This window comes from Phyllobacterium endophyticum, assembly GCF_003010935.1.
Lineage (GTDB): Bacteria > Pseudomonadota > Alphaproteobacteria > Rhizobiales > Rhizobiaceae > Phyllobacterium > Phyllobacterium endophyticum.
In genome coordinates this window covers 1-57,671 of record NZ_PGGN01000004.1, presented here as the reverse complement: position 1 = coordinate 57,671, position 57,671 = coordinate 1, and the positions used below count along the sequence as shown (strand labels likewise).

Sequence of the window (57,671 nt, the reverse complement as noted above, 5' to 3'; positions counted from 1 at the left end):
CAGGGGGGTCCCGACAAGGGGCTGAGATACTGCTGGCTTTTGCAGCGCAGTGACCCGTTGAACCTGATCCAGTTCATACTGGCGTAGGGACGGTGCAAAAGTCTTCGCGTGGAGTGTTCAGGCACTCGGTCTATCATCCGACTCGCGAACTCCTTTCATCCTTCCGGCACAGAACTGGGTTTCCACGCACTTGCTGCGCCACGCATCCACTGATTGGACGCATCATGGCCAGCAACACTTTTAATGGCTCATGATCCTTATCCAAAAAGGAAGCGCTTTTTGGGGTCATGAGCGGGCAAAGGAACCTGATGATGACCGTATCCAATCCGACAACTTCCAAGGCACCAGCCGTTTCGACGGGGCCTTTGCCTGCCTCGACAAAGATATACAAGGCCGGGCAGATACATCCCAATATCCGTGTGCCGATGCGCGAGATCGCCGTCCATCCAACGGCCGGTGAGCCCAACGTGGCAGTCTATGATTCCTCGGGTCCCTACAGCGATCCGACAGCAGGGATCGATATCGCCAAGGGAATTGCGCGCATTCGCGAAAGCTGGCTTGTGGGGCAAGGCGACCTCCATGCCTATGATGGCCGTTGCGTGATCCCTGCGGACAATGGCTTTGCCACGGGCGAACGGCTCACCCCGGAATTTCCTGTCCGCAACCGGCCGCTGAAGGCGGCCGGCGGCAAAGCGGTAACCCAGCTTGCCTATGCGCGGGCCGGGATCATCACGCCCGAAATGGAATATGTCGCGATTCGCGAAAATCTCGGTCGCGAGGCCGCAAGGAGCGGCGTCCTGCGCGATGGCGAATCGTTCGGGGCATCGATCCCCGATCATGTGACTCCGGAGTTCGTACGCGACGAAATTGCCCGGGGGCGGGCGATCATTCCTGCCAATGTCAATCATCCCGAGCTCGAACCGATGATCATCGGCCGCAATTTCCTGGTCAAGATCAACGCCAATATCGGAAATTCTGCAGTGACGTCCTCCATGGAAGAGGAGGTGGAAAAGATGGTCTGGGCGATACGCTGGGGCGCCGACACGGTGATGGACCTTTCCACCGGGCGCAACATCCACAACATTCGCGAATGGATCATCCGCAACTCGCCAGTGCCGATCGGCACTGTTCCGCTCTATCAGGCGCTGGAAAAAGTCGACGGCATTGCCGAGAACCTGACGTGGGAAACATACCGCGACACGTTGATCGAGCAGGCCGAACAGGGTGTGGATTATTTCACCATTCATGCGGGCGTGCGGCTCCACTATATTCCGCTGACCGTGAACCGCGTGACCGGAATTGTGTCGCGGGGCGGATCGATCATGGCGAAGTGGTGCCTGCATCACCATCGCGAAAGCTTCCTCTACGAACATTTCGGGGAGATCTGCGATATTTGCCGCGCCTATGATGTGAGTTTTTCCCTGGGCGATGGTCTACGCCCGGGGTCGATCGCCGATGCCAACGATGCAGCGCAGTTTGCCGAGCTCGAGACGCTTGGAGAACTTACGCAGATTGCGTGGGCCAAGGATTGCCAGGTGATGATCGAGGGTCCGGGCCACGTGCCGATGCACAAGATCAAGGAAAACATGGATAAGCAACTCGCCGTTTGCGGCGAGGCGCCGTTTTATACGCTTGGACCGCTCACAACCGATATTGCTCCCGGCTACGATCACATCACGTCGGGGATCGGTGCCGCGATGATCGGCTGGTTCGGCACGGCGATGCTTTGCTACGTCACGCCGAAAGAGCACCTCGGCCTGCCAAACCGCGACGATGTGAAAATTGGCGTGATTACCTACAAGATCGCCGCCCATGCCGCCGACCTCGCCAAAGGACATCCCGCGGCGCAACTTCGCGATGATGCCCTATCGCGGGCGCGTTTCGAATTTCGCTGGGAGGACCAGTTCAACCTGTCGCTCGATCCGGAGACTGCACGTCTCTATCATGATGAGACCTTGCCGAAAGAGGCACACAAGGTGGCGCATTTCTGCTCGATGTGCGGCCCGAAATTCTGCTCCATGCGCATCTCCCACGATATCCGGGCCGAGGCGCAAAAAGAAGGCATGGCCGCCATGGCGGAGAAGTTTCGCGAGGGCGGCAGTCTATACATGCCGCTGAACGAAAGTGCCTGACGGTTTGAGCGTACTCGTGCAGGGCGCCGGTGTTGCAGGGCTTGCGGTCGCGCACGAACTCGCATCACGCGGCGCCCGCGTTACGGTACTCAACCCGGCGAAGGGCAACCAGGCTGCATCCTGGTTTGCAGGAGGCATGCTGGCACCTTATTGCGAGCGGGAAAGCGCTGAGCAGGCTGTCGTCGCGCTTGGCCAGCGAGCCGCCGGATGGTGGGAGGCAGTGCTGCCAGGCTCTGTTATTCGCAATGGCACGCTGGTCCTCGCGCCAGCACGTGACGTCAAGGAGCTCGAAAGGTTCGGATCGCGGACGTCGGGATTCGAGTGGACTGATGGAGACTCAATCGCCGTGCTGGAACCGGACCTGGCGGGACGTTTTCGCAAAGGCCTCTTTTTCAGGGAGGAAGCGCATCTCGATCCCCGTCGCGCGCTGATCGATCTCGCAACTTCACTTGCAAGTGCCGGTGTCGCATTCGAGAATGACCCGGCCGCAACGGCCGGATTCGACTGGACTGTCCAGTGCACTGGTTATTCCCCTGACAATGCGGATATGCGGGGGGTGCGCGGCGAGATGCTGATCTTGCGAACGCGGGACATCTCTTTGTCCCGTCCCGTTCGGCTCGTACATCCGCGCATTCCTGTCTATGTCGTACCGCGAACCGACCATACATTCATGGTGGGCGCGACGATGATAGAGAGCGATTGGCAAGGGCCGATTACTGCCCGCTCCATGATGGAATTGCTGAATGCCGCCTATAGCCTGCATCCGGCATTCGGCGAGGCCGAGATACTGGAGACGGGAGTAGGCATTCGCCCGGCGTATAACGACAATCTGCCGCGCGTCATCCGCATGGGAAACATCATCAGCATCAACGGGCTCTATAGGCATGGCTTTCTGCTGGCGCCCGCGATGGCAGCGCAGGCGGCGGACCTGATCTTGAAGGAAAGGAGTGCAAGACATTGAAATTGATCGTCAACGGAGAGCCGCATGATGTGTCGGCGCGATTACTCGATGGACTACTTGCCGAACTCGAGTTTGACGGCGAATGGCTGGCCACGGCGGTGAATGGTGAACTCGTGCGTCCGAGGGAACGTCCGACTTGCCACCTGAGCGAGGGCGACCGGGTCGAGATTCTTACACCGAGGCAAGGAGGCTGAGCATGCTGAAGCTCTATGACACCGAGTTGATGTCGCGCCTGTTGCTCGGCACGGCGCAATATCCTTCGCCCGCCACCCTGATGGATGCAATAAAGGCATCCGGCACGAAGATCGTCACTGTTTCGCTGCGGCGGGAAATGGCAGGGGGCAAATCCGGCGACGGGTTCTGGTCCTTGATCCGATCACTCGGGACGCACGTGCTGCCGAACACGGCGGGATGTCATAGTGTGAAAGAAGCCGTGCTCACGGCGCAAATGGCTCGGGATGTTTTTGGGACCGACTGGATCAAGCTCGAGATTATCGGCAATCATGATACATTGCAGCCGGATGTATTCGCGCTGGTGGAGGCCGCCCGGGTACTATCGGAGGATGGCTTCAACGTCTTTCCCTATACAACGGACGATCTGATCGTTGCCGAACGCCTGCTCGACGCCGGGTGCAAGGTCCTGATGCCCTGGTGCGCCCCGATCGGCTCTGCTCTCGGACCGCTCAACTTGCACGCACTACGTTCCTTACGCGCCCATTTTCCGGACGTGACGATGATCGTTGACGCAGGTCTCGGCCGTCCATCGCATGCTGTAACGGTCATGGAGCTTGGGTTCGATGCCATTCTGCTGAACACGGCCGTGGCGAAGGCTGGCGATCCCGTGGCAATGGCGAGAGCTTTTGCGACGGCCGTTGATGCGGGGTACACGGCTTTTCACGCAGGGATGCTCGAGCCACGCGACGTCGCAGTGCCTTCGACCCCGGTTATCGGCCGGGCGGTGTTCACCTGACGGCTCTGTTTCAGCCGATCAGTTCGGCGAGTTTTGTGGTCTGACCGTAGACGAGGCAATCGGCGATGGTCGTCTTGTCCAGCACGGCGCGGGTGACATCGGCAACCTCGTTGAAGACGTGCCGAATTTCGCATGTCGCTTCATCCTGGCAATCCTCGCAGCGACGATAGGCGATCTTGCTGAGGCATGGCAGGGGGGCGATGGGACCATCAATGAGGCGCAGCACCTCGCCAAACGTGATCGTTTCGGCGGGCTTGAGCAGTAGATAGCCACCCATTTTACCGCGACGGCTCATGACGAGACCCTGGCGCTTCAGGTCCAGCAATATCTGCTCGAGGAACTTCTTCGGAATGTTCTGTTCTTCTGCGATGTCCGAGATGAAGAGGGCTTTCCCGGCATCTGCCCTGGCAAGAACGACCAGTGCCCGCAGAGCATATTTAGCCTTTTGCGATATCATTTTTCTTTGCCTGACTACCAGTGTGGTGCAGTCATAGTCCCTCGCGGCGCATTTTCTAGTGTGAAAATGCTAAAATTTTGTTTTTTTGCTGATGGAGAAGTGTCTTCAAAACAATGTGTAAGGCGCTGAAAAATAATGCTTCATTAACCTATTGCACCGCGGCGCAGCGGTTCTGATACACGATTAGTTTGGTAGTGATTATTGACAAATGATTTCAAGCGGTCATCATCAGGTATCAGCTGGCTCATAAGGCACTGCAACCGAGCTGTTAGATGGAGGTGGCAATGTACAGTGAAGTATCAGGCATTTTCAGCCGGGCAGAACGGTTGTGGCGCGAGGTTTTTGCCGCAGAGACTCTTGATGGTGATGCCGCGGATTGCGGGCAGCGCGACGGCGAACGAGCCTCAACCGGAAAGACGCGCAGGCGGACAGAGGATGATTTTCTCTGGTGCTGGCAGCATCGCGGGTTCTGGTGACGAGATGACGGTCCCTGACCAAAAGGTGCGTGACCTGGTCGTTGGCAAACTCGCGTGCTGAATACCGCTCAGTCCGCAGCATTCGATTCCGTTTACGCCGGGCAAGTTGGAAAAAATATCCTTCCGTAATGGCCGGTTTACCGTCACTCTCGCAAAAAACGTCTAGCACCTTGATGCAGGCGTGGCAGCGGGAGAATCCAATGAAAAGACTTTTTGTATACGCAGCCCTGGCTCTGGGTGTGAGTTTGACACCGGTCAAGGCCGCCGACGAACCAACCGAAATCCTGAACGTTTCCTACGATATTTCCCGCGAGCTATACGAGCAGATCGACACGGCATTCGCAGCCGACTACAAAAAGCAATCCGGCAAGGATATCACCGTCAATCAATCGCATGCCGGATCTTCTAAACAGGCGCGGTCGATCCTTGAAGGTCTTCAGGCCGATGTCGTCACCTTCAATCAGGTGACAGACGTTCAGGTATTGCACGACAAGGGTAACCTCATCCCTGCGGACTGGCAGACGCGCCTTCCGAACAATTCTTCTCCCTATTATTCATTGCCAGCTTTCCTCGTCCGGGCGGGAAATCCAAAGAACATCAAGAGCTGGGACGATCTCGTTCGTGATGATGTCAAGGTGATCTTCCCCAATCCGAAGACTTCGGGCAATGCGCGCTACACCTATCTGGCCGCCTATGCCTTTGCATTGGAAAAGTTCAACAAGGACGATGCAAAAGCCCAGGAATTCGTGAAGAAGCTGCTTGCAAATGTTCCGGTGTTCGATACCGGCGGGCGCGGGTCCACGACGACTTTCGCCGAGCGCGGCATAGGGGACGTGCTCATCACATTCGAGGCCGAGGTTCTCGGCACGCGCAAGCAGCTCGGCGAAGACAAATACGAGGCGGTCGTACCGCCAGTCAGCCTTCTGGCGGAATTTCCGGTGACAGTGGTCGACAAGGTCGTGGACCAGCGCGGCTCGCGCACAATCGCCGAGAGCTATCTGAAGTTCCTTTACTCAGGGGAAGGGCAGGACATTCTTGCGCGCAACTACAACCGCGTGAACGATGAAAGTGTGAAGGCAAAATATGCTGCACAATTTCCAGAAACCCGTCTCTTGACTGTTGACGACGTTTTCGGTGGCTGGACCAAAGTGACGAAGGACCAGTTTTCAGAAGGTGGAATCCTGGACAAGGTATTTACGAAACGCTGATTTTTTTGACAATAGTGGCGCGGTGTGTGAACGCGCCACTTTCTCTCAACCAACGCTTGCGTTCGTTCCGACATAAGCTAGAACTTCCTCATGTTTTTTAGTTCCAGTCAGCGTGGTATATTGCCCGGATTTGGTCTCACGCTCGGTGTGACCCTGCTTTACTTCGTCATTATTGTCGCCCTGCCGCTTCTGGCCATGCTCTATAAGTCGTACAATCTAGGCTGGATTGATTTCTGGACGATCGTTTCATCGGAACGAGCTCTGGCGACTTACCGCATTACGATCGGCGCCGCGGCGCTCGCGACTGTGTTCAACGCCATTTTCGGAGTTTTACTGGCTTGGGTCCTCGTTCGATACGAGTTTCCGGGTCGCCGTCTTCTCGATGCGGCGGTCGATTTGCCGTTTGCCCTTCCAACGGCGGTTGCCGGACTTGCACTGGTGACGGTCTTTTCGTCCAATGGCTGGTTTGGCCAATATCTGGAACCGCTGGGTATCAAGGTCGCCTATGCGCCACTCGGCATCGCTCTCGCGATGATGTTTACCAGTATCCCCTTCGTTATCCGAACCGTGCAGCCTGTGCTGGAAGATGTTGCCACCGACGTCGAGGAGGCGGCGCGTTCACTGGGCGCGACTAATTGGCAGATATTTGCAAGGATTATCTGGCCCGCCATCCTTCCGGCATTCATTGCGGGATGCAGCCTTTCCTTTGCGCGCAGCCTTGGTGAGTTTGGCGCAATCGTCTTCATCTCCGGTAATCTGCCGTTCGAGACCGAAGTCATGTCGCTTCTCGTTTTTATCCGCCTGGATGAATACGATTATCCGGCGGCCGCGGCGCTGGCCACGGTGATGCTCGTAACCGCTTTCGCGATGCTGTTCATCACCAACTCAATTCAAGCCTGGCAGTTACGCTATGCAGACCGCAACTAATCTCGCTGTTCCCGCGACAGCTGGCCGATCAACGAGACGGCACGGCATCGCGCCCTTGCGCCGGTCGCAGTGGTTGCTGGTCATGACTGCCATCATCCTGTCGGTTCTGATCATAGGCGTTCCGATGGCGGTGATCTTCACCTACGCTTTCCGGGAAGGTGTCGCCGTCTATTTCTCGCAGATCGCCCAACCCGCCACACTGCATGCAGTGTGGCTGACCGTGCTTACGGCACTGGTCGTGGTGCCGATCAACATGGTCTTCGGCATCTGCGTGGCATGGCTGGTGACGCGCTTTCGCTTTCCCGGGAGGCAGCTTCTGGTCACGTTCATCGAGATTCCATTCTCAGTTTCTCCCATCGTCGCGGGTGTGACGTATCTTTTTCTCTACGGCAGCCAGGGTCTTCTCGGGCCGCTGCTGGAGAGCTACGACATCAAGATCATGTTCACTGTGCCGGCGATCTTTCTGGTAAGTCTGTTTGTGACCAGCCCGTTCGTGGCGCGTGAGCTCATTCCGTTGATGCAAGCCCAGGGTAGCGAAGACGAGGAGGCAGCGATCACGCTCGGCGCAACGGGCTTGCAGACGTTCTTTTACGTCACCTTGCCGAATATCCGCTGGGCACTGCTTTATGGCGCGGTTCTGTGCAACGCGCGCGTCATGGGAGAGTTCGGCGCCGTGTCTGTTGTCTCCGGCGCCATCCGGGGTCAGACCAACACATTGCCTCTGCAGATTGAACTCCTGTTCAACGACTACAACGTGACCGGAGCATTTGCTGCTTCATCGACATTGGCATTGATCGCCGTGGTGACGCTCATTTTGAAGTATCTGCTTGAACGCAAGCAGATGAGCTAGGCCGCTCGCCGGGTGCGAAGATCAATCCGGGGCCGACGCAGGGAACCGGCGAGGATATGGGCCTCCGGCCAAGAGCCAAAACCGCTTTCGACATTGATATGTCCGGCGTTTTTCACGTCGACGAAACCAGATCCCCAAACTTCCGACAGTGCCCGTGCCTTGTTAAAGGACATATAGGGATCGTCGCGGCTGGCAACAACGATAGAGGGGAAGCCGAGCTTTTGGCGTGGCAATGGGGCAAAGCTGCGAAACTTTGGATCCTGGACAGCCATGCGTTCAGCGTCGGCGGGCGCGACCAAAAGCGCCCCGGCGACATGCGCCGCTGACGGACGGCTTGCGAGGTGGGTGACGAGAACGCATCCAAGACTATGCGCCACGAGAACGGCGCCGGGTGTTTCGGCAAGCGCCGCCTCGAGAACGTGAAGCCATTGGGTCAGGACCGGATTTTCCCAATCGTCCTGCTGAACCAGACGGGCTGTCTCATCCTCGAGCAGCCACTGACGTTGCCAATGGCCCTTATCCGATCCGCGATAGCCCGGAATGATCAATGTCGTCATGCGCCACCACTCCTTGTAGTAGATGCGTTGTTGAGGCGAAGTGACTGTATGAATAGGGCGGCGAAGCCAGTTCTTGAAGAAATGGCGCACTAAAGTCCAACGGATATGGAAATATTCCTTGCGTGAGATCCCGCCAAGTTGAAATTGGCTTCAGGTCTCGCCATCCTTCTTGTACCAGCGCAACAGCAGTTGCGAGCGCTCGAAGTACAAAACCACAAGGAGCGAGAGGGCAAATGGAATCAGCAGGTAGAAAAGCCGGAAGATGATCAGCGCCGCGAGCACGTCGGCCTGGTTCATGTCGGGCAATCCCGTCAGAAAAACCAGCTCAAGCACACCAAGGCCACCTGGCGCATGCGAGATCAGGGCTGCAGAAAATGAAACGAGAAATATCCCGAGAATGACCAGGTAGCCCGGATTTCCTGCGGCCGGAAGGGTGAAATAGATGATTGCGGCTGCACCGATGAGTTCCAGCGGACCAACGATCAATTGCTGCGCCACGACCGGAAGCCGTGGATATTCCAGCGTGAAGCGGCGGATGCGGAGCGGCTTGAAGTGCAGCCAGCTGCCGAACACGTAAAGCAACACAATCGCCAGAGCACCAAGACCCAGCACGTAACTCAGGGAAATCGGCAGTTCCGCGTTGAATCGCTGCAGGAGCTGCGGCTCGATGAGGAGAACGACTGCACTCAGTGCCATTACACCCAAAATGAAGGTGAACGAGCAAAAAGCAATCAGCAGGGCAATTTCCGGGCCGCTCATCCCTTGCGAGGAGTAGGCGCGGTATCGAACAACTGCGCCTGAAAGGACCGACGCGCCTATATTATGCGAAAGCGCATAGGTGGTAAACGAGCAAAGCGCGATGAACAACCACGATATCTTGCGGCGAAGATGCAGCAAGGCGATGCGATCATAACCGGCCAGGGCCGCATAGGCTACGAGGGATGCAAGGGCGGCCAGAAACCAGCGATGCGGCGGAATGGCATAAAGGCTATGGAGCACGTCATCCAGCGAAATACTCCGCAACTCCTTGTAAAGGAGCCAAACGGAAATTCCGACGGCCGCCAGCCCGACGACCGGCCATACATAGTCCTTCAACTTCATGCTATTTCCTGCTCACCCATTCCTGTTACTGAACCGTTTATTATTGTTTTTCGGTCAATGGCTGCTCCAGCTCAGGTTTATCCAGATCGAGAATATGTGCCACGATACCGCGAGCGATTTCCCGTTCGCCCATGATGACCGCGTCCGCACCCAAATCCTGAAGATGCTGTACCTCCGCATCCGAATGGGCCCTGGCCAGGATGCTGATGAGCGGGTTTGCCGCGCGCGCCTTGACTACGATCTGTCCCGCTTCGAACGCATTCGGAATGGCGATAATGAGTTGACGCGCCTGTGCCAGATTGGCTGCGGCAAGAATATCGCCACTCGCTGCGTTGCCGACGATCGTCTCGATGTTGTCATCGAGCAGTTTTGCCACGGTCTTATCAGCGTCCTCGATGACAAGGAATGGCTTGCCCACTTCCTTCAGCGCATCACCCACCAGGCTGCCGACGCGGCCATAGCCTACAAGTACGGCGTGATCGGTCAATGTCGTTGGGCGAATCTCTTCCACGTCAGGTTCAAGCTCTGCGGCGGTTTTTTCGGCCGCAGGTTCCTCAGGGGGGCGTTTTTCGAGTCTTGGCCGCAGATAGGTGACGCCGGCAAATACCAGGGGGTTTAGAAGGATCGAAAGAATGGCGCCCCCGAGAATGAGGTCGCGGCCTTCTTCGGGCAACATTCCCAATCCGACTCCGAGTTCGGCGAGGATGAAAGAAAACTCGCCGATCTGCGCCAGGCTCGCTGAAATGATGAGGGCAGTCCCCGTGGGATAACCGAAGGCACGCACGATCGCAAAGGCAGCGAGAGACTTGCCGATAACGATGATGGCAAGGGTCGCAAGCAATGGCAGCGGATCGTTGACGATCGTCATGGGATCGAACAGCATGCCGACCGAGACAAAGAAGAGCACGGCGAAAGCGTCGCGCAACGGCAGGGATTCTTCGGCGGCGCGGTGGCTGAGTTCTGATTCGCTCATGATCATGCCCGCGAAAAACGCTCCGAGCGCGAGCGAAACCCCGAACAGCTTCGACGCACCGAAAGCGGCACCGAGAGCGATTGCCAGTACGGCAAGCCGGAAGAGCTCGCGTGAACCCGTGTGCGCGATTGCATGCAGGGTCCACGGTATGACGCGGCGCCCGACAATCAGCATGAGTGCGACAAAGGCAGCAACCTTGCCGAAGGTGAGGGCAATGACGCCGCCAATGCCGAGGTCGAAATAGGCCACGAGCGGATCGCTGGCCGCATGTATCGCGCCGCCATTGGCGCTGCTTCCATTGAGGGCTCCGGCAATGGCGGGCAGCAGGACGAGCGCCAGAACCATTGCAAGGTCTTCTACTATCAGCCAGCCGACGGCGATGCGCCCGCGTTCGGTCTCAATCAGACGGCGCTCCTGCATGGCACGAAGCAGGACCACGGTGCTGGCAACGGACAGGGCAAGGCCGAAGACGAAGCCGGCCTGCATGTTCCAGCCCAGAATCCAGGCGAGTGCAGCACCCAACAGGGTTGCGGCGACAATCTGGACGATCGCTCCGGGGATGGCGATGGCGCGAACAGAAAGGAGATCCTTGAGGGAGAAATGCAATCCCACGCCAAACATGAGCAGAATGACGCCTATTTCGGCGAGTTCCGAGGCAAGTTCCTGATCCGCGACAAATCCTGGAGTATGCGAGCCGGCGAGCACCCCGGCGACAAGATAGCCGACGAGGGGAGGAATACGCAGACGATTGGCAATCGCACCGAAGATGAAGGCCAGCACCAGGCCTATGACGATTGTCGCAATCAGCGGCGTTTCATGAGGCATATGTCGGCGTCTCCTCCTTGAGGTACGTTGCTATTCTTGCCACGGCGGCCTGTGATGGCGTTGTTCTGTGATCGAGTGCTCACGTGTCGAATTCACGCTGCTCCGGTTCTAGAAACTACCATTTCGGCTCGCCCTGAACTGAATCTCAACGCACCCTGAACTCTGTTTGCGGTGATTGATGTCCTGCGAACAATCTGTGTTGCAGCAGTATTGCGTACCGGGGAAGGCTTGCAAACCGATTTCGTCCATAGTGCGGCGCGGGAGATGCGATTTTCTCCCGCGCCGCAAATAGTTAGCGTTGAACGCTAAGTTTCTGGCCTATCAGCTCTGGATGAGCGGCTTCTCGCTGGAGCCGATGCGGTGTGCATGGTTCTTTTCCCACCACGTCCCGAGCAGCAGGAGAATCGGCGCTGCGATAAAGAGGGATGAACTGGTTGCGATGACCACGCCGAAGAGCATTGGCAGTGCGAAGTTTTCCACCGCCTTGCCTCCCCATATCGCCATGGGAAGCATGGCAAGGAACACCGTGAGCGATGTGTATATACAACGTGCCAGGGTCTGGTTGATAGACAGGTCGATGATCTGGCGCAACGGCATTTTCTTATGAATGCGCAGGTTCTCTCGCATGCGGTCATAGACCACGACCTTGTCGTTGACCGAGTAACCGATGATCGTCAAAAGGGCGGCAATTGCCGTGAGGTTGAAATCAAGCCCCATCAGGGCAAAGAAGCCTACGGTCTTCGTCGTGTCGAGGATCAGGGTCGCGATAGCGCCAAGAGCGAAGTGCCACTCGAACCGCCACCAGATATAGAGCAGCATGGCGATGCTGGCGAGCACGACGGCGAGAATACCGGAGCGCGCAAGCTCACTGCTGACCTTCGGGCCGACCACCTCGGAGCTTTCTATCTTGACGCCAGGATCAAGCTGCTGGATGGACGCCTTGACCTTGGTCACTGCCGCGGTCTGCGCTTCCTCGCCACCTTCCTGCCGCTGGACGCGGATAAGCACCTTGTCGTCGCCGCCTGCTTGCTGAAGTGCAACTTCGCCAAGCCCAAGGCCTTCGAGGGTGGCGCGCATCGTAGCAAGATCCGCAGGCTTGGAGGTTGTTACCTCAACCTGAATACCGCCCTTGAAGTCGATGCCGTAGTTGAGCCCTGGATGTATGAACAGGACAACCGAGGCTATCGACAGGAAGATGGAGACGCCAATGCCGAAAAAACGGGCGTTCATGAAGGAGATATTAGTATTTTCGGGCACGAGTTTGAACAGATGCTCGATACGAATGGTCTTCATCTTACGGCGGCGGACAATTGCCGTCATGATGATGCGAACCACGGTGACGGCGGTGAACATCGAGACGAGCGCGCCGATGATCATCGTGATGGCGAAGCCGCGTACCGGGCCTGTGCCAAACAGGAAGAGCAGGAAGGTCGCGATAAGGTGCGTGGCATTGGCATCGACAATGGTGGAATAGGCCAGTTTGAAGCCCCGGTCGACCGCCGCCATTGCCCCGATGCCTTTGCGGGCTTCTTCACGAATGCGCTCGTTGATGAGGATGTTCGCGTCGACCGCAAAACCGATGCCGAGGATAATAGCGGCAATGCCGGGCAGGGTAAGAGTCGCTCCGATCAGGCTCAAAATCCCGAAAGTCAGGATGACGTTCAGGGCAAGCGCGAAGTTGGCGATAAGACCCCAGCCGCTGTAAAGTACGAAAATGAAGCCGACAACCAGCGCAAATCCGATAAGCCCGGTCAGCAGACCCATTTTGATGACGTCGCCGCCAAGATCAGGACCGACGGTCCGTTCTTCGATGACGGTGAGCGGGGCGGGCAGAGCGCCGGCACGCAGGAGAGCTGCGGTGGTGACTGTGTCCTCGACCGTGAAATTACCTGTAATCTGGCCGGAGCCGCCGGTGATTGGCACCTGGATGACCGGTGCCGTCAGCACTTTCCCGTCGAGCACGATGGCGAAGGGCCGGCCGACATTCTGGCTGGTGATATCGGCAAACTGACGAGCGCCGACATTGTCGAAGCGGAATGAAATGATCGGCTGATTGGTCTGTTGATCGAACGCAGCGCGGGCATCGGTCAAACGTTCACCACTGAGCGCAACGCGGTCTTCGACCGGATAGGTGATCGCCGGATCCTTTGCATCAGGCAATATCGACACGCCGGGAGGAGGCGTATCGCCAGCGTTGCGATCCGCAACCATATGGAATGTCATCTTGGCGGTGCTGCCGAGCAGGGCGCGCAACTGGCTTGGATCCTGCAGACCCGGAAGCTGGACCACGATACGATCGGATCCGACGCGCTGGATGGATGGTTCGGCGACACCGACCTGGTCGACGCGGCGGCGGACAATTTCGAGACTTTGCGTCAGCGCGTTGTCAAGTTTGTCCTTCATGCCGGCTGCTGTCAGCGTCAGGCGAACCTGATTGTCATTCGTGGTGATATCGATATCGCTGACCGGCGCTGCGAACCCGACCTGCGCAACCTGCGTCGTCAGATCGCGCAACGCGGCAACGGCTGCATCGCTCTGGCTTGCATCGGCGAGCGTGACAACGACGCTGTCTCCGGCGACCCGGACAGACTGCGGCTGGATCTTAGCCGTGCGAAGATGACCTCGCGTGTCATCAAGGATTGACCGCATGCGGTCTTTCTTGAGCGCTGCCGCATCAACTTCAAGAACCAGATAGGATCCGCCGCGAAGGTCAAGACCAAGAGCGACCTGTTTCTTGGGGAACCAGCTCGGCAGGGCCTCCAGCTGTGCCTTGGTGAACGCATTGGGAAGGGCGAGGACAATACCCACCAGAATAATAGCAATGTAGGTCCACAGGACCCATCTCGACGTACGCATATCTTATGTTCCGTTATGAAGTGCGGGCGCGCTGCCGAGAACTGATCCAAGAGTTGCCTGGCGGCCGCCGGTGTTTGTTTTCGTCGCTTCCTGTCTGGAAACGGTGATTTCAGGCCACGGCAACGGGTGGAGCGCGGGCGCTGAAAAAAGAGCTATAGCCGAAAGTGAGGCTCGATCCTGTTGCAACGGCTTTGGTGTGCACCCTGGCTAACAGCATCGAGACAGGCTCGGCGGGAGCCAAGGCGTCCAACGGGTTGCCAGCCATGCGGAGGCCGCTCTTGATCTTCAGGTGCAACGCTTCCAGCGAGGTGACCCGCATCGGCCTTTGAACAGGGGCGGATTGATCGCCGGTCTCATGCGCCACGCGCGTTTCGTTGCCCGTGGGCGAGCCGGCATCTTTTGCAGTTATATTGGTCTCGGGGCCAGTCAGGTAGACAGTCCCCAAGGCAGTAATAATAGTCGATACCAGCCAGAAAATAGAGATCAGGAGCGGAGCTGCGCTGCGCTTTCCTGATTTCCTATTATCCCAAGGGCTCATACGAGTATCCAATGTCAATTTTTTTGCGGCACAAAGCACCTGGCAGCGACTCTATTTATGAAGTCTGGGAACGTGAGTCACTCAAAATCGTCGTGCAACGATACCAATGGGCCGGAAATATGTCGTTTTGCAGGAAACGGGTGGAACGAAACTTGAAAGTTGGCACTCTGGTTTGAACTTTAGTTTGAATGGAGAGGTCATCATGGCTGATGCGATCAACAGTGTATCGACCATTCGATGGGATACAATCGAAGCAGAGCTCGACAATTTCGGATGCGCCATGTTGAAAGGCGCGTTGTCACGAACGCAATGCGAAAGCATAGCGGCGGGCTATCCGGACGACAGTCAGTTTCGCAAGCGCATCGTCATGTCACGGCATGGGTTCGGCCGGGGCGAGTACAAATATTTCAGCTATCCGCTGCCTGACGACATCAACGGATTGCGTCAATCGCTCTATCCGCCGTTGGCGACGATTGCCAACCGCTGGAACGAAATGATGGGTATCGATGTCCGCTATCCTGCCCGGCATGAAGCCTTCATCGAACGCTGTCACGCTGCGGGCCAGGACCGGCCGACGCCGCTGCTGCTGGAGTATGGCGAGGGCGACTACAATTGCCTGCACCAGGACATTTACGGCGAGCACGTTTTTCCGCTGCAGGTGGCGTTCCTGTTGTCCAGGCCGCAGGAGGATTTTACCGGGGGTGAATTCGTGCTGACGGAGCAGCGGCCGCGTATGCAATCGCGAGTGGAGATCGTGCCGCTAGGGCAGGGCGACGCGGTGATCTTTCCAGTCAGTCAGCGCCCGGTGAAGGGCACGCGCGGCCATTACCGTGTCAACATGCGCCACGGTGTCAGCCGCCTGCGCAGTGGCAAGCGCCATACACTCGGCATTATCTTCCACGATTCGAAGTAAAGCCGCGGATATGGCCAGGCGATCTATGGAAATGGTTTGTCTCTGCGGGGATGATCGATCGGCTCTACGCTCGATTATACCGCCGGATTCTCCACGCACTCCGGTATAGCTGGTTGCATCGGTTCCTCAACATCAGCATTGTGTGTAAGCTGAATTTCGCATGGGGCACTGATGGATTATCTGATTTTCTGGGAATGGCTAAGCTTTGCCGCGCGCTGGCTGCATGTGATCACGGCAATAGCCTGGATCGGCTCGTCCTTCTATTTCATCGCGCTCGATCTGGGACTGCGCAGACATGCCGCTCTTCCGCTCGGCGTCAATGGCGAGGAGTGGCAGGTTCATGGGGGCGGTTTCTATCACATACAGAAATATATGATCGCGCCGGCCCATATGCCGGAACATCTCATCTGGTTCAAATGGGAGTCCTACTTCACCTGGCTGTCCGGTTTCGCGCTGCTCTGCGTGATTTATTACGGCAGTGCCGATCTGTTCCTGATCGATCGCAACGTGCTCGATATGTCGACGCCCCTGGCCATCGCGATCTCGCTTGCCTCTATTTCGATCGGCTGGCTGATCTACGATCTTCTCTGCAGGTCTCCGCTGGAGTCCAATGATACCCTGCTGATGCTGATTCTCTATGGGGTGATCGTGTTCATGGCGTGGGGTTATACGCATTTGTTCACCGGGCGTGCCGCGCTGTTGCATCTCGGGGCATTTACCGCAACCATCATGACCGGGAATGTGTTCCTACTCATCATCCCCAACCAGAAAAAAGTCGTGGCCGATCTGATCGCAGGTAGAACACCCGATCCGAAACTCGGCAAGCAGGCCAAGCAGCGTTCAACGCACAACAATTATCTGACCCTTCCCGTTATTTTCCTGATGTTGTCCAACCACTATCCGCTTGCTACTTCGACCGAGTTCAACTGGCTCATAGCCGCAATAATATTCATCATCGGAGTGCTTATCCGGCATTATTTCAACTCGAGGCATGCCGGGAGGGGCAACCCGCACTGGACATGGCTCGCCAGTACCATTCTGTTCATCATCATCATCTGGCTTTCGACAGTTCCCAAGGTCCTGACGGGCGAGGAGAAGATTTCCCGCGCAGCCGAACCTTTTCTGACCGCCGAAAATTTCCCGCAGGTTCGCGATACGATACTCGGCCGGTGTTCGATGTGTCACGCCGCGGAGCCAGCCTGGGAAGGTATAGTTCTGCCCCCAAAGGGCGTCCGCCTCGATACGGATGAATTGATCGCGGTGAACGCCAGCCAGATTTACCTTCAGGCAGGGGCCAGTCATGCCATGCCGCCGGGCAACCTGACGCATATTACCGATGATGAACGCGCGCAAATCGTCGCGTGGTATCGCGGCGCGACAGCGGGGAGTGCCATACCATGACGGAGATATTGTTACGTGGCCGAATCCTGACCTTTCGCGACGAGCCGCTGAACGGCGAAGCCAGCGCTGAAACATTCACCTATATCGAGGATGGCGGGCTGCTCATCCGTGACGGCAAGATCGTGGCGATGGATGATTACGCACGATTGCGGGCAGGCGAGGGCGCAAGCGCCGAGGTCACTGATCATCATCCGCATCTGATCATGCCCGGTTTCATCGACTGCCACATCCATTTTCCGCAAATGCAGGTGGTCGGCTCCTATGCCGGTGCCTTGCTGGAATGGCTGGACAGGTACACCTTTGTCGAGGAGCAGAAATTTTCCAATCAAGGTCACCCGGAACGTATCGCTTCGGCATTCTTCGACGAGTTGATAAGGCACGGGACGACGACTGCGTCCGTCTACTGCTCGGTTCACAGACCATCGGTGCACGCGTTCTTTTCAGAGGCGCACCGGCGCAACATGCGCATGGTTGCCGGCAAGGTCATGATGGACCGCAACGCCCCGCCTGGTCTGCTCGATACGCCACAGTCCGGCTATGACGATAGTAAAGCACTGATCGGAGAATGGCACGGCAAGGGGCGCCAGCTCTACGCGATCACGCCGCGCTTCGCGCCGACTTCGACACCGGAACAACTGGAAATGAGCGGCGCACTGGCGCGAGAATTCTCCGACATGCATGTGCAGACGCACCTATGCGAGAACCCTGCCGAAATCGCTTTCGTGGCGGAACTGTTTCCCTGGAGCCGCGATTACACGCAAGTCTACGAACATTATGAACTTCTGGGACCCAAGACGCTGCTGGGCCACTGTATCCATTTGAGCGATGCGGAAGTCGGCACCATCGCCAATAGCGGGTCGATCGCTGTTTTTTGCCCAACTTCCAACCTGTTCATCGGCAGTGGCCTGTTCGATCTCGCACGGCTCCGGGCATCGAATGTTCGCAATGCGATCGCAACGGATATTGGCGGCGGTACCTCATATTCCATGCTGCGAACGCTGGATGAAGGCTACAAAATCCTCAATATCCAGGGGCAGCGCTACCATCCGTTGCGCTCGTTCTACCAGGCGACGCTGGGAAATGCCCGGGCCTTGTCGCTGGAGGGCGTCGTGGGGTCGTTCGCTGCCGGTGCCGAGGCCGATTGCATCGTGCTCGACGCGCGGGCAACGCCTGCGATGCGCATTCGCATGGAAACGGTGGAGACGCTGGTGGAAGAACTCATGCTGATGCAGACCATGGGGGATGATCGGGCGATCGCAGAAGTCTATGTTGCGGGACGCCCTGCGAAAAGCACGCTGGTAAAGTGACTATTCCACGCGGTAGCCGACTTCTTCCGCCGCGTGCCCCAATGTCAGCCAGAAAGAACGGGCGAAGGTGCGAAACACATAAAGATCGAACGTTTCATCGTCGATCCTCTGAATGTTGGTATGAATATCGTGGTGGAGGGTGGCGCGCCCGTAGGCAACAGGAAAGGCGTGCTCGGAGAAGTCGATAGCAAAGAGCTTCGATATTACCCATTCGGAGCGCGGTCCGCCGATACGGATGACTGTGCGACCATGGGTGAGGTCGACCATCGTCCCGAGTTCGGCAGATATGGCGGAGCGCAACCGGGTTTCGAGATCGGGCGTTGCGCTCACCACGAAGTAGCGGCCGGGCGCAAAACCAAAGACGGATTTTTCGCCAGCAACCCGTCCGAGACCTGGCTTGTTTTGCAGCACAAGGCCAGTGGCGCTGCCGATGGCGGTCAGCACGGCAGGTATCGAATCTGCCCACGCTGTAATCTGGATGATCGACAGATTTTTGCGCTCACGTAATGTCACGCCAATACCGGCCGCATGGTTCCCGTGGTCGCCCGCTACGAAAGCCTTACCGAGCGGAGATCGAGGTTCAGCCATGCATCCGGCTCCCTTCTGCATCGAACATATGATGGCTGACGATTTCTACGGCGCAATGTTTGTCGCGGAGCAGGTCAGTCGCGAAGGCGCGATTGCCGATCATCGATGTCCCGTGCTTTACCAGCGCCAGCGCGATATATTTGCCAAGTGCCGGTGAGTAACACGCTGCGGTTACATGACCAAAGCTATCAGCGGGCTCGCGCGGCCGGGGATCCGTCACGATGTGGCTACCGCCGTTGATCGACTGGTTGTCGAGCGAGATCAATCCGACAAGGGACAGGCGGTTCTCATTCTTCAGGCCTTCCCGGTGGACCATTGCCGAGCCGATAAAGGGCTTCTTTTTCGACAGCATCCAATCGAGATGCAGATCGTGAGCCGTGGTTCTGCCGTCAATCTCCGCGCCGGTGACGTGACCCTTTTCGATACGCAGCGTCCCGAGCGCCTCAAGCCCATATGGGAGGATAGCGAATGGCTTGCCGGCAGCCAGCAGCGCCTCCCAGATATGAACGCCGTATCCGGCTCCGCAATAGACCTCGTAGGCAAGCTCGCCGGAAAAGGACAAGCGGCAGATCATCACCGGCACATCCGCGATCTTGCCACGGACGATACCCATGAAAGGAAGAGTATCGTTGTCGACCTTGGTGCCGGTCACGCATCCTTCCAGCACTGCTCGAGCCTTTGGACCAGATACCGCGGAACCTGCCCAGACATCCGTGACCGAGGTCAGATGCACGCGCAACTCCGGCCAGACGCAATCGAGATAATATTCCAGATGCTGCATGACAGGGCCGGCATTGGCGGTGGTCGTCGTCATGAGGAACTGCGTTTCCCCCAGGCGCCACGTTGTGCCATCGTCGAACGCGATACCGTCTTCTCTCAACATGAGACCATATCGGGCCTTGCCTACGGGCAGGGTCGAAAACATGTTGGTGTAAACGCGGTCGAGAAATTCGGCAGCATCGGGGCCCTGTATATCGATCTTGCCAAGCGTCGACACATCCACGATGCCGACACTGTCGCGAACTGCCTTGGCCTCACGCGTATATGCCTGTTCGATCGTTTCGCCGTGGCTGGAATAAATCATCGGGCGATGCCACAGGCCAGCTTCATAGGTTTTCGCGCCGTTGGCCAGATGCCAATCATGCATGGGCGTCAGCCGGTGCGGACGCAGGTCGCCGTGGCGTTCGGCAGCGAGTGCGCCGAGGGATACCGGCGTGAAAGGCGGACGAAACCTTGTGGTACCGGCTTGCGGGATCGATATGCCGCGTACATCCGCCATGATCGCAAGGCCGGGCACATTGGATGTTTTCCCCTGATCGGTTGCCATGCCGAGCGTGGTGTAACGCTTCAGATGCTCGACCGAGTGAAAGCCCTCCCTATAGGCGAGGCGGATGTCGTCAGCTGTGACGTCGTGCTGAAAATCAACGAAAGCCTTCTGGGATTTGATTGCCGGCTCGATTTCAAATACCGGGGCAGGAGATGAATCCAGCATCGGCGCCTCGACCGCCGGAAGCACAAGCCTGCTCTTGGCCGAGCCCTTGGTTGCAGCGTCCGACATCACGCTGATCGTGTCCATGTAGCCTGCGGCCGAACCCGTCATGACCCAATTCTGATTGGGCTCCGGCGGCAGGAATGCCTGGAGATCTTCGTCCCACTCCGGCTTGCCGCCCGCCTGGCTGGCAAGATGGATCGCGGGTGACCAGCCGCCGGAGACGCCAAGCGAATCAGTCCTGATCTCGCGGGGTGCGCCTGAAACCCGGCCGGTCTCCGCGTTGAAATGCTGGACGGTGATGGAACTCAATGTCTTGCCGGCATGGGTGGCTGTAACAGCGTGTCCGAGCAAAAGCTCGGCACCTGCAACGCTTGCGATATCCCTGCACGTGCCGGATATATCGGGGCGAACATCGACAATGGCGACCACATTGACCCCGCCAATGGAGAGAGCTCGCGCGGCGTCATAAGCGCTGTCATTATTGGTGAAGAGGGTGACAGCACTCCCTGTCGCGACACCATATTCGATTGCGTAGCGCCGCATGGCATCGGCGAGCATGACGCCAGGGCGATCATTGCCAGGGAAAACCATGGGGCGCTCGAATGCGCCCGTCGCCAGAATCACCCTGCCGGTTCGAATGACCCAGTGACGCTGGCGTGCGAGGCCCTTTGTCCGGTTCGGCTTGTAATCGGAAACATGTTCGACTGCCGTCAGGACATTGCCGTCATAATATCCCCATACGGACGTACGGGTCAGAAACCGCACATTGGGCAGACTGGCCAGAGCCTCGGCTTTCTCGCGGGCCCACACCGCCGGGTTGCGGCCATCGATCATCTCACCAGAAGCGAGAAGCGAGCCCCCGGCCAGCGGGCGCTCTTCGGCAATGATGACGCGAGCTCCGGTTGCTGCCGCCGCTTCGGCGGCAATCAGGCCGCCGGGGCCGCTACCGACGACAAGGATATCGCAAAACGCGTTCATTCGCTCGTAGCGTTCGGGGTCGGGCGAGGTGCCCGCTTTGCCGAGCCCGGCTGCCCGGCGAATAAATTTTTCGCAGAACATCCAGAAGCGTGTGCCTCGCAGAGGACCGATTGCCGGTCCCATGAAGGTCTTGTAGTAAAATCCCGCCGAGAATAGTGGGCCAGCCAACTGGTTGACCGCCAGGAAGTCGTGTTCGAGCGAAGGAAACCTATTCTGGCTACGGGTCACCAAACCGTCGAAAATTTCAAGTTCCGTCGCCCGGACGTTCGGCTCGCGCACGTCGCCGGATAGAACTGTGACAAGGGCGTTCGGCTCGTCGCTGCCTGCGGCAAAGACACCCCGGGGCCGGTGATATTTGAACGAACGCCCGAAAAGCGTGATGCCATTGGCCAGAAGCGCGGAGGCGAGCGTGTCGCCAGGGTGGCCGCTATAAGCCTTGCCATCGAACAGGAACCTTATCGACCTGGAACGGTCGATGCGTCCGCCCTTTGACAGCCGCGAACTCGTCATGAGCTTTCGCCTGCCACGATACTGCGTGCGAAGGCGACCGATGAAATGGCGTGTGTCGTCATATCCCGTGTGATGACGAGATGCTGACGGCAGCCGCCACCATGCAACCAGAACTCGCGATGGGAACCGCCCGGGTTGGTGCGATCATAGATGTATGAATTCCAGGCATCCTGATCGCTCGACGCGGGATCAGGACGCCTGCGGGTGGCGTCGCCCTGATAAGTGAATTCGATGACATCGCGGGGACCGCAATAAGGGCATCTGATTATCATGGTCTCATTGTCTCGATCGCGAAACCCTGGCCGTATCGGGATGAAAGTGCGTGTTTGCGACCAATCAACAGATAGTGCTGCGACTGGTCAAGGTTGGCGGTGGCATAAACGTCTGATGCGCACATGAAAAAATACTTTATGAGCCTGATTATCTTCTTACTTATAGTAAGCTACTGTCGAATTATTGTCCGAGCCCTGACGATAACGTCAGGCAGTATCGCTCTGCCGACTCGTTTTTGACCTAGCCTGCTAAAGCCGTAGCCGGGTTGCGAGCCCGTCACTCGAGCCGCCGAGGAAAGATCTTCGCGTCCTCGTGTTTGCGTGAACGGAAAATCGGTCGCCGTTCAGTTGCCGTTCAACTTGATGCCGCTATAACTATTCACAGAGAGCCAATAAGGGCTTTTTGTAACAGAGGCGGTGGTGACACCGTGAAGACATGAACAAGTTCGCTTGGGCCGCTCTATTGACCATAATTTCTGCTCAACCGTCATTTGCTGCCAGTGTCAAGAATGATGAATCCAGCGCCCAGACCATTGTAGTTACAGAGGGCTCGAGCAAGACAGAGTTGCAGGTTGGCCCCGGTGAGACTGTCGAATTCTGCAATGGAGGTTGCTTCGTCACATTTCCCAATGGCGATCGCGAAGCCCTGACTGGCGGCGAAACCGTAGAAATCAAGGGTGGCAAGGTTTCAATCAAATAACCTTGATAAACAAACGTAGTTATTAAACCGGCTAGTATCTGTTTGGCCGGTTTTTTAATATTTTGTTCACTGTCGATAATATTTTTCACATTATCGCCATGCGGTAGAGAGCGTGCTTCACGCTTCATTTCTATTTACCCGATATGCCGTCCACTGGTAGACAATATTTCTTGGCCGTTCAGCCGGTATGAGACTTCAGGGATGTGTTGTGGTGGATGCTCGTTCTGACGATAAAGCTGTCGATCTGGTAGTAGATCTCGATGGTACCCTGATAGCTACTGATCTTCTCTGGGAAAGTACGTTCCAGCTGCTCAAGAAGAATCTATTGTACATCTTTCTTCTGCCTGTTTGGGCCTTGAAAGGTAGGGGTTGCCTCAAGCACCAGATATCGCTTCGTGTCGCGGTAGATCCGGCAACACTTCCCTACCGCGCAGAGTTCGTCGCCTATTTGCGGGAAGAGCATGCGAAAGGGCGCCGTTTGGTGCTCGCCACTGGGGCTGCACACAGGTTTGCCCAGAGTATTGCCGACTATCTCGGATTTTTCGACGCGGTCTATGCGACCGACGAGAGCCGTAACCTCACATCCCAGAAGACAAAATTTCTGCTCGAAACCTTCGCGGGCACCAAGTTCGCCTATGCGGGCAACAGCAAGGCAGATGTTCCAGTTTTTGACGCGGCCAGCGAAGTTGTTGTGGTTGCCCCCGACAGGGCGGCGGCAAAGTGGCAGCGCGTCAACTCGGCGCGGTTGTTCGAGGCTCCGAAGACGGACTTGAAGACCTTCGTCAAGATGTTGCGCGTGCATCAGTGGATGAAGAATACGCTGATCTTCGTTCCCGCCATACTCGACCATGATATCATGCGATGGCAAATCGTGATCGAGGCAGTCATCGCCTTCTTTGCTTTTTCGTTCGCGGCTTCGGCGATTTATATCGTCAATGATCTGTTCGACCTGCCGCTGGATCGGCAGCATGCCCGAAAGAGGAACCGCGCCTTTGCCAGCGGCGCATTGCCGATTTCCTTCGGTTTGAAGATGGCTGTTCTCCTGCTGGCACTCGCTGGTCTGCTGGCTGCACAGCTTAATTGGATATTCGGTGCGGTACTCCTTGTGTATCTAATCTCGACGACAGCCTATTCGCTTTCGCTCAAGCGCATGCTGCTCATCGATGTCCTGACGCTGGCAGGTCTTTATACGCTCCGGATTCTCGCCGGCTCGGCGGCCAACGAGATCGAGGGTTCCTTCTGGCTTCTCGCCTTCTCGTCGTTCTTCTTCCTCTCCCTGGCTCTCGTCAAACGGTACGTCGAATTGCAGAACACGGCACTCGTTGAAAAGAATCGCATTGCCGGCAGGGGATACAGGCAGGCGGATCGCGAAGTAGTTGCGCAGTGCGGTGTGTCGTCCGCTTTCGCTGCGGCGCTGGTCCTGGCGCTGTATGTAAACAGCGACGCGGTCGTCAGTCTTTATTCATATCCGTGGATGATCTGGCCCCTGTGCCCGATTGTTCTCTATCTGAATATCCGCATATGGATCCTGGCCCACCGCGGCGAAATGCATGACGATCCCGTCGTGTTCATCATCTCCGATTGGCGCAGCCAGATCGTGATCGCTATTGGCGCGGTATTGCTTCTCTATGGCGGGATGCGTTCATGAGTCCTGGCTATGACAGTTTTGGGCTTGTCGACAGGCGGCAGCGCGCCGCGATATCGCTCGGGGCGGCGCGAGAGATCTTCAAAGACGGGCATCCCAGGCAGGGTGGCTTTCTGCCGTTCGGCAACGGCAAATCCTATGGCGATACCTGTCACAATGACCGCGGCACCCTGGTGGACATGCGAGGGCACGACAAGCTTATCTCGTTCGATCCGCAAACCGGGGTACTCGCCGCGGAGGCCGGGCTTCTGTTGTCAGATCTGATAGCAATCGCCGCACCGCATGGATTTTTTCCCGCGGTCACACCCGGCACGCGTTTCGTCACCCTTGGCGGAGCCATCGCCAATGATGTGCATGGCAAGAATCACCATCGGCGCGGGACGTTTGGCTGCCATGTCGAGCAATTCGACCTGCTGAAATCGGATGGAGAGGTTGTAACCTGTTCTGCATCGATGAATTCGAAGCTGTTTGCTGCGACAGTTGGCGGGCTTGGGCTAACCGGGATCATTCTTTTCGCCCGTATCCGATTGATGAAGGTGAACTCGCTTGACGTGGAAGAGCGCGTTACGCCGTTTTCCGGTCTTGCCGAGTATTTTCAGATGGCGCAACGCGCCGATGAGGACAATGAATACGCTGTCGGCTGGGTCGATCAGCTGAGTTCAGGCAGAAATGCAGGGCGTGGCATTCTGATCACGGGAAATCATGCGGATAACGGCAATTTCACAGCGGCGACGAAGAAATCGCGACTGGGCGTACCATTCGAGCTTCCCGTATCAGCGCTGAACTATCCGAGCCTCAAGCTGTTCAACGCTGCTTACTTTCTTCTGAAGAGCCGTAGACAGGCCCCGCATCTCAGCAGCTACCAAACCTTCTTCTACCCCCTCGATCAGGTGTCGAACTGGAATCGTCTCTATGGAAGGGCGGGCCTATATCAGCATCAGAGCCTTATTCCGGAAGAACTCGCACCAAGTGTGGTGCCGCAGATGCTGCATGCAACGCGTCAGGCGGGGCAGCATTCGTTTCTAACAGTGCTGAAACGCTTCGGCAGCATGGCTTCACCTGGCATCCTGTCTTTTCCGCAGGCAGGCTACACGCTGACGGTGGATTTCCCCAATAGGGGAACTCGTACTCTCGCGCTCCTGGAACGCCTGGACCGGATGACGATCGATGCCGGTGGGCGGGTCAATCCATACAAGGACCAGCGGATGAGCCCTGCAATCTTCAAGTCCGGATTTTCCAGATGGAAAGAGCTGGAGTACGAACGCGACCCGGCATTCAGTTCGAATTTCTGGGCACGAACGGCATTGGCTGGCGAGACTGCCTGATGTGTCGAATTTTAACGATGCGCTTGGGGTCTTCTCAACGCAGCTTTGCTATGCAGTCGATGAAGTGGGGACCGTTCTGACATGACAAAATACATTCCGTTTATCCTGTTCACGGTCATGACCAACGCAGCGGCCCAAGTGATGCTGAAATACGGCATGATAACGCTGGGGCCGATCAGCTTCAGTGCGGATACGATGATCCAGCGGATATTCCAGATCATTTTCAATCCTTGGGTCTTCGCTGGACTGACGATGTTTGTCATATCCATGGCCTCGCACCTCTATGTGCTATCAAAGGTCGATCTATCCTTCGCCTATCCATTCCTCAGCCTCGCCTACGTGGCGGTAGCACTGTTCGCCTGGGCAGTGTTCAAGGAGGAACTCGGAACATTCAAGATCGCGGGCATTGCCTTCATCATGATCGGCACCATTCTGATTGCGCAGAGCGGGCGTCATGAAACACCGGGCGAGCAAACGCCGCCCGCCTCCACAACATCGTCGTGAGTGAGTTGAACAGATGAGACACATTATTTTTGGTGGGGACGGCTTCGTAGGGCGGCACCTTGCGCCGAAGCTGGTTGCGGGCGGTGAGCAAGTCATCGTTGCTGACATCTTGAAGAGCAATTTCGCCCACTACGGCGACGTGGAGTTCGCCAGGTGCGATGTCACCGATCCCAGCTCGGTTGCAGCGGTTGGTGTCAAGGCTGATGACATGGTTTACAACCTGTCAGCCAAGATGCTTTCGCCCTTGCAGATCCGATCCAAGCGCCACGACTTCTTCTTCCCGGTAAATTATTACGGCACCGAGAATATAATCAAGGCGATGGACAAGGCGGGTGCCAGGAAGCTGGTCCACTACACGACCGATATGATCTATGGCCATACCTATGTCTGGCCGCAGACTGAGGACCATCCTGCCGCGCCGCTCGGCGAATATGGAATGTCAAAACTCAAGACCGAGGAACTGGCAGCAGAATGGCGCATGCGCGGAATGAACATTTCGCTGTTTCGGCCGCGCCTGATCATCGGGCCGGGCCGCCTTGGCATTCTTGAAAAGCTGTTCAAGCTGATCGATTACAACCTGCCTGTCCCGATGATCGGGTCCGGAAAGAACCCTTACCAGTTCATTTCCGTCTTCGATTGCGCCGAGGCGGCACGTGCAGCATGGAAGGCTGGCGTCCCGAATGAGGCATATAATCTTGGCTCCCTCAATCCGCCCCCAGTCCGCAAGCTGCTCGGTGACCTCGTGAAATTCGCAGGGTCGAAATCGTTCCTGCTGCCCACGCCGGCCTGGGCGGTAAAAAGGACATTGGATTTCTTCGATTGGATGAACCGACCGATCATGGATCCGGAGCAATATCTGATTGCGGATGAAATGTGCGTACTCGATGTGTCCAAAGCCGAGCGCCAGTTGGGCTGGGTGCCGCAGTATCGCGACGAGGATATGTTGATTGCGGCATATAAGGAATATCGCAACATCAAGGACGGCCAGGCCGTAGAGCAACCATCGTCGATAGCGGCGGAATAACGGGGAATGGCGATGAACAAGATTGCTACGGCATCACTCCAGAGAACGGCGCAGGGACTTACTGGCAAGCCGAATTTGCTTACGGTCGAAGATGCGAAGTCAATGACACTGCCGCGCATGACCGAGCTTTTCACCAAACACCTCAATCCCGGTCAGCTGCATTTCATGAAACTGCTGGGATTCCACAAGGTGAAAATCGAGCGTGCTGAAGGAATGCACTATTATGATCAGAACGGACGGCCCATTCTCGACTTCTTCGGCGGCTTCGGTTCACTGGCTTTTGGTCACAACCATCCACGGATCGTCGAGGCGCGTAAAAAGTTCCAAGACGAGGGGCGCCAAGAGATAGCTATCGCTTTCATGTCCCAATACGCGACTGCTCTAGCCCACAATCTCGCCGCCTGCTCACCCGGCGATCTCGACATGGTCTTTCTCGGCTCCTCCGGCTCCGAGGCGATGGAGGCGGCAATCAAGGTCGCCGAACGGGCTGCTGGCCCCAAGAAGCCGAAGATCGCTTACGCCGAAAATTCCTTTCACGGCAAGACCAAGGGCGTGCTGTCGATCACTGACGGGCAACTCTACCGTGGCGAGTTCAAACTCGTCGACAATACTGTTCGCGTTCCTTTTGGCGATATCGACGCCGTTGAGAGCGCCTTCCGGTCCGATCCTGAAATCGGCGTCATCGTCTTGGAGACCATTCAGGGTGGTGGTGGCATCATCCAGGCGCCGAGCGAATATTGGCAAAGGCTTAGAGTGCTATGCGACCAATACGGGGTGCTCTGGGTGGCCGATGAGGTGCAGTGTGGCTTCGGGCGCTCGGGGAAATTCTATGCCTTCGAACATGCGGGCGTCATACCAGATGTGACGGCCCTGGCAAAATCGCTTGGAGGCGGCAAGGCGGCCGTGGGGGCGATGATCGCGCGTCGCGAGGTTTACATGAAGGCTTACGGCACGCCCAAGACGGCGATGATCCATGCCATGGCCACATTCGGCGGGATCGGGGAGGCATGCGTCACCTCCATCGAAGCGATCAACATTCTTTATGACGAGCATTTGATCGACAATGCTGCCGCGACGGGCGAATATTTGTTGCAAAAGCTCGATGAACTGAAAGTCAAATATCCGACGATGATCAAGGATGTGCGCGGGAAGGGCCTTATGATCGGCCTTGAATTCCACGATTTTTCCAAGACGGTGCCAATGGTGTTGCGCCCGGTTCTCGCAGTTCTCGATGACAAGCTGAAGGGATCACTCCCGGGCTTTATCGGCAGTCACCTTTTGCGCGATCATGGAGTGCTGGTTGCATTTACGGAGTATAATCGAAACGTCATCCGACTGGAGCCGCCGCTGATTTGCGGGCGGGAACATGTAGACGAATTCATCAAGGCGCTCGATGAAGTGCTGTCGCGGGGTATCGTTCGGATCGTCAAGGATTTCGTCAAAGCGCAGGTCAAGTGAAAACGGGTGCCGGTCTCTGGGCCGGCTTCACAAGTTCAGAACTTCGCTGAAAGCTTCACGTCCGAACGGAGGAGGAGATCCCAGCAGTCATTGAGCTTTACGACGATCCGGTCTTCCAGGGCTTTCCGATAGATATGTTGCAGTGCGATACGCGCACTTGTGATGGGGCAGGATGGGCGCAATATTCCATCTGTCTGCCGTATCGAGGTTGCTTCCGCTGCCGTCAGTTCATCGACCGTGCGGAATGGATCGGCGCCGATTTGCACATTCCGGGTTGCGTCGCGGTCAAGTATCCACGGAAACGGATTGACGAAGTCTAGTGTCATCAGACTGTTCAGATGTACACCATTCTTGCTCTCGAACTCCTTAAGCGCTTTGACCATGCGATCTGCGGAGACGATCCAGTACATCTGGTAGTCGAGTTCGGAAAAAAGCTGCCAGCTGGGCAGCTGGTCCGCCTCGGCCAGTTGGCGATAGGTGACAGCGTTCGAGGAATAGTGGGATTCGAGGAGGCTGGCTCGTTTCATGATATCCCGGCGGGCGGAGACGAGTCCCATGGTTTTCACGTCGGTGACTGGCGCCGCCTCGTAGGTCGGTGCCACAGCCACAAAACGCAGGCTTCCGTGGACTATTTTCGTGATAGTCGGAATGGCAGTAAACGCGACGAGACAATAGACAATCAGCCTGTGCCGCCCGTCCAGCGCCGGGGTCTTGCGCAACATTGCCAGGAGTACCGGCCATAGAAAGATGAACTCCTGACTTCCGGTATTTTGAGTTTCAAGAAATATGCCGGCCGCCAAAGTGACGCCAATCCACAACCAATCCCGGTCCAGAAGTCCTCCGGTAGTTTTGCCTGTCGAGCTCTGGCGCCGGGAACGCAAATGCTCCGCCAGGTCTGCCCGGTCGATCCAGAACAGGAACAGGATCAAAGCTGCCGCGGCAAGGATCACGTCAAGCTTAATTGAGAAAACAGTCAGGAAGCGTGGAAGAAGCAGACTCTCGTTCAGCCGGACCAATGAAGCGATGCTTTCGAGATAGGCCGAAACCATTCCACGGTTTAGTTCGAGCAACACCAGTGCCGCGGCAAATATGAACAGGGCCAGGAACGCTTGCCGCCACATGAACCGGCCGGCGAATATCGCAAACAGCCCGATCATCCCGCCCGCGACGAATCCGGTGATTTTCGTGAAGAAGAGCGCGAGCATCGACAGGGCTGCGACAACGGCAAGCTTGCGACCGGCTGGCAAGAAAACGAGTGCGGTAACCAGGACGTAGAGCAGCAGCGACGTGTGCCTGTTATAAATTCCGAATCCGTCAACCCCCGGGAAGGAGTTGAAACTTTGCGTATTGGTGGGGCATAGAACAAAAATGAGGAAAGGAATGAGCACGGCAAATGCGGTCCTCCGGCTTTCCTTGTCGATTTGAGCGATCGTGACGGCGATCAAGGGCGCTGCAGATATCAGCACGGACCATTGCGCAATCAACGTGGGTTGCGCGGCGGGAAACAGTGTCTGCAGCCAATAGAACTGGTAGTATTCAAGCGCGCCGACGGGCGCGAGAAAATCCGCTGCAGGCACCTGGCCCAATTTGATGCGCTGGGCCGCGTCGAGATAGATATAGGTGTCCCAGTACATTGGCCCGATGGGAATGACCAAGGGCAGGGACAGAAGGACTGCCAGGCCCAACAGAAAGAGCGCGAGAACCAACAAGGGTGTGGAAATTCGTGTCGACGTTCTGGTGGAGGGGCTGGACATATCCGGCATAAGGCTTCGATCTAAGGTTTCGCGGCGCGTGCACGCTATCCTTAGAGGTTTAATTCTCCACATTGTGTTAAACCGGCGCGGAAATACGCCAAGTTCTACCATAAAATACGGCCTTCCGGATGCGCGTCGCGGCGTGTTTTCGCCATGTCGCAAACAGGCCTTAGCGATGGACATACGAAACGCCATAGTGCAAAAAATTGTCGGAAGCCTTTCCGGCCGTCGATCGATACCAAAGGACAGAATCAAATGAAGACTGAGGCGCGTGTTGTTGTCATCGGCGGTGGTGTGGTGGGTGTTTCAACTCTCTACCATTTGGCCAAGAAGGGCTGGAGTGATGTCGTCCTGATCGAGCGCAAGGAACTGACGTCCGGTTCCACCTGGCATGCCGCAGGGCTTCTGCCATTGTTCAACATGAGCTATTCCGTTGGCCAGATTCACAAATATTCGGTCAAGTTCTATCAGGAACTGCAAGAAGAAACCGGCATGAATGTCGGCTTCACCAATTGCAGCAATATTCGTCTCGCCCGGACGCAGGACCGCTGGGACGAGTATATGTATTATGCTGGCGTAGCCGAGACGATCGGAGTTCCGGTCAAATTGCTGACGCCCGAGCAGGTCAAGGAGATCTGGCCGCTTGCCGAGATGGACGGTATCATCGGCGCGATTCAGCATCCAGACGATGGCTATATCCAGCCTGCCGACCTGACGCAGGCGCTTGCCAAAGGTGCGCGCGATCGCGGAGCAACAATCTACCGCTACACGACTGTGCTCGGCATCGAACAATTGCCGACCGGTCAATGGCTCGTGAAGACGGACAAGGGTGATATCACCGCGGACCATGTGGTTTCCGCAACGGGCAACTTCGCCCGCAAGACGGGCAGGATGGTCGGGCTCGATGTGCCGGTTATCCCCGTCGAACATCAGTATATCGTCACCGAGCCGCATCCTGCGATTGTTGAACGCAAGGCGAAGGGCTTGCCGGAAATGGGTGTCCTGCGCGAAAGCGACAGTTCCTGGTATATGCGTGAGGAGAACGGCGGCCTGTTGCTCGGACCCTATGAGCGGGGCGCTCCCGTCTGCTATGTCGACGGCCCCTCGGACGGGAGTGAATATGAGCTCTTCCAGGAAGATCTCGACCGGCTGGAGCCTTATATCGAAACGGCCATTGCCCGTGTTCCGGCGTTTGGCGAAGTAGGCATCAAGAAAGTCTACAATGGTGCGATTGCCTATACGCCCGATGGTTCCCCAATTATCGGACCGGCTCCACGGCTGAAGAACTTCTGGTTGAATGAAGGGCATTCCTTTGGTGTTACCGCTGCCGGCGGTGCCGGTTGGCAGCTGGCCGAATGGATCGTCGAGGGTGAGCCGTCCATCGACATGATGGGTGTGGACCCGCGGCGCTTCGGTCCCTACGCGACCGAGGGTTACCTCAAGGAGAAGAACGAGGAAGCTTATGCCGAGGTATTCTCGGTTCATTACCCGGATGAGGAACGCGGTGCCGCCAGACCATTGAAGCGATCGCCTTCCTATGATCGCCAGAAGGCGCTTGGCGCGGTGTTCGGCACTGTTTATGGCTGGGAGCGTGCCAACTGGTTTGCTCCTCAAGGCTACGGGCTTGATGTTGCCAAGCTTGAGAAGCCCGATGTTCTGATGAACCACAACCATCCAAGGCCGGATGCGGACGGCAGGGTCAAGGAACTCTGGTCGTTCCGGCGCTCCAACTATTTCGAGCACGTCGGTCACGAGATCAAGAATGTGACGAACAATGTCGGGCTTCTGGACATGTCGGCTTTCGCCAAGATGGAGGTTTCCGGACCGGGCGCCCGGGCGTGGCTCGATTCCATACTGGCCAATCGAATCCCGAAGAAGCAAGGCCGCATCGCGCTGTGCCACCTCCTGACACCGTTGGGCGGCGTCCGTTCGGAATTCACGGTCTATGAGTGGTCGCCAGGCAAGTTCTACCTGGTTTCGGCGGGTGCTTACGAAAATCACGACCATGATTATTTGCACAAGCTGCTGCCCGACGACGGTTCGGTTGTGTTGCGTCCAATTACGCAGATGTACGGCGTTCTCGTTCTGGCGGGACCCAAGAGCCGCCAGGTTCTGGCAAAGCTCACCCGTGCGGATCTGTCGAACGAAGCATTTCCGTGGCTGTCAGGCAAGGAAATCAGTGTGGGCACGGCCACGGCTCACGCACTGCGCGTCAATTTCGTCGGCGAGCTTGGCTGGGAACTGCACCATCCTATCGAACAACAAAATACCATCTATGATCTGTTGCTTGAGGCCGGCGCGGAATTCGGTATCAAGCCATTCGGTATTCGCGCCATGACAGCCATGGCGGTGGAGAAATCGTACCGCCTGATTCCGCGGGAGCTGTCGATTGAATACAACGCCTTTGAGAGCGGGCTCGACCGCTTCGTTCATCCCAACAAGGGCGAGTTCATCGGCCGCAATGCGGTTGTCAAGGCGCGCGAAGACGGCCTCAAGTGGAACTTTGTCACGCTCGAAGTACACGTTCCCGGCGTTTCCGATGTAGATGCGCGGGGCAGCGAGCCGATCTACGCCAAGGGCGAACTTATCGGCCGTGCCACCCATGGCGGTTACGGGTGGCGTCTTGGCAAAAGCATTGCGCTCGCCATGGTGAAACCTGAATATTCTGCCCTTGGTACGCAGCTCGAGATAAAGATCCTCGGCAAAACCCACAAGGCAACCGTCATTCCAGAATCTCCATTCGATGCCGAGAATGAACGCCTGAAAGCGTAACCCATCCGTGTCTAAATCGAGAAATGGCGCCAAGAGGCGCCATTTCCCGTTCGCAGCTTTGTTCAACACAGTGTGATCGGCCTGGAAGTTGCTTTGCGTTCGGGCGATTTGAGTTACACTCGATTCATGTCATCGCGCATGAAGGCTCTTTGTAGTTTTCTGTCACTGGCGGCTCTGTTGGCCAGTTTTTCCACGCGCGCACAATCAGCCGATATCGATGTCGACGTGGAGTTGGTTCTGGCAGTCGATGCATCGAGGTCCATGGAAACCTTCGAACAGAAGATCCAGCGCGACGGCTATGTTGCCGCATTCCGCCGCAAGGAAGTCATAGATGCGATCCGCGACGGGATACACGGCCGCGTGGCGATCACCTATGTCGAATGGGCCGGGTCCAACGTGCAGCGGATCATAGTGCCCTGGACATTGGTGGACGGCGCGGATTCCGCCGAAAAGTTGGCTGCTGCTCTCGATCAGCCGATCCCCTCGACGCAGAGCCGGACATCTATTTCAGGCGCCATCGATTTCGGCAGCACGCTCTTTGACGACAATGGCTTCAAGGCCTTGAGAAAGGTCATCGACGTTTCAGGCGACGGCGCGAACAACAATGGCAGGCCAGTGGCTGACGCACGCGACCAGGCAGTTGCCAAGGGCATAACGATCAACGGATTGCCGTTGATGACACGCGGAGACTTCTACTCCGACTGGGCCGTGAAGGACCTCGATTTATACTACAGCAATTGCGTTATCGGCGGACCGGGGGCGTTCATGATACCGGTCAATTCCTGGGATCAGTTTCCCGAGGCTGTGCGCCGCAAACTGGTTCTGGAACTGGCTGGCGTCACCCCTCTGATGCAGAGGGCAGAATGGAAGCCAGGGCACGCGTGGCCGCTGGTGCTCGTGCAGGACAAACCGCAGATAGATTGTCTCTCCGGTGAGCGGATTTGGCAGAGGCGGATGCAGGATTGGGAATCCCGTTAATTCTACCGTATTTGCTTGTAACTAGTGTCTTATTTCGCTCCAGTGAGCGTCCCACCATTCACATCCACATAGGATCTGGAGCGGCCTCAGGCCGCCATCAACTGCTTGCGGTCGGCGCGTTCCTGCTGGGGCGAGCGGCCGTAAAGCTCGCGGTAGCACTTGGAAAAATGCGATGCCGACACAAATCCGCACGCTACCGCCACTTCCACGATCGGCATGGACGACTGGATCAACAGGTGGCGGGCCCGATCAAGGCGGATTTCCAGGTAGTAACGGGCAGGGGAACGGCCCATTTCCTGCCGGAATAGCCGCTCTATTTGCCGCCGGGACAGGCCCACATGGTCTGCAATCTCGATTAACGACAACGGTTCCGAGAGCCGGGCTTCCATCAATTCGATGATGGTCAGTACTTTGGAGTTTTGGACGCCCAGACGTGCACGTAACGGCAGTCGCTGACGGTCATGAGGACTGCGCACACGGTCGGTCAATGCCTGTTCGCAGACCCGGTTGACAATATTGTCGCCAAAATCATCGCCGATAAGCTTCAGCATCATGTCCAGCGCTGCGGTTCCGCCGGCACAGGTATAGATATTGCCATCGACCTCGAACAGGTCGGCATATACATCGGCTTTTGGAAATGCCTCGGCAAATCCGGGCAGGTTCTCCCAATGGATGGCGCAGCGCTTGCCCGAAAGCAGCCCGGCAGCCGCCAGGATATGTGCGCCGGTGCACAGTCCTCCCACGGCAACGCCCCGATTGAATTCTTCGCGAAGCCAGGCGAATACCGATTTGTTCTGGAACTTCTCCACATGAACACCAGCACAAACGAAAACCATCGAGGGCCGTTCTTCGCCTGTCAGATACCGGCGTTCGTCTTCAAGAGAGGAATTGGCCGCGCATTCAACGCCGTTGGAGGCAGTAACGGGCTTTGCGTCTACGGATGCCAGCCGCCAACGATAGGCTTCGTACCCGAGCATGCGATTGGCGATCCGCAGCGGCTCGATGGCTGTCGCAAACGCGATCATCGAAAAATTCGGCACGAGGAAAAAAACGAAAGAGCGCTTATTGAGACCAATGTGATCCATGGTGATTCCAGGTTCCCGTATCTGGCTTTAAGGCCATGTCGCAACTGAAGTAACAACTTCAACTTACGGGCGTGGTCTCTAGAGCTTTTTTGCAGATAGAACCATAGAATTATTCTAAATGGAAGAGAGAAACGTGTGTCGCAAACGCGCAGGTATGACATAAAAATAAAAGGGAGCAGATGGAGATTATCTGCTCCCTGGCTTGGAGTGCTTCATGATCTATGACCGCGCTTTGCCGAGCTCATCGCGTTCACCGACCTGGCGCTCGTAGAGGTCCGGCCAACCAATGTCGCAACGCATATGGTCCGGCAACCCATCCAAGGCCGTTTCCGTAGCACGCAGGCGACGTTGCCTGATGAAAATCTCGCGCGCAGTCTCAACACGTTGAGCCAGATGCGTGGCGAAATCCGAGATTGACGTTACGAATCGTTCGGCAAGACTGCTCGAGCTTCTTTGATAGAATTCGTCACAGGTGCTCATTTTCCTTCTCCTTCTCCATTAAGGAAGCCATTTTGTTTGCTCCCGGCTTCATAAGCTTGACTATCTCACCGTCTTGATGTTCAATCAAACGAAATTGAGGAACATTATGTTTCAGAAAAATTGATGAAGGAGAATGCTTGATGTCAGCCCCGATGCATCATCCGATCCCGATACTGGATCTCGACGTCCTGCGCACATTCGCGATGATCGCCGAGACGGGTAGTTTTTCAAGTGCTGCCAATGCCGTGTTCCGCACGCCCTCGGCTGTTTCCATGCAGATCAAGAAACTGGAGGAAACACTCGGGCATGTTTTGCTCGAGCGGGATGCGCGATCTGTCAGACTGACACCGAGCGGTGAAGTTCTACTTGGTTACGCGAGGCGCATGCTTGCTCTCAACCGCGAAACAGTTGCCAAATTCATCGCGCCTACCGTTTCAGGCGTCGTGCGCCTTGGTGCGCCGGATGACGTTGGCGAGAAAGTGTTACCGTTCGTTCTGAAACGATTTGCCGAATCCCATCCGGACGTGACCGTCGATGTGGTCATCGACCAGAGCAACAACCTTCGCAAGCGCCTCGACGAGCAACGCCTCGACGTCACTCTGGTCAATGTCAATGAGACACTTGCAAAGGTTGATGACATAGAAGTGCTCATGACTGAAGAAATCATCTGGGCGGGAGCCAAATGCGGCAATGCCCATGAGCGCAATCCGCTGCCGCTTTCCATGTGGGAAGAGGGGTGCATCTGGCGTGCCAATGCGATCAGTGCGCTCGAGAGCGCAGGTCGCGAGTATCGCGTCGCCTATATGAGTGCGCACACGATGGGACAACGTGCCGCCATCGTTGCCGATCTTGCCGTCGCACCTTTCTCGAAGTTTCTCCTGGAAGACAACATGGTCCAGCTCGGCGCCGAACATGGCTTGCCGCCGCTAGGCGAATCCAAGCTCGGCATGCTTGTCGCGAAGAATGCCGCTGCGCATGTCAAAGCGGTTGCCCAGCACTTGCGCGTTTATTTTGAAGGCTACGAGCGGACTGGCAAGCTCAGCTGCTAGGGCGTGTCGTCGTCTCTCCACGTACGTTACGGTTTTTCCGCTCAACTGATCGCAACGCAATAATTCTTCAGTGCTCTAACCAGTTCTATGCTGGTCTGCTTGCGCGCGCCGGTTTCGAAACCGAGCCTCGCTGCGGCTTCGCTGAGTGGCTTGACGGCTGCGGCGCACGATGCGTGAATTTCTGTGAAGGGGACGCGCTGTAGCAGCAGGTCGACATTATCGATGTTGATGCCGGAGCCTGGCATGATTTTGATCCTGCCGGCTGCGAGTTGGAATGTCTTTTCCAGGTCGTCCAGCCCGGCAAGGGACGTGAGCGCTCGGCCCGATGTCAGAACACGTTCGAATCCGAGGTCGACAGCCATATTCACAGCTTCGGCAAGGTCCGGCACGAGATCGAACGAGCGGTGGAGCGTAACACCCAAACCGTCGCATTGCCTGATGAGGCGTTCGAGAGTGGTATGTTCCAGCTGACCGCTGGCGTGATTTGCACCGAAGACCACACCCGCCAAACCGGCAGAACGCACCACGTCGATTTCGCGCAGCATCGCGTCGATATCGGCTTCACCAAAGACGAAATTTCCGGGCCGTGGCCGGATCATGGCGTAGACTGGAACTGGTGCTAGTGCGGCCTGTCCTACGAGACCCGATGTTGGCGTCAACCCACCGAGCTCAAGCGCAGAACAGAGTTCAATGCGGTCGGCCCCTCCGGAGATAGCCGCCGCCAGCCCGCTGGGACTGTCAACGCAGACTTCCAGCAGAATGCTCATCAGCGAATTCCCATCAGTCCTAGAACACCTGCGCCAATGAGACCGGGTTCAATCTTCAATTCTGCCGGCACGACCAGCGGTTGGCCGGTTTTTCGCAGGATGCGCGCGCGCACTGCCTCGTCAAGCCGCTGGACAAGCTCAACAGAATTGGCCAGCCCCCCGCCCACCGGCACGATAGACGCGCCCACGATATTGATCGTCATCGCAAGCGGGCCACTGACGATGTCGATATAGACCTCTATGGTACGTTCGGCTGCTGCGTCGCCGGCATTCCAGGCGACCATTATGGCAGTACTCGTCAGGTTCACGCCATGCAGATGCGTATGCAACCGTTCCATGCCTCGCGCGGCGCCGACTGGGTCGACGCAGCCGACCTGACCGCAGCCGCAGGCATATCGGGGAATTGCTATCGGCGGATTTCCCGCCAACGTAGCCGAGACAGGCCCATGGCCCCATTCGCCGGCAAAACCGCCTGCGCCTTCGTGAATCTTTCCGTCGATGACGATGCCGCCGCCGACACCTGTTCCGAGGATGACACCAAACACGACGCGGTGCTCGCGTCCCGCGCCAACGACAGCTTCCGAGAGCGCAAAGCAATCCGCATCATTGGCCACCAGTACTGGTCTTTGTAGCCTGGCGCTGAGGTCGGCGACCAATGTCCGTCCATGTATGCATGGAATGTTGGCACAGGTGATTTTGCCGGTATCGGAATCGACGACCCCAGCTATTGAGATTGATATCAAGCCAGTGGGATCGGCACCGCCATCGGCTGCTATCTTGGCTAAAGCTGATGCGAATGCATCAAAGTCGTCGAGCGGCGTCGGGACCTTCGGCAGCGGCCTTATATCTTCAGGCGAATAGGCGATCGCGCCTTTGATGGCAGAACCGCCAATGTCAAAGCAGGCTATCATGGCAAGCTATTTCCGGAATCAATCATCGTGGATGTTTGATAGCGGAAAACTCCCTGCCCACAAAGCTATTCGCGTGAACGCCTTGCGGCCCGATCTTCACGGGAGCGCCTGCGCGGAGACGCATCGCCTGCGACACCGTCCTCGCTGACGTTCTTGCGGGGCGGCAACGTGACTGCCATCGATAATTTTGGAAACGGGTCGATCTTGTTGGGCATCGCCATGGCGTAGACGAAATGTTCCTGGAACTTTGGCTCCAGCGCCGTCTCGATTTTCTCGATGCGCGTGACGGTAGCCTCGATTTCGCGGCGATAGTTGCGATTGAGCAGGGCCATACGGGCACCTGTGCCAGCAGCATTGCCGACGGCTTGCACCTTGTCCAGATCGCAATCCGGGATCAGGCCAAGAACCATGGCATATTTCGGATCGATGAATGAACCGAAAGCCCCGGCAAAACGGATTTGATCGACATGATCGATACCTAACTTGTCCATGAGGAGCTTCACGCCGGCATAAAGCGCCGCCTTGGCAAGCTGGATCGCGCGCACGTCGTTTTGGGTGATTGTTATCGTCGGCGAGCCCTCGTGCAAAAGGTAAGAGAAGGTACGCCCATTCGCCATGACACGGGGCGATTTCACGCTGAGGGTGCCATCGACGACGCCATCCTCCGAGATAATTCCGGATAGATACATTTCCGCAATGACTTCGATGATGGCCGAGCCGCAAATGCCGGTAATTCCGCTTGCCTGCACAGCCTCTTCAAACCCTGGCTCGTCTGACCATTTCTCGGTGCCGATTACGCGAAATTTTGGCTCCAGCGTAACAGGATCGATACGGACACGCTCGATGGCGCCGGGTGCAGCACGCTGACCGCCGGAAATTTCTGCACCCTCGAACGCAGGACCGGTGGGGGAGGACGCGGCAACCGTGCGCTGCCTGTTACCGAGGACGATCTCCGCATTGGTACCGACATCGACGAGAAGCATCATTTCGTCCTGGCGGTGCGGGCCTTCCGCCAGTGTGGCTGCGGCTGCATCCGCGCCAACATGCCCCGCAATACACGGTAGCATATAGACTCGCGTGCCCGGGTTCATCGGCAAACCGATGTCGGAAGATTTCAGATGCACAGCGCCGGAAACAGCCAGCGCGAAGGGTGCGCCGCCAAGTTCCGTCGGGTCTATGCCAAGAAAGAGGTGGTGCATGATGGGGTTGCCGACGAATACAGCGTCAAGGATATCTTCGCGCGCGACGCCTCCCTCAAGGCAAACCTTGTCGATCAGGCCGTTTATTGCCTCGCGAACCGCGAGTGTCATGCCCTCGCGGCCATCCGGATTCATCATCACGTATGAAACGCGGCTCATCAGATCTTCGCCGAAGCGTATCTGGGGGTTGGATGTACCAGCCGATGCAATTGTCCGCACCGAGAGAAGCGACGAGAGATGCATTGCGATCGTGGTCGAGCCGATGTCGCAGGCGATGCCATAGGCTTCGTTCTTCAAACCCGGCCAGAGTCCGATCATGGTTGGACGATCGGTTTCTTCATCGTGATGGATAGCGGCGGTCACGCCCCATTCGCCTTTGCGGAGGATCTGCTGCACGTTTGCCAGAAGATAAGCATCCACGTTTAGATTACGCACGCCCCATTCGTTCTCAAGGGCTATCTTCAACCGGTCAAGATCGCCCAGCGGCTTGTGCATATCCGGTTCTTCCACCTCGACATAGCACATGCGAACGGCTGGATTGCGCTCGATGACGCGGGTATCGACGTCTTTGCGAACGACTTGGGCATTGATCTGCACGTCCTGCGGAACGTCGACGACAAGATCGCCTAGAATGGTGGCAGAGCAGGAGAGGCGCCTGCCTTGCTTTAAATCACGCTTTTCCGCATAACGTTGTTCTTTCGGCCCAAACTCGGAAATATGATCGTTGGAGGAAGTGATGCCGTGCTTGGCAAAACGGCCCTCCTGGACTTCTACCTGGCAGCGCCCGCAAATGCCGCGTCCACCGCATACGCTTTCAACATATACGCCGAGCGTGCGGGCAGCTTCCAATATCGGCGTGCCGACTGCAAAACGTCCGCGCTTGCCAGACGGCATAAAGAGAACGAGAGCTTCCTTTGCCGTTGCCTCCGGTGCTTTGACGGGTGCGTTCAAAATCTATGCTCCAAAATAGCTCCCTTATTCGGCCCTGTGGACCAACTTCTCCCCGAGCGGGAGAAGAAAGAAAGGCACCATAGCTCCGTCTGTTCGTCCCCATCGGGGTTGAAGGAGGTATTAAATACCCCGCAACTAGCTTGCAACCCCGCGCCGCGCCTCACGGCCACCGCGCCGGCGCCCGCCACCGGCAGAATCGGCAGGAACTGAAACGGAAGCGGCTACACCTGGCGCAGCCGGTTGATGATCGCGATACTTCTTGATCCAGTAGGTGCAATTGGCGTCCGTGCCGTTCAGAACGTTGGCGGCGTGAACTGCCTCCATTTCTTGTGGTCGGCATGGATTCATGATCGCCGACGTCATGCCGGCACCAATCACCATCGGAATGAAGCCAGCATTGATGCCATGACGGTGCGGAAGGCCGAAAGAGATATTGGACAGGCCGCAGGTCGTGTTGACCTTAAGTTCTTCGCGCAACCGGCGGAGCAAAGCGAAAACCTGTCGTCCGGCGTCACCGAGGGCTCCGATCGGCATGACCAGCGGGTCGACGACGATATCATGGGCGGGAATACCGAAATCGGCCGCTCGCTCGACAATCTTCTTGGCGACGGCGAATCTAACGTCCGGATCCATCGAGATGCCGGTCTCATCATTGGAAATGGCGACGACAGGAACGTTGTACTTCTTGATCAGCGGCAGGATGGCTTCGAGTTTTTCCTCCTCGCCGGTTACCGAATTCACCAGCGGACGGCCCTTGGCAACCTTTAACGCCGCCTCGATGGCAGCGCTTACAGAGCTGTCGATCGACAAGGGAACATCAACGAGGTTCTGAACGATTTCCAGCGTCTGGACCAGCAGGCCCGGCTCCGTCGCATTGGGATCAACCGCGGTCACCCCCGCATTGACATCCAGCATGGTCGCGCCCGCGGCAACCTGCTCCAGCGCATCCCTGATGACCGTGTCGAAGTTGCCTTCGATCATTTCAGCGGCGAGCTTCTTGCGACCAGTTGGATTGATCCTTTCACCAATCACGCAGAAAGGCTGATCAAAACCAATGATGATTTCTCTGGTCGCCGAAGCGACGATCGTGCGGGTCATGCAGATTACCTCAGTTGCTCGCTGCGTTTGCGTATTGCGTGTTTACATTCCATGAGCCGCGATCAACGAGCCATTCGGACGATTTCTTCAACCCTCCGAACGGGAATACGTGAATCTGCTTGATGGCAGAAGCCGGCGTGGCCAAGACGTGCTGCTCGATTGGGCCGACCACGCCTTCCGGTGAATGGCTTGTGGCAAGGGCGGTCAGGGACAATGCATTCTTCTTCAGAAAGCTGATTGAATTGCCGACGCCGCACATGGCCGCGTATTTAATCAGGGTCGTAATCTTGGCAGGGCCTGCAACGCCGAGATGTACTGGCAGGTCGACACCATGTTGGCGCAGCGATTCCGAGTACCGAATGAAGCGCTCTGCATCGAAACCAAACTGGGTGACGACGCGCAGCTTTGCGCCGGTACGTTCGCCGAAATTCTTCTTCAAGCGAAGCGCTTCAAGAGCAACTGCTTCGGAGAACTCAGGGCTGCCTTCCGGGTGTCCCGCCACACCCATTTCATTTATGCCGTACTTGTCGAAGAGGCCCGTTTCCAGAACTTCCATCGTGGAAGAGAATTCACCCGCCTGACGCTCAAGGCCACCACCGATGACAAGAACGTCTGTCACGCCAGCTTCCTCGGCGGCACGGCGGATGCGTGTCTCAAGAGCGACCCTGGTCGACAGACGGCGAGAGGCAAAATGCGGAACGGGTTTGTAACCCAGATCGTAAATCCGTTTGGCAGCTGTCGTGAGAGTATCGACGCTATCAGTCCCCATATCTGTGATATAGACGCGGGTGCCAGCAGGGAACAAACCCGGTAAATCCTGCGACTCGATTGCCTGGCGTGCCGCGACTTCGATAGATGCTGCGATCTTGGTCATTGGATCCTGCTGCGACTTCGCTTTGAATTCATGAATGCTCATGTCCACCTGCCTTTACGAGCGCCACAAGGCGTTCCCGGTTATATTCAGAATCAATTCGGGCGAGGGCGCTGTCCGCCTCGGTCTCCAGATCATCACTTACCGGCACCGGAGTTCCGCGGCGCCATTCCGCCAGATAGGCGTCTGAATCTTTGGCACCGATGCGCATTGCACACATGTCGATGGCTTCGGTGAAACGGATCGGTAGTTCGCGCTTTGCTGCCTGGCGCCCTTTTTTGACGGTCACTTGAGCAGGAATATCCCGCCAATAAACGACAATGAGATCAGCCATGCATTTCATCCTCCGACGAGGACCTCTTTTGCCGGAAAAACATGGGCCAAGCTTGCTATCTCACGACGCGGGTCCACTCAAATGCGACGTGCCCGACTAGTGTTTTTGCGACAGCTCAAAAAGGCAAGAATGTCGCGAGGTATGAAAACACGTTCGCCGCAATGAAAGCGAAGCCGGTGACAATGGCAATGGAGACTATGCCGACGACGACGCCCGCGAGCAGTAGCCGGCCATCGCGCTCGCAAAGCGCAATTCCGATAACGGCGGTCGCGAAAGCAGGCAGCCAGTTCGAAAGCGGCATTGGCAATACGACAGACAAGCCGAGAATGGTCGTGAACGCGCCCAGCCAACGATCCCCACGCTTGCGGCCAAAGGGCCAATTACGCGGCCGGATGAATTTTTCCAGCCATTCCAACCAGGGAACGACCCTGTCCGAGATCAGCCGGAAACGATCGGGTGCTATGGATTTCGTGCGCAGGAACGCGGGGAGCCAGACCGATTCGCGGCCCATCACCATTTGCACGGAGACGAGTACAAGCGGAATGCCAGTAAGGACGCCGGTTCCCGGCGGCAGCGGTATGAGATTCAAGATGGCAAAAAATGTGAGCAGGGCGGCAAAGCTACGGTCGGTGAAGGCATCCTCAAGTTCATTGAAGGACACGGGGGCCGTTGCAGACAAGGATAAATCCTTGAAAACCTGCGAGAGCGAGCGAGGGTCATTGTCCGGTGTCCGATGTACAGCGGCGCGGTCTGGCTCGTTCTTTTCTTCGGCGTCGATTGCAGCCATCTTAACGTCTTCGTTCCACATGCTGACGCATATGGCGCGAGGTCGATGACATTGCAATGACGAAAATCCCTCAACGCTTCAGTTCGAGTATGTCCAACAGCGATTCGCGGGCGGGTTCGGGAAATTCGATATGGAACTCATCCTTTCCTGTGCGATATGCATATCCTGTCTGGTCAACGTCAGGACCGCCGCCATATTTTCCCGGCATTTCACCTGAAACATAGCCGACGCCGAGATAGGTGAGGCGAGTGTCGCTTTCGGTATAGAAGCGCCCCTTCGTGCGTTGGGAACCGCTTGTTTTTTCAAGCATCCAACCGGATCCATCATCGGTAACACGGCACTTGAACCACTGGTAAATCACCAGCGCCGGTTCTTTACCAAGCTTTATCGTCCGGCATTTCCATTCGCCGGTCATGTCAAAATTTTCACTGAAAGCCAGTCTGGGTCTCGCCAGAATTTCCTCCAATTGCATTACATCGGCCGGAGCGCCGCCTTTTCTGGCAGCATCAACTGCCGCACTCCTGTTTTCTTCATATCCGTCCAGCTTTGCTTGATCAGTCTTTGTGATTATTTTCGATATAGCGCCGTCCGCCTGGACGAAATTAGTGCAGGCAATCAGGAAAATCGCGCCAAGACCCGTGCGAAGTATCATGTGTGCTACCCGGATGATTGATTGGTGGTTGATACCTATTCAAACGACTGTCGCGCAGGTTGATGGCGACAAGATCTAGCTGAGAGCAGCAGCGGAGGTCAACGCAGGTACGAGGTCGCCATAGCCTGTAAGGCGCCGCTCATACTCAAGCCCGAGAAACGCGGCTGCCTTCTCCGCTTTAGCGCTTAACTCGGGATCATCCGTTTGTGCCATGTAGATCATCTTCGTATAGTTGCCAAAGTACATCTCACGCAGTTCCGGGTGCCGATCAAGGCCCAGAGGCTTGACCATGAAAGCTTCGAAATGACGAGCCAGGAAATCAGTCATGAAAAACGAGGTCATGTCGTCCTCCCATTGTGCGGCGAACGCTTCGTTCCCGGCATAGAACGAGAAGCAATGGGGTCCGGCGATGCGTTCAACTCCATGTTTCTCGCAGACGCGGTCGAGCATTCCTCCCGTGCCGCAATCGGCATAGCCTACAAAGATGCGCGTTATGCCCTGCGCCCTGGCTTCGACGATCGCTCGGTCGACCGACGGCGCAATCCTGTCGGGATAGTGATGGTAGATCGCAGGAAGGCATTTAAGATCAATATGATCGAGCCCACACTGTTCACGTATGGCCAGAATTTCTCGTGCGATCATCCCGCAAGCGATGACCCTTACGATCTCCGGTGACTTAGTCGACTTTCGGCTTGCATCCATGGAACTGATCTGGCTCCATCGCGTTGTGCGAACGTTGGTTTTTAATATTACCAGAACGGGAGATACCGTCCATGAAACTATCACATATCGTTCCGATTGCCGCTGTACTCGCAGTTGTTGCACTTGCCGGTTGCGCAAACACTATCCGCGGAATGGGTCAGGATACGGCCAACACCGTAAACGCAACCCAGGGCGCTGGTCACCGCGTAGCAAAGGCTGCCAATTAATTAACGCTTAAGGCCCGGTCCGGGCCTCAGCCGTTATTGATTTATTGCTTTGAAAACGGTCGCAAATATGCGGCCGTTTTTCGCTCAAGCTCCTGAGAGCTGGTTGTGTTTCCGCTTCATGTAAGCTTTGGCGGTTTCGACCGCAACTGCCGCATCACGGCAATAGGCATCGGCACCGACCGCCTTGCCGAATTCCTCATTCAAGGGTGCACCACCGACAAGCACGACATAATCGTCCCGGATACCCTTCTCCTTCATCGTATCGATGACGACTTTCATGTAGGGCATGGTAGTCGTAAGCAGGGCAGACATCCCGAGAATGTCGGGCTTATGTTCCTCGATCGCGTCAAGATACTTCTCGACAGGGTTGTTGATGCCAAGATCGATGACATCGAAGCCCGCACCTTCCATCATCATGCCGACGAGATTTTTTCCGATGTCATGAATGTCACCTTTGACGGTACCTATGACAAGCTTGCCCTGCTTGGGGGCCCCGGTTGCAGCAAGCAAAGGGCGCAGGATGAACATGCCGGCCTTCATCGCATTTGCCGATAGCAGCACTTCTGGTACGAAGAGGATACCGTCGCGAAAGTCTTCACCCACAATTCGCATGCCTTCGACCAACGCTTCGGTGAGGACCTTGTAGGGTGCCCAGCCACGCTCGAGCAGAATGTTGGTGCCCTCCTCGATTTCTTCCTTGAGACCGTCATAGAGGTCGTCATGCATTTGCTCGACGAGTTCATCGTCCGAAAGCTCCGAAAGAATGATTTCATCATCGGCCATTTTTATGCTTCCTCTCAAGCGTTATGCAATGTCACTAACATAACTGGTGTTTGTTTAACATATCGGGCAAGTTGCTGAAAACGCATCGCTTAAATGCGACCTAGTAAATGACGAAAACGACCGGCAGTTTGTCTCCGATGCGCCACTGGGTGCCGCACACGGAAACGCTCTCGCTGGCGTCACGTCTAGATTCGACTAGCTTAGGACGAAGTCCGCGCTCGCGAGCGCTGAGGAGACAGAAAATGGTTGAGGAAACGTCAGTCGATGCACCTGCGGAAGCGGAGACAAGCAGTGGACGTCGCGGTCGCGGCGCTGGGGCAGGTGCAGCTGCCCGTCGTGCGGCCCGTTCGGGCGGCGGTCCCGGCAAGTCGCTGACCTATATTACGCGCAAGATACGCACTTTTGAAGTGTTGGACGAAGAGGGGCTGGCGATTATCGAGGCGAACGCTGACACCGTTCTGGAAGAGATCGGTATCGAGTTCCGCGACGACGCCGAAGCTCTGGCGCTCTGGAGGGACGCGGGCGCCGACGTCAAAGGCGAACGCGTACATTTCCCCAAAGGCCTGCCGCGCTCCCTGCTGAAGACGGCCCCCCCAATCTACACGCAGCGCGCGCGCAACCCGGAGCGTTCCGTTCAGATCGGCGGCAATGCGACCGTTTTCGCACCGGTCTACGGGCCGCCCTTTGTGCGCGACCTTGACGGCAATCGCCGCTACGCAACTATCGAAGACTTCAATAATTTCGTGAAGCTCGCGTATATGGCACCGTCCATCCACCATTCAGGCGGGACTGTTTGCGAGCCGGTAGATGTGCCCGTCAACAAGCGCCATCTCGATATGGTGTACGCCCATATCAAATATTCCGACAAGCCTTTCATGGGATCCGTCACGGCTCCGGAACGCGCGGAAGATACAATAGCTATGTGCAAGCTGGTGTTCGGCGAGGATTATCTCGACCAGAACACGGTGCTGACGAGCCTGATCAATGCGAACTCGCCGATGGTCTTCGACGAAACGATGTTGGGCGCTTTGAAAGTGTATGCGCGCAACAACCAGGCTTGTATCGTTACCCCGTTCATTCTTGCAGGCGCCATGAGCCCGGTAACCGTGGCCGGCACGCTTACGCAGGTCTTGGCGGAAGTGTTGGCCGGGGCGTCGTTCACGCAGTTGATCCGGCCGGGCGCACCTGTGATATTTGGCACCTTTGCGTCGTCGATCTCGATGCAATCCGGTGCGCCAACCTTCGGCACGCCGGAGCCGTCACTTGTATCTTATGGCGCCGCGCAACTGGCACGGCGCTGCGGGCTGCCATTCCGCACCGGCGGCTCGCTTTGTGCCTCGAAAGTCTCCGACGCACAAGCTGCTTATGAGAGTGCCAATACGTTGAATTCGACGCTCCTTGCGGGGACGAATTTCGTGCTGCACGGGGCCGGCTGGCTCGAGGGCGGGTTGGTCTCGTCCTATGAAAAGTTCATGATGGATATAGACCAGCTTGGCATGGCGCAGAAGATCGCGGAAGGTGTCGACCTGTCCGAGAATGGTCAGGCCATGGACGCCATCCGGCAAGTTGGGCCCGGCAGCCATTATCTCGGTTGCGACCACACCCAGGCCAACTTCCAGACGGCGTTTTATCGGTCGAGCATTGCAGATAACAACTCATATGAGCAATGGCTGGCCGAAGGTGAGAAACGCGCCGATCAAAGAGCCAATGAACTTGCCCGCCGGTGGCTGGAGACTTATGAGGCGCCTCATCTCGATCCCGCCATCGACGAATCTCTCAAAGAGTTCATTGCCAAGAAAAAGGCATCCATGCCCGACGCTTTCACCTGAAAGAAGCCCGATGACGGCCGGGCTAAAGTGGCCGATCTGATCCATCAGGAAGTCTGGGCCTCCGCTGTGAAGGGCTAGGCATCCGATGAGTGACGCTGTTTCGATTCTAGATGAAGTTGCCGCCGCGCTGGAGCCCTATGGTCTCGTCCCCCGCGGCGGACTTGTTTTCGATGAAGTGGATCAAGCGCCGCCGCCGGGCGAAGGGATGATCGCCAAAAGCGTGGTTCTGGTTGGACATTACGGCTCGTCCATATGGCCGCATTTTATGGAATGGCGGCAATGGCACCCGAACATGATCGATCCTCTCGATGCCTGGTCGAAGCAGGCGTTGTCCGAGATCGCCGCGGATTTCGGTGCGAAGTCAGTGTTTCCCTCCGACAGACCCTATTTGCCGTTCCAGCAATGGGCCGGCCGTGCGGAGGGTCTACGGACCTCTCCCTTGGGGATGCTGATCCATCCCGAATACGGTCTCTGGCACGCTTATCGCGGCGCACTTCTGTTTGATCATCCCGTGGCATTTCCGACGCATCATGCTCCGGCTTGCCATCCTTGCGACACTTGCGCGGAGAAACCCTGTCTGTCCACATGTCCAGCCGGGGCTTTCAACAGTGCGAGCTTCGCCGTGGATAGCTGCCGTCATCATCTTGCCGGACCGCAAGGTGCGACCTGCATGGATGGTGGTTGCCTGGCCCGGCTAGCCTGTCCGGTTGGGCGAGGGCATGCCTATGCGCAGGATCAACAGCGCTTTCATATGGCGGCTTTCGCCGGCATATGATCAGCCACGGCGTCCGCGCCGCTCCCGCTTTGGCATATCATCGGCGTGCGCTGCAAGCTTGTTGCGCATGGGTCCGATGGTCTCGATGATTGTCTCGACCGAAGGGCGGGCGCCGTGCGTATGACTGTCGAGCGCCTTACGCATTGCCGCCAGATGCTCGAACGATGTGCCGCAGCAACCGCCAATGATCTTCGCGCCGCCATTGATCGCCAGGTGAGCGTAGTCGGCCATCAGCTCCGGAGTTCCGGAATAGAAGATTTCGGCACCCCTGAATTCGGGTATGCCGCAATTGCCCTTGATGACGATGGTCGCAGAAGGATCGGCGTCACTCATGTCGAGAAGTGTTGCGAGGATATCCGACGCACCGACGCCGCAATTGGCGCCGACAGCCACAGGAGGTTGCGAAAGCCCGTCCACAACGCCGTGGATTTCTTTTGGCGGCAGACCCATCATGGTCTTTCCCGCTGTATCAAACGAACCCGTATAGACGTAAGGCAGGCCCACTTTTACAGCAGCTTCGGCAGCGGCACGTATTTCCCCAGGGGCAGACATCGTTTCAATCCAGGCGACGTCCACGCCCCCCGCCTTCAAACCCTCCAATTGTTCGGTGAAGGCCGCAACGGCGTCCTCTTCCGTCAATGCACCGAGGGGTATCAGGAGTTCGCCGGTCGGACCGACCGATCCAGCGACGATGACCTTGCGACCCGCCTTGTCGGCGACGCTACGCGCCAGCTCGGCGGCCTTTTTATTAAGTTCGAACACACGGTCGTGCGCATGATGCAGCTTCAAACGATGACGGGTGCCGCCAAAGGAATTGGTGAGAATTATATCCGCCCCCGCATCGACAAAACCCTGATGCAGTGCAACAATCTTTTGCGGTTGCGCTTCATTCCAAAGCTCTGGCGCTTCTCCAGCTTCCAGGCCCGCAGCAAAGAGATTTGTACCCGTAGCCCCATCGGCGAGCAGAACGCCCTTTTCAGCAATGAGATCAGCGAGTGGGTTTGCAATCGTCATGACGCGCGTTCCTATGGGTATCAACTAAATAACGATATAAGGAAGTCTTTATATGTGGTCAATCATCATTTGCGACAAGACGTGCCGCAGGATCAGGTTACCTTCAATGACGATATGTATTGAGCGGCCTCGTGCGCATTGATCCTGGCTACACGGATGAGCCCGTCGAAATGTCGTTGCATGGTCAATACCGCCTCGGTGGTGTTCAGAACGAGATACATCTCTCCGACAAATATGGCTGTGCGATAGGGGCCAAAAACGGTGTATGGAACAGAAAAACGCTCGCGCCCGTCAAAGAGGTAGAGCCGGAACGATGGATATAGTTCATCAAGCAGCTCAGCCATATGCTTCAGCTGTTCCTGCCGCACCTTGCGAGGAAGATCGCTCCAGATACTGCAACCACCGGCGAAATCATTCAGCGTCTGAAATGGCATGCAGACTTCCATGTCGGTCCCTGGTTGGCGGTTGTAGTCCAGCCGGAACGCGGTCTCGCTCAATTGAATTGCTGGATCGCGATGAACCATCGAGGTTTCATAGGCAACGACTGCCTGTGTGCGCAAAAGGTCCGGAATACGTGCGGGAACATAACGGATTTTGCTGCCGGTCGCTTCCGCATGCCATTTTACAAGAAGGGTGCGTTCGAAATTATCGGATCCCTCCTCGATCTCCATACTTGGGCGAAGCTCGCCGGTGATGCCTTCATCCTGGCTGAGGCCCAGCAGCCAATCCAGGGATACGGAATGACGTTCGGCAATGTTGAGCAAGGTTTCGACCCGCGGCAGCCTTGTAGACTGGCCAGACAACAGCTGTGACAGGGCGGAACGGTCGATGCCAACCGAGGCGGCAAAGGACGACTGGTTTTCCCCACTCCGGAGAAGGAGACTTTTTATCCGCTCCTGGAACAGGCGGGACAGATCGCGTTTATCCATAGTCTCACCCCGTCGTTTACAATCCACAACATTTGCGCTGTTTGGTGCGCAATATCAACACTTACTCACAAAAATCTCGTTGCTGACAGCTACTGACAGTGAGACGATGAAAAACATGGAATCAGAAAGACATACCGAAATACCCTCGTCACGATCGCAGCATCCGCGAAAACGTACCGGCATTGAATGGCCGACGGTTGGTCTGATGATAGTCTGTTACGGACTCTGGTTCATATCCGGGACCTACGTCTATCATACCATGCCAGTTGTTGCTCTTGCGGCGATGGCGCTGTCCGTTGCACTGCATTCGTCGTTGCAACATGAGGCCCTGCACGGTCACCCTACACGCCGTGGTTCTCTGAACGAACTTCTCGTTTCACTGCCTCTTGGCATTGTCTTTCCCTACCGCCGATACAAGCATCTGCATTTGAAACATCACGCGGATGAACGGCTGACCGATCCCTATGACGATCCGGAAAGCTATTACCATGCCATGAGCGATTGGGGGAAATTCCCGGCATTCGTTAAACTGATGCTCAATTGGAACAACACGCTGATTGGCCGGATCGTCATCGGCCCCCTACTGATGATCATCGGGTTTGTGATCTCCGAGGTGAAACTCGTCGCTGGGGGCGACAGGAAGACGCGAAATGCATGGTTGTTGCACTTGGCCGGGCTCGTCCCCATGGTCGGCATCGTGTGGCTGATCTTCGACGTTCCGCTTTGGCTGTATGTGCTCACTTCCGTTTATTGGGGTCTTTCTATCATCGCCATCCGCAGTTATTGTGAGCATCAATGGTCGGAAAGGCCCGACGGACGCACGATAATCGTGGAAAGCTCGCCCTTGGCGCTGATTTTTCTCAATAACAATCTGCATTTCGTTCATCACAAAAAGCCAACGGCACCCTGGTATGATCTTCCGAAACTTTATCGCGAACAGCCAGAGGAATGGCAGCGGATGAACGGTGGCTATGTGTTCCGCAATTATTTCGAGATTCTGCGCGCATACGCATTCCGTAAAAAGCAGGAAGTTGTACATCCTATTTTGCGCCGCGAACCGGCTCCAGCGCGGGCGTTCCGACCGCGTCGCCACGGCATCAGCCTGCAAGGTGGCACAAGCTTACCTATTCCCGCCGAGCCGCCGAAAGACTAAGTATCAGGCATGACCCTTGTAGCGGCTTTACCGATGTACGATTGGCCGGAACGGCGCGTCGAAGTTGACGCGCAATGGACGATGCTGCGCGACAGACTCCGATCGGCCGGGTTCAATGCGCCAGACGTGCTCGTACGCCGCAACGCCGATTTACCTGCTGTCCCGGGTGGAATCAGGGATGCTGCGGGCAACGTCATCGCCCCGGATCCGGCTATGCTTCCACCTGATGAGCTAGACCGCGCAACGCTTTGGCTTCACCCTGACTTGCTGTTTGCCCAAACGTGCTGGGGTCCGCTTGAACTAGGCCTGCAGGCGCATGTCCATATCGTAGGTCAGGATGACTATTCCGGTGTCGAGGGGGGAGATGGCGAGTTTTACTCAAGTGCCCTGGTGATGCGGCGCGGTGAGGCAATGCAGGTGGTCGTACCGCCTGACGGGAAGGCCACACTCCCTTTGAACGCGATGCGGAACAAGCGCTTCGCATTCAATAGTCACGATTCAATGTCCGGCTATATCGCTCTTCAACGGGACCTTGCCGGCCAGGGAGAAACGCTGGACATATTTGCCAGCCATGGAGAAACCGCCGGCCATCGCCACTCGATTGAAGCTGTTGCAACCGGCCGCGCGGACATAGCTGCAATCGACTGCAAGTCCTGGGAACTGGCGCAGCGTTACGACGAAGCCGCCAGTGCCTTGATCGTCGCGGGCTGGACGGGCAAGCGCAAGGGCTTGCCCTTTATCTCGAAGTTTGATCTACCCGCGCATCTTTTCGCCTGAGGGATCGAATGGCGGCTCAAGGTTGATTTGGGCCGGCCGGCGAATACCGAGGATTTCCACCTCGAACAATCCTCGCTCCTGGCTCTTGGCAAGTTCTGCCGGTACGTAGCCTTGCGCCATCGACTTCCCGACATAGTGGGCATAGCCGCCGGATGTTACCCATCCGACAACCCGCCACTCACCCTGCACTGCGCCAATATCACCTTCATTGGCAACCACTTGTCCAGTTCCGTCAAAGCGTGGTGCGCCCACCCCGTGGCTCGCCTGCACGACGCCGTAGTCTTTAGTGACCTTGGCCCAGATCGGCTCGTCACCCATCACGTCGGCAGCACCTTCTCCTTCGGGAACGTCAACCATCAACGAAATCCGGCGAAGTTTGGCCGTGTCGCCCGAGTCGAATTCTGCTTTTTCCCGCGCAGCGGCCTCGCGCCCAATGAAATCATTCTTCGACAGCTTTACAAATCGGTCCATCGATCCTTCATAGGGCCCGTAGATCGGTCGTAACTCGCGGTACCAGGTGGGGAAATTCTTCTCGAGCCGCATCGAGAGCAGGGCGCGCATACCAAAATCAACGATCCCGTATTCGGCGCCGGCTGCCTTGATCGCCTTGTAGACAAGACGCTGATAGGCAGGTTCCATCCATATCTCATAGCCGAGATCGCCCGTGTAGGAGATCCGATTCACTTTGCAAGGTGCACCGCCGACAGCCATTTCACGGAAGTCCATGAAGCGGAACGCTGCGTTGGAGACATCTTCGTCGACGAGTTTGCCGAGAACAGCGCGAGCTTTTGGCCCTGCGATCGAGAGCCCGACGAGCGTCTGGTCGAAGCGATGGATGCGCACGGAGCCGTCCCTCGGCTGCTGTTTTCGAAACCAGCGCATGTGATAGCGTTGAGCGGCAGACGATCCCCAGATAAGGAACCGCTCGTCAGCGGCTCTTGCGATCGTGAAATCGCCAATGAGCTTGCCTTCGTGGTTGAGCATAGGCGTAAGAACAAGTCGTCCGACCTTCGGCATCGTGTTGGTCATCAGGCGGGACAAGAAGGCGTCAGCACCCGAGCCCGTTACCTCGTATTTGGCAAAGTTGGCTATTTCGGTGACTCCGACGCTGTTACGCGTGGCGCGAACTTCATTCCCGACATGCTCGAAATCGTTGGAACGATGATAGGAAACGACGTCGCGCGGATCAGTACCCTTGGGAGCGAACCAGAGCGGTGTTTCAAGACCCCATGAGTCGCCCATGACAGCGTTTTGGGCAAGCATCGTATCGTAAAGCGGGGTCGTCTGCTGTGGACGTCCTGCCGGTAACTCCTCGTTTGGGAAACGTATGGAGAAGCGCCGTGAGTAATTTTCGCGGACTTTAGCATTGGTATAGCGCAAAGTCGCCCACTCGCCGAAGCGCGCCACGTCCATGCCCCACACGTCGAAGCCGGGTTCGCCGTGCACCATCCAATTTGAGAGCGCAAGGCCAACGCCGCCTCCCTGGCTGAAGCCGGCCATTACCGCACAGGCTGTCCAGTAATTGGTGAGGCCAGGAACAGGACCCACGAGCGGATTGCCATCAGGCGCGAAGGTGAAGGGGCCATTGATGATTTGCTTGATACCGGCCTTCTCGATTCCAGGGAAATGCTTGAACCCGACTTCAAGGGAAGGGGCAATTCGATCGATATCCGGTGGCAGAAGTTCGTGGCCGAAGTCCCAGGGGGTGTTGACCGGTGACCATGGCTTGGCCGCCTTTTCATAGGTGCCGAGCAGAATGCCGTTGCGCTCCTGACGGGTGTATATCTCGCCCTTGAAATCCATCACGCCAATGAGTTCGCGGCCCGTCGACTTGTTGAACTCCATGACCTCAGGCATGTCTTCGGTCAGAAGATACATGTGCTCCATCGCCAGGACGGGCAATTCGAGGCCCACCATGCGTCCGACCTCCCGCGCCCAGAGACCGCCGCAATTGACCACGTGCTCGGCTTTGACGGTCCCTTGCTCCGTAACGACATTCCAGGTCCCATCGACTTCTTGCGTCAGTTCAACGACCCGATTTCGCAACGATATATCGGCGCCGAGCTTACGTGCGGCTTTGGCATAGGCGTGAGTGGTGCCGGATGGATCGAGATGACCTTCCACGGGATCCCACATGGCGCCTACGAAATTCGTCTCATCCATCAGCGGGAACATTGCCTTGGCTTCGGATGGCGTAATCAGTTCCGTGTCCATGCCGAGATAGCGGCCACGGGCATGGGCGAGACGCAGGAAGTCCATCCGTTCCGGACTGTCCGCCATCATCACGCCGCCGGTTAAATGCAGTCCGCAGGACTGACCGGAAAGTTCCTCGATCTCCTTATAGAGGCTGACAGTGTAGGCCTGCAGCTTTGCGACGTTCGGATCGCCATTCAGAGTGTGAAAGCCGCCAGCAGCATGCCAGGACGAACCGGACGTAAGTTCCGACCGTTCGATCAACAGCACATCGGTCCACCCGGCACGCGCAAGATGATAGAGCACGGAACACCCGACAACGCCGCCGCCAATGACAACTGCTTTAACGTGGGATTTCATAATCTTATGCCTCGTCTATGAAAATGTGATTCAACGTGTTGAGAGTTTGAGTCAAAGATCAGAAATCGGTTGGAGCGCCGCCCTCTGCCTTGCGTCCTGCAACGAAGGCATTGATTTCCTCTTCAATCGCGGGATCGATCGGGGGTTTGACATAGGTGGCCAGCCGTTCTTTCCACACGCGATTTGCCCGCTCGATAGCCGTCGGCGAGCCAGCTTCCTGCCAGCTCTCATAATTGCGCCAATCGGAGATGATGGGCGCGTAGAAAGCATTCTTGTAGCGCGATTGCGTGTGAGCAGTGCCGAAGAAATGGCCGCCTGGGCCCACATCCCGCATCGCATCTAGGCCGAGCGCATCATCGGAAAGGTCGAGTGGCGTCAGGAATTCCGCGACCATTTGCAGGAGATCAAAATCGAGAACCATCTTCTCATAAGAACAGCAGAGCCCACCCTCGAGCCAACCGGCCGAGTGGAGCATAAAATTCCCGCCGCCCTGAATGGCACCCCAAAGGGAGAAGACCGATTCATAGGCCGCTTGAGCATCTACGGTATTGGCAGCGCAAACGTTCGATGTGCGATAGGGGATATTGTAGCGTCGGGCCAATTGGCCGCCGATCATTTGCGCCTTCATGTATTCGGGGGTGCCGAAAGCCGGCGCGCCGGACTTCATGTCGACATTGGACGTAAATCCGCCATAGCCTACCGGCGCGCCTTTCTTCACCATCTGGGTAAAGGATATTCCAGCTAGCGCTTCGGCGTTCTGCTGGACCAAAGCACCGGCGATCGTCACCGGCGCCATGGCGCCTGCGAGAGTAAACGGCGTCACTATGACGATCTGGCCGTTGCCGGACATCTGAATGATGCCCTCCATCATCGGTATGTCAAGCTTGAGCGGAGAATTGGTATTTATGATCGTATAACAGGACGCTTCGCTTTGCATTTGCTCCTGACTAATGCCGCGAGCGAGGCGCGCGATCTCAATCCCGTCCTGGTTGCGCTCCTTGCCCAGCGAATAAATGTGAAACGGCTTGTCGGTCAGGGTGGCCAGATCCCGAATACACTCGAGGTGACGCACCGAGGGATGAATGTCGATGGGTTCTACAGGATATCCCCCTGTCGCATTGATGATATTATGCATCTGCGCCAGTTTCAGGAAATTGCGGAAATCAGCCTGATTACCCGACCGCCTGCCATTGTCGGTGTCCGAACAATTCGGGGCGGAACCCATCTGCGCGAAGATGAGATTATTGCCGCCGAAACGGACATTGTGAGCGGGATTGCGCGCGTGCAGCGTAAACTCGGACGGCGCCTGCCCGACATAGTCGAGGATCATGTCCTTCTCGAATCGAACGCGCATCGTGCCGGGGGCTACATCGGCGCCTGCCTTTTTCATGATTTCGCGCGCACCATTGTGCAACACGTCGACACCGATTTCCTGCAGGACCTTCAGCGAAGCGTCGTGAATAGATTCCAGTTCATCGTCGGAAACGACCTTCGTTGGGGCGAAAGGGATTCTGAGCTGGCGCGTGGCCGGCTGATCGAACGCGCCGCTCTCCACGCTGCGCGGCCGTGCCCGACCACCACGCCTGCCATGATCCCGCGAGGATGCACTTGTGTTGGATTCGATTGCAGGTTCAGCCATTTCCTATGCCCTCATTTCGCGCCCCCGGCAGGCGATGAACCAATATCGCCAGAGGAGCTTTGAGGGTGCGCGGCGTGAGCGACGCTGAGCGCAAGGGAAGCGACACCGTTCCCTGGCGTTCCAGCTATTCAGCCGCAGCCCTGGACGTGAGATGGCTTATCGGCGTGACCATTGCCTGAATCAGGCTGTTCATGCTGATGATGCCTGTGGCCTTTCCATTGTCGTCCACGACGGTAGCAAACTGCTGGTTGGCGTCGGTCATGGTCTTGGCCGCTTCTTCGAGAATGGTGCCGGTTCTGACGGTTACGCCGCCTGTGGACGCCGGCATGCCCGACTGCGTGGCGATGGTGTCAACCATGATTACGCGTCCCCGGTTAACCTCCTTCACAAAGCTGGAGATATACTCGTCCGCGGGTTGCAGGACGATATCCTGGCCGGTCCCCTGTTGAACGACCTCACCATCGCGCAGAATCGCGATCCGGTCCCCCAAGCGCAATGCTTCATCAAGATCGTGAGTGATGAAGACCACCGTTTTCTTGATCTCTTTCTGCAGGTCGAGAAGGACAGATTGCATGTCCATCCGGATCAGCGGATCGAGTGCGGAAAAAGCTTCGTCCATCAGAAGTATGGGAGCATCATTGGTGAGCGCACGAG

At 56.8% G+C, this 57,671-nt stretch carries 52 protein-coding genes and 1 riboswitch (1 of these 53 running past the window's edge); of the genes, 25 read left to right on the top strand and 27 right to left on the bottom strand.

The genetic code is table 11. The features are described from left to right. Positions 1-108: riboswitch (TPP riboswitch) on the top strand; it begins 9 nt to the left of the window's first position. 179 nt (positions 109-287) lie between these two features. Genes thiC through CU100_RS18495 form a run of 4 tightly spaced genes read left to right on the top strand, consistent with a single transcriptional unit; the run spans position 288 to position 4,063 of the window. Next, positions 288-2,132: a phosphomethylpyrimidine synthase ThiC gene (gene thiC / locus CU100_RS18510; protein WP_407070353.1), complete on the top strand. Its 1,845-nt coding sequence runs from the start codon at positions 288-290 to the stop codon at positions 2,130-2,132. A 4-nt stretch (positions 2,133-2,136) separates the two neighbouring features. Next, a complete protein-coding gene (gene thiO, locus CU100_RS18505; RefSeq protein ID WP_106718627.1) occupies positions 2,137-3,093 on the top strand; it encodes a glycine oxidase ThiO in 957 nt (318 codons plus the stop codon). Continuing rightward, entirely contained in the window at positions 3,090-3,287 is a 198-nt protein-coding gene (gene thiS, locus CU100_RS18500) for a sulfur carrier protein ThiS (protein WP_106718096.1), read from the top strand. Before thiO ends, thiS begins: the two co-directional genes overlap by 4 nt. 2 nt (positions 3,288-3,289) lie before the next feature. Continuing rightward, positions 3,290-4,063 carry a thiazole synthase gene (locus CU100_RS18495; RefSeq protein ID WP_106718095.1) on the top strand — a complete coding sequence of 258 codons (774 nt, stop codon included), beginning with the start codon at positions 3,290-3,292 and terminating at the stop codon, positions 4,061-4,063. 10 nt (positions 4,064-4,073) lie between these two features. Here CU100_RS18495 and CU100_RS18490 read toward each other — a convergent pair whose 3' ends face one another. After that, complete coding sequence (locus tag CU100_RS18490; protein WP_106718094.1) at positions 4,074-4,520, bottom strand: RrF2 family transcriptional regulator; 447 nt, start codon at positions 4,518-4,520, stop codon at positions 4,074-4,076. A gap of 284 nt (positions 4,521-4,804) precedes the next feature. Between CU100_RS18490 and CU100_RS18485 the strand changes: the two genes are divergently transcribed. The 4 genes from CU100_RS18485 (at position 4,805) to cysW (ending at position 7,981) form a co-directional block, all read left to right on the top strand. Beyond that, a complete protein-coding gene (locus tag CU100_RS18485; RefSeq protein ID WP_106718093.1) occupies positions 4,805-4,996 on the top strand; it encodes a hypothetical protein in 192 nt (63 codons plus the stop codon). Between the two features lie 200 nt (positions 4,997-5,196). Next, entirely contained in the window at positions 5,197-6,204 is a 1,008-nt protein-coding gene (locus CU100_RS18480; RefSeq protein ID WP_106718092.1) for a sulfate ABC transporter substrate-binding protein, read from the top strand. A gap of 90 nt (positions 6,205-6,294) precedes the next feature. Continuing rightward, on the top strand, positions 6,295-7,131 hold the full coding sequence (cysT, locus tag CU100_RS18475) for a sulfate ABC transporter permease subunit CysT (protein ID WP_106718091.1): 837 nt from the start codon (positions 6,295-6,297) through the stop codon (positions 7,129-7,131). Continuing rightward, entirely contained in the window at positions 7,115-7,981 is an 867-nt protein-coding gene (cysW, locus tag CU100_RS18470) for a sulfate ABC transporter permease subunit CysW (protein ID WP_106718090.1), read from the top strand. Before cysT ends, cysW begins: the two co-directional genes overlap by 17 nt. On the opposite strand, the gene CU100_RS18465 is transcribed toward cysW, so the two are convergent. The 5 genes from CU100_RS18465 to CU100_RS18445 all read right to left on the bottom strand — a co-directional run bounded on the left by CU100_RS18465 (position 7,978) and on the right by CU100_RS18445 (position 14,831). Then, the gene (locus tag CU100_RS18465) at positions 7,978-8,538 is read right to left on the bottom strand and encodes an RBBP9/YdeN family alpha/beta hydrolase (RefSeq protein WP_106718089.1); all 561 of its coding nucleotides are present in this window, start codon (positions 8,536-8,538) and stop codon (positions 7,978-7,980) included. The two genes, cysW and CU100_RS18465, sit on opposite strands and share 4 nt — an antisense overlap. Positions 8,539-8,688: 150 nt before the next feature. Further along, on the bottom strand, positions 8,689-9,639 hold the full coding sequence (locus CU100_RS18460; protein ID WP_106718088.1) for a lysylphosphatidylglycerol synthase domain-containing protein: 951 nt from the start codon (positions 9,637-9,639) through the stop codon (positions 8,689-8,691). A gap of 40 nt (positions 9,640-9,679) precedes the next feature. Beyond that, positions 9,680-11,437, bottom strand: coding sequence for a YbaL family putative K(+) efflux transporter (gene ybaL / locus CU100_RS18455; RefSeq protein WP_106718087.1), 1,758 nt, complete (start codon positions 11,435-11,437; stop codon positions 9,680-9,682). A 321-nt stretch (positions 11,438-11,758) separates the two neighbouring features. Beyond that, positions 11,759-14,293, bottom strand: coding sequence for a protein translocase subunit SecD (gene secD / locus CU100_RS18450; RefSeq protein WP_106718086.1), 2,535 nt, complete (start codon positions 14,291-14,293; stop codon positions 11,759-11,761). A gap of 109 nt (positions 14,294-14,402) precedes the next feature. Then, positions 14,403-14,831, bottom strand: a complete 429-nt coding sequence (locus tag CU100_RS18445) for a hypothetical protein (protein WP_106718085.1) — start codon at positions 14,829-14,831, stop codon at positions 14,403-14,405. Between the two features lie 202 nt (positions 14,832-15,033). On the opposite strand from CU100_RS18445, the gene CU100_RS18440 reads away from it, so the two are divergent. From CU100_RS18440 to guaD, 3 genes are all read left to right on the top strand, one after another. After that, positions 15,034-15,744, top strand: coding sequence for a 2OG-Fe(II) oxygenase (locus CU100_RS18440; protein WP_106718626.1), 711 nt, complete (start codon positions 15,034-15,036; stop codon positions 15,742-15,744). Positions 15,745-15,912: 168 nt separating this feature from the next. After that, positions 15,913-17,145 (top strand): urate hydroxylase PuuD, encoded by a 1,233-nt coding sequence (locus tag CU100_RS18435; protein ID WP_106718084.1) that lies wholly within the window; start codon positions 15,913-15,915, stop codon positions 17,143-17,145. Next, positions 17,142-18,452 carry a guanine deaminase gene (gene guaD / locus CU100_RS18430; protein WP_106718083.1) on the top strand — a complete coding sequence of 437 codons (1,311 nt, stop codon included), beginning with the start codon at positions 17,142-17,144 and terminating at the stop codon, positions 18,450-18,452. Before CU100_RS18435 ends, guaD begins: the two co-directional genes overlap by 4 nt. Here guaD and CU100_RS18425 read toward each other — a convergent pair whose 3' ends face one another. Genes CU100_RS18425 through CU100_RS18415 form a run of 3 tightly spaced genes read right to left on the bottom strand, consistent with a single transcriptional unit; the run spans position 18,453 to position 22,292 of the window. Beyond that, entirely contained in the window at positions 18,453-19,040 is a 588-nt protein-coding gene (locus CU100_RS18425; RefSeq protein ID WP_106718082.1) for a sarcosine oxidase subunit gamma, read from the bottom strand. Beyond that, positions 19,033-22,020 carry a sarcosine oxidase subunit alpha family protein gene (locus CU100_RS18420; protein ID WP_106718081.1) on the bottom strand — a complete coding sequence of 996 codons (2,988 nt, stop codon included), beginning with the start codon at positions 22,018-22,020 and terminating at the stop codon, positions 19,033-19,035. Before CU100_RS18420 ends, CU100_RS18425 begins: the two co-directional genes overlap by 8 nt. Beyond that, entirely contained in the window at positions 22,017-22,292 is a 276-nt protein-coding gene (locus tag CU100_RS18415) for a sarcosine oxidase subunit delta (RefSeq protein ID WP_106718080.1), read from the bottom strand. Before CU100_RS18415 ends, CU100_RS18420 begins: the two co-directional genes overlap by 4 nt. Positions 22,293-22,728: 436 nt before the next feature. Between CU100_RS18415 and CU100_RS18410 the strand changes: the two genes are divergently transcribed. The 6 genes from CU100_RS18410 to CU100_RS18385 all read left to right on the top strand — a co-directional run bounded on the left by CU100_RS18410 (position 22,729) and on the right by CU100_RS18385 (position 28,948). Further along, positions 22,729-22,992 carry a hypothetical protein gene (locus CU100_RS18410; protein ID WP_106718079.1) on the top strand — a complete coding sequence of 88 codons (264 nt, stop codon included), beginning with the start codon at positions 22,729-22,731 and terminating at the stop codon, positions 22,990-22,992. Positions 22,993-23,203: 211 nt separating this feature from the next. After that, the gene (locus CU100_RS18405) at positions 23,204-24,640 is read left to right on the top strand and encodes a UbiA family prenyltransferase (protein WP_407070352.1); all 1,437 of its coding nucleotides are present in this window, start codon (positions 23,204-23,206) and stop codon (positions 24,638-24,640) included. Continuing rightward, complete coding sequence (locus tag CU100_RS18400; protein WP_106718077.1) at positions 24,637-25,962, top strand: FAD-binding oxidoreductase; 1,326 nt, start codon at positions 24,637-24,639, stop codon at positions 25,960-25,962. Before CU100_RS18405 ends, CU100_RS18400 begins: the two co-directional genes overlap by 4 nt. Before the next feature lie 81 nt (positions 25,963-26,043). Next, positions 26,044-26,466, top strand: a complete 423-nt coding sequence (locus CU100_RS18395) for an EamA family transporter (RefSeq protein ID WP_106718076.1) — start codon at positions 26,044-26,046, stop codon at positions 26,464-26,466. Between the two features lie 13 nt (positions 26,467-26,479). Next, positions 26,480-27,490 carry an NAD-dependent epimerase/dehydratase family protein gene (locus tag CU100_RS18390; RefSeq protein WP_106718075.1) on the top strand — a complete coding sequence of 337 codons (1,011 nt, stop codon included), beginning with the start codon at positions 26,480-26,482 and terminating at the stop codon, positions 27,488-27,490. Positions 27,491-27,502: 12 nt separating this feature from the next. Further along, a complete protein-coding gene (locus CU100_RS18385; protein ID WP_106718625.1) occupies positions 27,503-28,948 on the top strand; it encodes an aspartate aminotransferase family protein in 1,446 nt (481 codons plus the stop codon). 35 nt (positions 28,949-28,983) lie between these two features. On the opposite strand, the gene CU100_RS18380 is transcribed toward CU100_RS18385, so the two are convergent. Further along, positions 28,984-30,711 carry a hypothetical protein gene (locus CU100_RS18380; protein WP_245419126.1) on the bottom strand — a complete coding sequence of 576 codons (1,728 nt, stop codon included), beginning with the start codon at positions 30,709-30,711 and terminating at the stop codon, positions 28,984-28,986. Positions 30,712-30,957: 246 nt separating this feature from the next. Between CU100_RS18380 and CU100_RS18375 the strand changes: the two genes are divergently transcribed. Both CU100_RS18375 and CU100_RS18370 read left to right on the top strand, forming a co-directional pair. Beyond that, positions 30,958-33,474, top strand: coding sequence for a GcvT family protein (locus tag CU100_RS18375; protein ID WP_106718074.1), 2,517 nt, complete (start codon positions 30,958-30,960; stop codon positions 33,472-33,474). Positions 33,475-33,651: 177 nt separating this feature from the next. Further along, positions 33,652-34,452, top strand: coding sequence for a DUF1194 domain-containing protein (locus CU100_RS18370; protein ID WP_342588317.1), 801 nt, complete (start codon positions 33,652-33,654; stop codon positions 34,450-34,452). A gap of 86 nt (positions 34,453-34,538) precedes the next feature. On the opposite strand, the gene CU100_RS18365 is transcribed toward CU100_RS18370, so the two are convergent. Next, positions 34,539-35,537 carry a GlxA family transcriptional regulator gene (locus tag CU100_RS18365; protein WP_106718073.1) on the bottom strand — a complete coding sequence of 333 codons (999 nt, stop codon included), beginning with the start codon at positions 35,535-35,537 and terminating at the stop codon, positions 34,539-34,541. A 219-nt stretch (positions 35,538-35,756) separates the two neighbouring features. Next, positions 35,757-36,017 (bottom strand): hypothetical protein, encoded by a 261-nt coding sequence (locus CU100_RS18360; RefSeq protein ID WP_106718072.1) that lies wholly within the window; start codon positions 36,015-36,017, stop codon positions 35,757-35,759. A gap of 140 nt (positions 36,018-36,157) precedes the next feature. On the opposite strand from CU100_RS18360, the gene CU100_RS18355 reads away from it, so the two are divergent. Beyond that, positions 36,158-37,066 carry a LysR family transcriptional regulator gene (locus CU100_RS18355; RefSeq protein WP_106718071.1) on the top strand — a complete coding sequence of 303 codons (909 nt, stop codon included), beginning with the start codon at positions 36,158-36,160 and terminating at the stop codon, positions 37,064-37,066. A gap of 41 nt (positions 37,067-37,107) precedes the next feature. Here the strand turns inward: CU100_RS18355 and CU100_RS18350 are convergent, their stop codons facing one another. The 9 genes from CU100_RS18350 to CU100_RS18310 form a co-directional block, all read right to left on the bottom strand. Next, positions 37,108-37,836 (bottom strand): copper homeostasis protein CutC, encoded by a 729-nt coding sequence (locus tag CU100_RS18350; RefSeq protein WP_407070359.1) that lies wholly within the window; start codon positions 37,834-37,836, stop codon positions 37,108-37,110. Continuing rightward, positions 37,833-38,744 (bottom strand): ROK family protein, encoded by a 912-nt coding sequence (locus CU100_RS18345; protein WP_106718069.1) that lies wholly within the window; start codon positions 38,742-38,744, stop codon positions 37,833-37,835. Before CU100_RS18345 ends, CU100_RS18350 begins: the two co-directional genes overlap by 4 nt. Positions 38,745-38,809: 65 nt before the next feature. Beyond that, positions 38,810-40,837: an ASKHA domain-containing protein gene (locus tag CU100_RS18340; protein ID WP_106718622.1), complete on the bottom strand. Its 2,028-nt coding sequence runs from the start codon at positions 40,835-40,837 to the stop codon at positions 38,810-38,812. Between the two features lie 192 nt (positions 40,838-41,029). After that, on the bottom strand, positions 41,030-41,992 hold the full coding sequence (locus CU100_RS18335; protein ID WP_106718068.1) for a methyltetrahydrofolate cobalamin methyltransferase: 963 nt from the start codon (positions 41,990-41,992) through the stop codon (positions 41,030-41,032). A gap of 10 nt (positions 41,993-42,002) precedes the next feature. Continuing rightward, on the bottom strand, positions 42,003-42,908 hold the full coding sequence (locus CU100_RS18330) for a methylenetetrahydrofolate reductase (RefSeq protein WP_407070351.1): 906 nt from the start codon (positions 42,906-42,908) through the stop codon (positions 42,003-42,005). Beyond that, positions 42,895-43,197 carry a virulence factor gene (locus CU100_RS18325; protein ID WP_106718067.1) on the bottom strand — a complete coding sequence of 101 codons (303 nt, stop codon included), beginning with the start codon at positions 43,195-43,197 and terminating at the stop codon, positions 42,895-42,897. The genes CU100_RS18330 and CU100_RS18325 overlap by 14 nt, the downstream gene beginning before the upstream one ends. A 115-nt stretch (positions 43,198-43,312) precedes the next feature. After that, on the bottom strand, positions 43,313-43,984 hold the full coding sequence (locus CU100_RS18320) for an exopolysaccharide biosynthesis protein (RefSeq protein WP_106718066.1): 672 nt from the start codon (positions 43,982-43,984) through the stop codon (positions 43,313-43,315). A 70-nt stretch (positions 43,985-44,054) separates the two neighbouring features. After that, positions 44,055-44,636, bottom strand: coding sequence for a DUF4893 domain-containing protein (locus CU100_RS18315; RefSeq protein ID WP_106718065.1), 582 nt, complete (start codon positions 44,634-44,636; stop codon positions 44,055-44,057). A gap of 75 nt (positions 44,637-44,711) precedes the next feature. Next, positions 44,712-45,338 (bottom strand): DUF1638 domain-containing protein, encoded by a 627-nt coding sequence (locus CU100_RS18310; protein ID WP_106718064.1) that lies wholly within the window; start codon positions 45,336-45,338, stop codon positions 44,712-44,714. Between the two features lie 71 nt (positions 45,339-45,409). On the opposite strand from CU100_RS18310, the gene CU100_RS18305 reads away from it, so the two are divergent. Next, complete coding sequence (locus CU100_RS18305) at positions 45,410-45,565, top strand: entericidin domain-containing protein (RefSeq protein ID WP_106718063.1); 156 nt, start codon at positions 45,410-45,412, stop codon at positions 45,563-45,565. 84 nt (positions 45,566-45,649) lie between these two features. On the opposite strand, the gene CU100_RS18300 is transcribed toward CU100_RS18305, so the two are convergent. Beyond that, on the bottom strand, positions 45,650-46,348 hold the full coding sequence (locus CU100_RS18300) for a corrinoid protein (protein ID WP_106718062.1): 699 nt from the start codon (positions 46,346-46,348) through the stop codon (positions 45,650-45,652). 242 nt (positions 46,349-46,590) lie between these two features. On the opposite strand from CU100_RS18300, the gene CU100_RS18295 reads away from it, so the two are divergent. Both CU100_RS18295 and CU100_RS18290 read left to right on the top strand, forming a co-directional pair. Continuing rightward, complete coding sequence (locus CU100_RS18295; protein ID WP_106718061.1) at positions 46,591-48,177, top strand: trimethylamine methyltransferase family protein; 1,587 nt, start codon at positions 46,591-46,593, stop codon at positions 48,175-48,177. Between the two features lie 85 nt (positions 48,178-48,262). Beyond that, positions 48,263-48,952, top strand: coding sequence for a 4Fe-4S dicluster domain-containing protein (locus CU100_RS18290; protein WP_106718060.1), 690 nt, complete (start codon positions 48,263-48,265; stop codon positions 48,950-48,952). Here CU100_RS18290 and bmt read toward each other — a convergent pair whose 3' ends face one another. Together bmt and CU100_RS18280 are read right to left on the bottom strand one after the other, a co-directional pair. Continuing rightward, the gene (bmt, locus tag CU100_RS18285) at positions 48,953-49,966 is read right to left on the bottom strand and encodes a betaine--homocysteine S-methyltransferase (protein WP_106718059.1); all 1,014 of its coding nucleotides are present in this window, start codon (positions 49,964-49,966) and stop codon (positions 48,953-48,955) included. 92 nt (positions 49,967-50,058) lie between these two features. Continuing rightward, positions 50,059-50,895: a helix-turn-helix domain-containing protein gene (locus CU100_RS18280; RefSeq protein ID WP_106718058.1), complete on the bottom strand. Its 837-nt coding sequence runs from the start codon at positions 50,893-50,895 to the stop codon at positions 50,059-50,061. A gap of 115 nt (positions 50,896-51,010) precedes the next feature. Between CU100_RS18280 and CU100_RS18275 the strand changes: the two genes are divergently transcribed. Both CU100_RS18275 and CU100_RS18270 read left to right on the top strand, forming a co-directional pair. Next, positions 51,011-52,048 carry a fatty acid desaturase gene (locus CU100_RS18275; RefSeq protein WP_407070350.1) on the top strand — a complete coding sequence of 346 codons (1,038 nt, stop codon included), beginning with the start codon at positions 51,011-51,013 and terminating at the stop codon, positions 52,046-52,048. A gap of 9 nt (positions 52,049-52,057) precedes the next feature. After that, on the top strand, positions 52,058-52,825 hold the full coding sequence (locus tag CU100_RS18270) for a PhnD/SsuA/transferrin family substrate-binding protein (protein ID WP_106718056.1): 768 nt from the start codon (positions 52,058-52,060) through the stop codon (positions 52,823-52,825). Here the strand turns inward: CU100_RS18270 and CU100_RS18265 are convergent. The 3 genes from CU100_RS18265 to CU100_RS18255 all read right to left on the bottom strand — a co-directional run. Further along, on the bottom strand, positions 52,802-55,378 hold the full coding sequence (locus CU100_RS18265; protein WP_106718055.1) for a GcvT family protein: 2,577 nt from the start codon (positions 55,376-55,378) through the stop codon (positions 52,802-52,804). The genes CU100_RS18270 and CU100_RS18265 overlap by 24 nt on opposite strands. 58 nt (positions 55,379-55,436) lie before the next feature. Next, positions 55,437-57,017 (bottom strand): trimethylamine methyltransferase family protein, encoded by a 1,581-nt coding sequence (locus tag CU100_RS18260; RefSeq protein WP_106718054.1) that lies wholly within the window; start codon positions 57,015-57,017, stop codon positions 55,437-55,439. A gap of 124 nt (positions 57,018-57,141) precedes the next feature. Next, a partial coding sequence (locus CU100_RS18255) for a CBS domain-containing protein (RefSeq protein ID WP_146141873.1) occupies positions 57,142-57,671 on the bottom strand: 530 nt, incomplete at its 5' end.

What these genes read in the sequence shown, in the direction of transcription:
- CU100_RS18380 (WP_245419126.1), bottom strand. Translation starts at nt 30,711, where the DNA reads ATGCCGGATATGTCCAGCCCCTCCACCAGAACGTCGACACGAATTTCC.
- CU100_RS18320 (WP_106718066.1), bottom strand. Translation starts at nt 43,984, where the DNA reads ATGGCTGCAATCGACGCCGAAGAAAAGAACGAGCCAGACCGCGCCGCT.
- CU100_RS18485 (WP_106718093.1), top strand. Translation starts at nt 4,805, where the DNA reads ATGTACAGTGAAGTATCAGGCATTTTCAGCCGGGCAGAACGGTTGTGG.
- CU100_RS18265 (WP_106718055.1), bottom strand. Translation starts at nt 55,378, where the DNA reads ATGAAATCCCACGTTAAAGCAGTTGTCATTGGCGGCGGCGTTGTCGGG.
- CU100_RS18400 (WP_106718077.1), top strand. Translation starts at nt 24,637, where the DNA reads ATGAGTCCTGGCTATGACAGTTTTGGGCTTGTCGACAGGCGGCAGCGC.
- CU100_RS18310 (WP_106718064.1), bottom strand. Translation starts at nt 45,338, where the DNA reads ATGGATGCAAGCCGAAAGTCGACTAAGTCACCGGAGATCGTAAGGGTC.
- CU100_RS18280 (WP_106718058.1), bottom strand. Translation starts at nt 50,895, where the DNA reads ATGGATAAACGCGATCTGTCCCGCCTGTTCCAGGAGCGGATAAAAAGT.
- ybaL (WP_106718087.1), bottom strand. Translation starts at nt 11,437, where the DNA reads ATGCCTCATGAAACGCCGCTGATTGCGACAATCGTCATAGGCCTGGTG.
- CU100_RS18390 (WP_106718075.1), top strand. Translation starts at nt 26,480, where the DNA reads ATGAGACACATTATTTTTGGTGGGGACGGCTTCGTAGGGCGGCACCTT.
- CU100_RS18300 (WP_106718062.1), bottom strand. Translation starts at nt 46,348, where the DNA reads ATGGCCGATGATGAAATCATTCTTTCGGAGCTTTCGGACGATGAACTC.
- CU100_RS18440 (WP_106718626.1), top strand. Translation starts at nt 15,034, where the DNA reads ATGGCTGATGCGATCAACAGTGTATCGACCATTCGATGGGATACAATC.
- CU100_RS18465 (WP_106718089.1), bottom strand. Translation starts at nt 8,538, where the DNA reads ATGACGACATTGATCATTCCGGGCTATCGCGGATCGGATAAGGGCCAT.
- CU100_RS18495 (WP_106718095.1), top strand. Translation starts at nt 3,290, where the DNA reads ATGCTGAAGCTCTATGACACCGAGTTGATGTCGCGCCTGTTGCTCGGC.
- secD (WP_106718086.1), bottom strand. Translation starts at nt 14,293, where the DNA reads ATGCGTACGTCGAGATGGGTCCTGTGGACCTACATTGCTATTATTCTG.
- CU100_RS18410 (WP_106718079.1), top strand. Translation starts at nt 22,729, where the DNA reads ATGAACAAGTTCGCTTGGGCCGCTCTATTGACCATAATTTCTGCTCAA.
- CU100_RS18275 (WP_407070350.1), top strand. Translation starts at nt 51,011, where the DNA reads ATGGAATCAGAAAGACATACCGAAATACCCTCGTCACGATCGCAGCAT.
- cysW (WP_106718090.1), top strand. Translation starts at nt 7,115, where the DNA reads ATGCAGACCGCAACTAATCTCGCTGTTCCCGCGACAGCTGGCCGATCA.
- CU100_RS18315 (WP_106718065.1), bottom strand. Translation starts at nt 44,636, where the DNA reads ATGATACTTCGCACGGGTCTTGGCGCGATTTTCCTGATTGCCTGCACT.
- CU100_RS18270 (WP_106718056.1), top strand. Translation starts at nt 52,058, where the DNA reads ATGACCCTTGTAGCGGCTTTACCGATGTACGATTGGCCGGAACGGCGC.
- CU100_RS18345 (WP_106718069.1), bottom strand. Translation starts at nt 38,744, where the DNA reads ATGATAGCCTGCTTTGACATTGGCGGTTCTGCCATCAAAGGCGCGATC.
- CU100_RS18260 (WP_106718054.1), bottom strand. Translation starts at nt 57,017, where the DNA reads ATGGCTGAACCTGCAATCGAATCCAACACAAGTGCATCCTCGCGGGAT.
- CU100_RS18395 (WP_106718076.1), top strand. Translation starts at nt 26,044, where the DNA reads ATGACAAAATACATTCCGTTTATCCTGTTCACGGTCATGACCAACGCA.
- CU100_RS18360 (WP_106718072.1), bottom strand. Translation starts at nt 36,017, where the DNA reads ATGAGCACCTGTGACGAATTCTATCAAAGAAGCTCGAGCAGTCTTGCC.
- CU100_RS18445 (WP_106718085.1), bottom strand. Translation starts at nt 14,831, where the DNA reads ATGAGCCCTTGGGATAATAGGAAATCAGGAAAGCGCAGCGCAGCTCCG.
- cysT (WP_106718091.1), top strand. Translation starts at nt 6,295, where the DNA reads ATGTTTTTTAGTTCCAGTCAGCGTGGTATATTGCCCGGATTTGGTCTC.
- guaD (WP_106718083.1), top strand. Translation starts at nt 17,142, where the DNA reads ATGACGGAGATATTGTTACGTGGCCGAATCCTGACCTTTCGCGACGAG.
- CU100_RS18365 (WP_106718073.1), bottom strand. Translation starts at nt 35,537, where the DNA reads ATGGATCACATTGGTCTCAATAAGCGCTCTTTCGTTTTTTTCCTCGTG.
- CU100_RS18460 (WP_106718088.1), bottom strand. Translation starts at nt 9,639, where the DNA reads ATGAAGTTGAAGGACTATGTATGGCCGGTCGTCGGGCTGGCGGCCGTC.
- CU100_RS18355 (WP_106718071.1), top strand. Translation starts at nt 36,158, where the DNA reads ATGTCAGCCCCGATGCATCATCCGATCCCGATACTGGATCTCGACGTC.
- CU100_RS18305 (WP_106718063.1), top strand. Translation starts at nt 45,410, where the DNA reads ATGAAACTATCACATATCGTTCCGATTGCCGCTGTACTCGCAGTTGTT.
- CU100_RS18295 (WP_106718061.1), top strand. Translation starts at nt 46,591, where the DNA reads ATGGTTGAGGAAACGTCAGTCGATGCACCTGCGGAAGCGGAGACAAGC.
- CU100_RS18480 (WP_106718092.1), top strand. Translation starts at nt 5,197, where the DNA reads ATGAAAAGACTTTTTGTATACGCAGCCCTGGCTCTGGGTGTGAGTTTG.
- CU100_RS18385 (WP_106718625.1), top strand. Translation starts at nt 27,503, where the DNA reads ATGAACAAGATTGCTACGGCATCACTCCAGAGAACGGCGCAGGGACTT.
- CU100_RS18330 (WP_407070351.1), bottom strand. Translation starts at nt 42,908, where the DNA reads ATGAGCATTCATGAATTCAAAGCGAAGTCGCAGCAGGATCCAATGACC.
- CU100_RS18425 (WP_106718082.1), bottom strand. Translation starts at nt 19,040, where the DNA reads ATGGCTGAACCTCGATCTCCGCTCGGTAAGGCTTTCGTAGCGGGCGAC.
- bmt (WP_106718059.1), bottom strand. Translation starts at nt 49,966, where the DNA reads ATGACGATTGCAAACCCACTCGCTGATCTCATTGCTGAAAAGGGCGTT.
- CU100_RS18375 (WP_106718074.1), top strand. Translation starts at nt 30,958, where the DNA reads ATGAAGACTGAGGCGCGTGTTGTTGTCATCGGCGGTGGTGTGGTGGGT.
- CU100_RS18325 (WP_106718067.1), bottom strand. Translation starts at nt 43,197, where the DNA reads ATGGCTGATCTCATTGTCGTTTATTGGCGGGATATTCCTGCTCAAGTG.
- CU100_RS18290 (WP_106718060.1), top strand. Translation starts at nt 48,263, where the DNA reads ATGAGTGACGCTGTTTCGATTCTAGATGAAGTTGCCGCCGCGCTGGAG.
- CU100_RS18415 (WP_106718080.1), bottom strand. Translation starts at nt 22,292, where the DNA reads ATGATAATCAGATGCCCTTATTGCGGTCCCCGCGATGTCATCGAATTC.
- CU100_RS18420 (WP_106718081.1), bottom strand. Translation starts at nt 22,020, where the DNA reads ATGACGAGTTCGCGGCTGTCAAAGGGCGGACGCATCGACCGTTCCAGG.
- CU100_RS18490 (WP_106718094.1), bottom strand. Translation starts at nt 4,520, where the DNA reads ATGATATCGCAAAAGGCTAAATATGCTCTGCGGGCACTGGTCGTTCTT.
- CU100_RS18335 (WP_106718068.1), bottom strand. Translation starts at nt 41,992, where the DNA reads ATGACCCGCACGATCGTCGCTTCGGCGACCAGAGAAATCATCATTGGT.
- thiC (WP_407070353.1), top strand. Translation starts at nt 288, where the DNA reads ATGAGCGGGCAAAGGAACCTGATGATGACCGTATCCAATCCGACAACT.
- CU100_RS18340 (WP_106718622.1), bottom strand. Translation starts at nt 40,837, where the DNA reads ATGCCGTCTGGCAAGCGCGGACGTTTTGCAGTCGGCACGCCGATATTG.